This window comes from Candidatus Saccharimonadia bacterium, from assembly GCA_035544015.1.
Taxonomy (GTDB): Bacteria; Patescibacteriota; Saccharimonadia; order UBA4664; family UBA4664; genus UBA5169.
This window is the reverse complement of sequence record DATKIP010000010.1, coordinates 57672-103508: the sequence shown is the minus strand read 5'-3', so window position 1 is coordinate 103508 and position 45837 is coordinate 57672. Positions and strand designations below refer to the sequence as shown.

Here is a 45837-nt window from a genome sequence, read left to right as displayed (position 1 = left end):
GGTGTAGTTGTCGAAGCCGGCAGCGGTACCAATGACAATGAGGAAGAAGATGAGAATAAAGAAGACACTGGCAAGGTTGCGGAAGGTACCCCAAATGCCAAAGGCGGTTTTGTAGTCGGGACTGGAGCTGTCGAGGGGGGGTTCTTTGAGGAAGGGCACGATGACTTTGTCGCGGATGGTGTCGACGACGCTCACGAGCAGTTTGATGGCGCCGCAGATGAGCCAGCCGAATGAGCCGGCTTGGCAGTCTACCGGATCGGCGCTGCCCCCGCCGGTGCCCGCGGCCGAGGATGAAGCGATGTCGATGGGACTGCTGGTGATGCCTGGAGGGCCGCTGCAGCCGGTGAGTGGTGCGGCATTGAGTGTGCCGGTGGCGCTGCCATCGGGCTTGGTGACGACGCTGCTGATGGTGGCGGCGATTTTGCAGCCGGCGATGTCAAGCTGGGGAGTGAGGATGTAGTTGTTGCCATTTTTGACGAATACGCCCGCTGGTGGTATGCGACCACCTTGGTCGAAGACTCCCTTCGCGCCGACGATGTTGCCGGTTTGTGAGTCGAAGATGTAGGTTTCGCCTGCGGCAGTGGCGGGCGGCGCGTACGCAAAAAGCGCTGCTACACTCGTAAAGAGCGTGAGGAATACGCCAAACAACCGCCTCTTCATGGCCTCAAGTATAGCATTAGCAATTTCGGAGTGGCTAGTTAATTGTGTCCGGGCGCAGCGAACCCCCGATCGGGTTCACTAATCGGGGGTAAGGGCGCCCAGATCGGGGGCGCTCGGCGGTGCGCTCAGTCGTCGGGTGAGCAGGTTGCCGGGGTGGAGCCGGCGGGGCAGGTCTTGCGGGCGATGAACGCGGTGGGTACTCCATTGATGGGGTACTCCCAGCGCTCCAAGACGTAGAGCGTGCCGACGGTGGGCTTGCCGTCCAGGTAGTAGCGCACCGACGAGTTTGGTCCCAGGCTGGCTGGGGTGACATCGCCGGCGGTGACCGGCTGGTTGATGTCGACCTTGACCGTGTGGATGCCGTCGGAGCGCGACACGGGGTAGGACGGGTCCGACTCTCGCATTACGACGCTGGCGGCGGCGTACGGGATGCCGGCGTACGGGTTGAGCGGGAAGCCGGCGGCCGTACCGGTGGGAACGTCGCTGGCCCAGAAGTTGGTGTACTCCACCCACTCTGTGGTGCGGGCGCTGAGTGGTGGCACCGGCATGGTCTGGCCGGTGCTGACGTAGTACTCCACGTGGCGCCACCATTCGGTTTGCCGGCCGACGATGCCGGCCTTCATTGCGTCGGAGCCTGGCTTGGCGCCGATCGGCAGCTCGATGGGATGGCTCGGGAAGAGATCCGAGGGCTGCGGGGCAGCGTGGGCCGGCGGGGTGGTGGGGGCGTGCGTGATCTCGGCGTTGCCCGCCGGGTACGTGGGGCCGGAGTGTGGGTCCGATCCCAGGGCGGTGCCGTGCCGGGGTGTGCCGGCTGGGGCGTTGGACGAGCCCAGGGCGGCGATCGCAAGGATGACCAGCAAGATGATGCTGATCGCCGGCGCGGCGTAGACCGAGGCGTACCAGAGTGGCTGGTGCTTGTGCGATGGACGCTGCGGGCCGGGGTCGCCGGGCGGGCGCAGGTCTGTTGCTACACTCATCTCCGGATCCTCTCATCCGTTGACGTGGACTAGAGCGGGACTGTTCATGTGCTGGATCTCACCTCGCGTGGAGTGGAAAACCTTAAGCTTATTATACTTCTAATTGCGCAAATCGTCAATGCAATTTTGGAGCGTTAGAATTTTGACTTATGGACCCTCTCATCGGTACAATGCAGCCAATGAAGCGTGTTGGATTGGTTTCGTTGGGCGTGGCGGTGGCCGTTTTGGCCGCAGCTCTTCATATGGGTGTGGCGAATGCGGCGCTTACCTGTCCCGGAGGCCAAGTGCCAGCTGATAACGGGATTTGCATCGGTCAGCCGCAGGATTCGAGCTCGCCGGCGCCGGTGGCTACGACTTCGCTCGATCCTCTTGCAGACAATGGCAAGTTGGTGTGCATTTCGGTGCCGGTGCTGTCGAACTTTTTGCATAAGGGTGACTGTACGGGTAATACCGTGCAGGTACCGTCGGATCAGCCGGGTGGGCCGATTTTGTTTTACCTCAAAATGATCTTGGCGCTCGTAAATGGTCTGGTGGGGGCAATAATTTTGCTGGTGTTCGTGATTGCGGGCATTCAGTACATTACTTCGGCCGGCGACCCGACACGGGTGAAGGCGGCCAAGAAGCGCATTATTCAGGCGGTTACGGCTCTTGTGCTGTACATGCTGATGTTCGCGATTTTGAACTTCCTGATACCGGGCGGAATCTTGCTGTGATGCTTCAGCAGGTGGTGCAACCGTTCCATTTGGCGGCTGCGGGTACTGGGTGTGGTACGAGTACCGGCATTCTGCCGAGTTTGTACGATGGGCTGTGTACGGCCGGTGGCACAACGCCGCAAGTTCATTCGGTGGCGGATGTGGCGATTATCATCGGCAACTTGGTGCGCATTTTGATCGCGATTTCGGGCTCGTTGGCGGTAATTTTGCTGCTGGTGGCGTCGATTTACTACATTACGGCGATGGGCGATCCGGGGCGGATAAAGCGCGCTAAGGATATTATTTTGTATGACATGGTGGGGCTGGTGCTGATTATTATGGCGTACGCTATTATTACGTATATTGTGGGAGCGTTTTAGATGATGTGGGAATGGCTGCGCATGGGTGCGGCGGACATCAAGATCACGTGCGATGAGATTGGTGGTTGTGCCGGTAAGGCGAACACGCCGACGCTTGACGTGGCGCTGACCAATATTGTGCAGGCGATTGTGGGAGTGATCGGCGGGCTGGCGCTGATTTTTGTGATCGTGAGCGGCTTGCAGATGGCATTGGCGTCCGGTAGCCCCAAGCGGTATCAGCAGGCTCGGGAGTCGTTGATTTATTCGATGGTGGGCGTGGCATTGGCGATTGTGGCGTATGGAATCGTGTTTTTCGTCGCGAATGCTTTGTAGCCAAGGTGTGCGGAGGGGTTTATTATGATAACCATGAGAGGTACGGGTGATGAGTAGTTTGGTGGCATTCTTGGCTGACGCTAGCACCACGATCACGGGTGGTCTGGACGCGGCGTGTGGCGACTCTTGCAATAAAAACACGCTGAGCCACGCTTTCTTGAATATCTCGACGGCGCTGACGTTTGTGATTGGCTCGGTGTCGGTGATTATGATCATTGTGGGCGGACTGCGCTATGTGTTGTCGCGCGGTGATGCCAAGCAGGCAGAAGCCGGCCGCAATACGGTTTTGTACGCGGTGATGGGGGTCGCGATCGCCATTGTGGCGTATGCGATCGTAGCGTTTGTGAATGGTAGTATCGGGCGGTAAATGAGGAGATGGCGGTGAGGAGATTAGCGGTATTGTTGGGTGGAACGATGGTTGGCATGATGCAGTCGGTGGTGCTTGTGCTGGGCTTGGGCGTGGTGTTGGCGGCGCCGATGCCAGTGTTGGCGGCGCCCGCGACGACATGTAGTGATCCGAGCCTGGGCGGTGCGATTACCGATCCGATTGGCTCGGGGGCGGCGTGTTCTAAAGGGGGTAGCCAGAGGCAGACGTTGTTTGGGCCGGGAGGCGTGTTTACATCCGTGGCTAATACGTTGACGTTTGTGGTGGGGGCGGTGTCGGTGATTTATTTGATCATCGGCGGTTTTCGGTACGTGACCTCTGGCGGTGATTCCAAGGCGGTGACGGCGGCCAAGGATACGATTTTGTACGCGATCATCGGAGTGGTGGTGGCGATCGTAGCGTTTGGTGTGGTCAACTTCGTGGTTAATTCTTTGGCACAGGCAAGTTAGGCGTTTGTGGCGTTGGCCTCTACATTGCATTGCGTTAATGCTTATGCTAAGGTCTGCTCAAAGTGAATCGTATATATAAGGAGTATTCATAACGATGGGTATAGAAACATTAGCTAAGAAAGTGGCGGTGTCACTCCAGGCCCTCGTGATGGTGCTCGGTGTGAGCTCGGCTTCGGTGGCGGCAGTGACCGTTTCGTCGGCGCCGGTGTACGCGCTGGCGAGCGATTGCAATACTGGCCAGATCAACGGCAACGCGGACAGCGATCCGCTGAAGGCCGGCACTGCTTGTTCGCAGGGTGGTAGCCAGCGAGAGAGTTTGTTTGGCCAAGGCGGCATCTTTACCGTCATCGCTAACACATTGATCTTCATTGTGGGTGCTATCTCGGTGATCTACTTGATCATCGGCGGCTTGCGCTACGTGACCTCGGGTGGTGACTCCAAGGCGGTCACGACTGCTAAAGACACCATTCTGTACGCTATCGTGGGTATTGTGGTGGCGGTGATATCGTTTGCGCTCGTTCAGTTCGTGGTCAATGCTTTGTCTACTGCTAGTTAGCTTTCGGTCCATTGGAAAAGAGAGGCCCGCGAGGGTCTCTTTTTTGTTGGCGCGGCTGTGTGTGGGGCTCCGGCGGAGAGACGCACCGGCTTGGTCCCACGAACTCTACCTCCGACTTCCCTCTTTGCTGGGTGTTGTCTGGCGTGAGCCTGTCGCCGGTGCGTCTCTCCTCTGGAGCCCCGGGGCTGCGGGGATAACGAAAAAAGCACCGCAGGGCGGTGCTTTTTGGCGCAGGCCTTTTGAGGGGTCTAGACGACGGGCTTGACCTTGATCTTTTTGACTTTGTCTTGGGCCACCTTGGGGATGGTGACGGTGAGGACGCCGTCCTTGAGGCTGGCGGCGGCTTTCTCGGCGATGGTGGAGGTGGGTAGGATGACTGACCGGGAGAAGGATCCCCAGTAGCACTCTTGTACGTAGTAGTGCTCGCGGTCGACCTCTTTTTCTTCGACGCGCTCGCCACGGATGGTGACGACGTCTTCGGCCACCTCGATGTCGATTTTGTCCGGCGTGACGCCGGCGATGGGGGCCTTGATGACGACGTTTTCTTTGGTCTGGTAGACGTCAACGGCCAATTGGCCTTCGGCCTCCGCCATCCAATCTTCCTCGCCCTCTACAGGTGCATCGAGGAAATCATCTTGTAGTACGTTATCTTGATCGTTCATAGCAGCGTTTTTCTTGCCCGGCATGCAGGTGAGTCTCCGCGTTAATGGCTTGTGGGATTCTCGTGCCTGCTTTTGTGATTTGCGGTGCAGGCAGCTTTTGCCTATTATAGCGGGACGTTCAGATGAAAGGCAAGTTGGCAGATGATTCTCGACCGGTTACTCTCGTTTTTGACCCCGGTGCAGTGTTTGGAATGCGGTACAGAGGGCGCTGTATTGTGCGCAACCTGTGTGCGGGCAGGGCGGCAAAATTTGCGGCCGCGGTGTTTTGGGTGTGGCCGCAACTCGCTGGGCGGTGCCACTTGCATGATCTGCCGCGAGCAATTTAGCTTGATGGGCGCAAGCGTGGGAGTGAGTTATGCGGGTTCGGTGCGCGAGCTCATCTTGCGTCTGAAATTTCATCGGTTACGCGTGGCGGCCGAGGTGGCGGCGGAGCTGGTGGTGAGTGGTTTGCCGGAGGATATGCGCGTGGATGTGGTGACGGCGGTGCCCATATCGCCGGCTCGGTATCATGAGCGGGGGTACAATCAGAGCGAGCTTATTGGCCGACGGGTGGCGGCGCGCCTGGCACTCCCCTACGCGTCTTTGCTGGTTCGCACTAATTCGGCCCATCAACTGGGCGAGGACCGGCGCACGCGCTTGGAGCAAGTGCGAGGCGCGTTTGCGGCTTCGCGGCGGGTGGACGGCCTGAGGGTTTTGGCGGTGGATGACGTGATTACTACCGGCGCCACACTGAACCAATGTGCCGAGGTTTTGAGGCAGGCGGGAGCCGAATGGATTTGGGGCGCAGTGGTGGCGCGGCGTATGCGGGATGCCGGAGATTTGGCATAAGCGTTTTGGTCGATGTTTGCTACAATCGAGGAATGATACGGCTGGCTCTCGGATTACTCTACCTGATTCTCTTTATCATTCAGGCCGTATTTTCCTACTCATTTTCGGATTATAACTTTCATTCGTCTCCCCTGTTGTTTGTGCTGGGGGGGCTGGGAGCGCTGATGACGGCAGTGTGGTGGCGGCGGTTGCCGGCGCGCCTCGATTGGCTGCTGGTAGCGGCGTTACTGGTGGTGGCGGTGGCGACTTTTCCGGGTACCTCGCGGGATCACCTGCGATATTTGTTTGACGGCGAAATGATTCGAATCTGGCATTTGTCGCCGTATGTGCATCTGCCGTACGAGGTGCCGGTCGATCAGTATTCGCAGCCGTTTGCGCATATTTGGTGGACACGGATTCCCAGCCCGTATGGCCCACTGTGGGAGGCCATGATGGTGGGGGTGAATTTCATCAGCAATAATCGGTTGGTGGGCGGGCTCATAGCGCTCAAATTGCTGAATCTGGCTGGGCTTTTGGCTTGCGCGTGGTATTTGTACCGGCTTACCGGCAGAAAGTCAGTTGCCTATGTGCTACTGATCAATCCGGTGGTGCTGGCCGACACCGTGGCTACGCCCCACACCGATATTGTGATGGCGGCGTTCTTGTTGATGGCGGGCTATTACCAGCGGGCGCCGGTCCGGGGATTGCTGACGGCCGCGGCGGTGTTGATCAAGCCGCATATGATAATCTTTTGGCCGTTTTTGGCCAAAAGTTGGCGTCAGGGCGTGGTGGTGGGCGTTTGGGTGACGGTGGCGCTGGTAGGTCTGCTGCTGGCGCTGAAGCCGTTGGTGGGATTTGATTGGCTGCCAATGGTACAGGCGGCTCAAGGGGGTGGTGTGACGGCGCGAATTTCGCTGTTGATGTATGGCTTGTTTCCGTGGGCGCCGGCTCAATATATTTATTTGGCTTCATATGGCCTTTTTTTCGCGGGCTACGCAGGGATTTTTTGGTTGTATGTGCGTCATCGGGTGTCGAGTTGGGAGGCTTTGGCGTTGGCAAGTTTGCTGGTGCCATTGTGCCTGACGGGGGTGCTGCTGCCGTGGCATTTCATGCTTCCGATTACGCTTTTATTGCTCAGTGATAAGCGGATTGCCAAGATGGGTGTGCTGTTTTTTACCTTTCTGGTGATGCGGTCGGCGGTGTCGGTGTTGGAGCTCTTGATAACGGCGGTGGTCGTGATGATGGGGTATTTGATCGTGCGCGAGGTGTACCATCGTTTGTCGGAGCCACGGGGCTTGCTGTTGTGGGCGGTTGAGGGTTTGCGCTCTTAGCCTAGCCATTTTTGCTAAAATGTGTTATGAATTGTACGGCTTTTCGTTAGCCAATCCGATGCAAGTCCAAACGAGCCCAAAGGGGGCATGCCATGCGGTATTCGACAGTGGACGACGCGGTGCGCAAGGTGCACGAAGAGCGGCAGTTTCCGACCGAGTTCCGGCCGGAGAGGGACATTCTTGGCTATATCTGGATCGTGATGGCCCTTCTGATCGCTGTGGCCACCTGGGCCGGATGGCGCTGGGTGGTTCCGGCCATCTTCTCGGAGCTCGACCGCAACCCGGATAAGCAGAGTACCGACAAGCCCATCATGGCGATCGCGGTCATACTGGTGACGGCAAGTTTGGTCCTCTGGTGCGCGGTGAATGTCTACAGATTCGCAGGGCGGGAGAAAATCCAGGCCGAGCGTTTCCGCGCGACGGTCATCGCCATGAAGTTCCCGCTGGAGAGTCATCTCGGCACGGTGCGGGAACTACTGGGGAGCACGGACCTGGAGGGCTACGACCTGCACTTAGCCTCGGGTCATCCGACGGTGATCTTCGCTCAGGCGCGGATAACGTGGGTCGACGGCATCGTTCACTTGAAGCCGGTTGGGCGCATGGATCTCTACGTCGACCTGTGGTCGCAGCGAGCCGGCCTCGGAGCCATGCTGGATGCGGTAGCGGCCAACGCGGCGGACCGCTAGCGAAGACCGAGGTGGGGGCCTGCGCCGTGTGCGTGGGCCCCCACCGGGAGCTAAATCTTGAGCAAAAAGCCAAATGCCATTATAGTTACTAACGTTCAGTGGCGTGGAGAGGTACCCAAGTGGCTGAAGGGGCGGGTTTGCTAAACCTGTAGGGGGGAGTAATCCCCCGCGAGAGTTCGAATCTCTCCCTCTCCGCCAGAGCAAGCACCCGACGCGTATAGCGATCGGGTTTTTGCTTGGGTAGAATGGGAAGGTATGACAAAAGAAACATTACGGTTATTTTGGCAGGCGACATGGCGCTACAAGGGGCTGCTGCTAGCCTCTGAAGCCGGCGCTATCTTGTGGGTTTTGACCTCAGAAATCGCCGCGCCGTTTATCGTGAGCCAGGTGATCAATCGGTTGTCGCATGCGGCAGCGGGAAGTTTGACGCTGGCGGATTTTGCGCCGTTTTTGTGGGCATATGTGGCGGTGCGGGTGGTGAATGTGGTGGTGTCGCGGGTCATGATGCAGCCGTACATTCGGCTGGAGCCCAATGTGACTCGTGACTTGGAGGACATGAGTTATAAGGCTTTGCAGAGCCATAGTATGGGATTCTTTGCGGATAATTTTAGCGGTGCGTTGGTGGCGAAGGTGAGCCGGTTTACGAGCTCGTATCAGAAGATTATTGAAACGGCGACCGGCGACTTTGCGATGCTGCTGTATCGATACGTGTTCATTATGGCGATTTTGTTTTACCTGAATGTGGTGATAGCGCTGGTGTTTTTGCTTTGGACGGCGATATTTAGTGGGTCGGTGGTGTATCTGCACCGGCGTAAGCTTAAGCACTCTGAAGCGGCGGCAGCGGCTCAGACGCTCGTGACAGCGCGGCTGGCCGATATTATCACCAATACGCTCACGATTCGGTCGTTTGCGCGGTCGGATGAAGAGCGGCGCGGCTTTGAGGGGCTCACGCAGGATAGGCGAGATTTGCGGTTTCAGGCGTATCGGTACGGCGATCAGATTCGGCTCTACAAGAGTGTGGTGATCACGGTGCTGAATATTTTGGTACTCGGATTGTCGATTTACTTTGGGTTGTCGGGCAAGCTGGGGATTGGATCGATTATTTTGATTCAGCTGTTTTTGTTCCAGCTGGTGAACCAATTGTGGAACCTGGGGCGGTTTATGGATCGTTTCGAGGAGTCACTGGCGGATGCGAACGAGATGACCGAGATTATTTTGCAGCCCAATGACGTGGTGGATCCGGCTAGGCCGGAAGCGAGCCGGATTGTGCGTGGCGCGATTGAGCTGCGGGACGTGACGTTTTCGTACCACGATGAGCGGCACGATGATGCCTTGCTTGATCGGCTGAAGATTGTGATTCCCGCTGGGCAAAAGGTGGGGCTGGTGGGGCCGTCGGGCGGGGGCAAGACCACGATTACGAAGCTGCTGCTGCGCTTTATGGACATTCAGAGTGGGGAAATTCTCATTGATGGGCAAAATATTGCGCATTTGCGGCAGGAAGACTTGCGGCGTTCGATTGCCTATGTGCCCCAGGAGCCACTGCTGTTTCATCGCTCCATTTTTGAGAATATTGCTTATGGAAAGCCAAAAGCCTCGCGCGAAGAGGTGCTGGCGGCGGCCAAAAAGGCGCACGCGGATGACTTCATCACCCAGCTTAATCATGGCTACGAGACGATTGTGGGCGAGCGAGGCGTGAAGCTCTCGGGCGGCCAGCGCCAGCGGGTGGCGATTGCGCGGGCGTTGCTCAAGGATGCGCCGATTTTGGTGCTTGATGAAGCCACCAGCTCGCTCGATTCGGTCTCGGAGCGGTATATCACCGAGGCCATGGGAGTGCTCATGCGGCGGCGCACGACGATTGTGGTGGCGCACCGGCTGTCGACCATCCGTCGGCTCGACCGGATCTTGGTGATCCGTGACGGTCAGGTGGTGGAGGATGGCTCCCATGACGAGCTGCTTGGGCGCGACGGTTTGTACGCGCAGTTGTGGTCGCATCAAGCGGGCGATCTGCTCGACGATCCGGCGGCGACTACGGTTTAGTCTTGCGGTGGTCGGCGAAGGTAGGCAATGAGGCGCGCTTTGAGCGCTGCGTAAACGGGCTTGCCGAGCACGGCAACGCCGGCCCCGAAGCATAGTTCGGCGACGACAAGGGTAATTATGAGCGTGATGCCTTTGTGCGGCAGTCGGCTGAAGGGAATAATGAGTTCGGCGATCCAGCCGAGACCGGCGAGATAGATAAGAGCGATGCCCAATTTGGCGCGCTTGGTACGCAGTTCGTTGATCATGGGTGTGATGGCGGAGGGGGTGGGATTCGAACCCACGGACCCGTGAAGGTCTCCGGTTTTCAAGACCGGTGCACTCGGCCGCTATGCGACCCCTCCAGGTAGTAGTATAGAGATATTGTACATGGGGTGCTAGTTGGGCCATAATGCTTGGCAAGAGGGAGTGAATATGCCGGACGAGGCGCCACAACAGCCAGAACCAGAAGCTCAGGAACAATTGCCGGACGAGACGGACGAAGGCATAGGTCCGGATGAACCCGGGGAATTGGATGAACCCGAAGAGCCAATAAGTTGGCAGGCTTCGGAATTCGTCCATCATCACAAGTCGCCCCTGTGGTATGGGGTGTTGGGTTTGATTGTTTTTGTCTTGGCGGCGGTGGCAGTGTGGTTGCATTTATGGCTTGAGATAGGCCTTTTTTTGGCAATGGGTGCAGCCGTGGTGGTGTATGCGCGCAAAGCACCCCGCACCCTGCTTTACGAGCTGGATGGTGACGGTCTCACGATTGATGGGAAAAAATACGGATTTGAGGATTTCAGGTCGTTTGGTGTGGTGGAAGATACGGAGTGGCATTCGATTGATCTGGAGCCGAGCAAGCGTTTTAGTCCCCGCATGGTGGTACTCTTCGATAGCAGTAGTCTGGATGAAATTGTGGAGCATTTGGAGCGTCACTTGCCGCGTGCCGACCGTGAGCCGGATGTGATTGAGCGTATTACTCGGTACGTGCGCTTTTAGGGTTTATTTCGAGCCCACGGTGTGCTAAAGTCTGACGGTACAATGGTCAAATATGCGCTCGTAGCTCAGTGGATAGAGCATCAGCTTGCGGTGCTGGGGGTCGGAGGTTCAAGTCCTCCCGGGCGCACCAGAAATTATACGTTTACAATAAGCACCTTCGGGTGTTTATTTTTTGGGGTACTGCTATGCCTGCGGGTTCTCGATGGGCGAGAATGTGCAAATTATGCCGCTATCTTATAAGTGGTTTTGCTTTTGTGAGTCTCAGAGGATGGGCGCTTGAGCTGCACGCGATTTGAAATTGCTCAACAAATGAGCTGAAATATGGTATTTTTAATTGGTTCTGGAGAGGTCGCATAGTGGACTAGTGCGCCGCACTCGAAATGCGGTGAGGTCGCAAGGCTTCCGTGGGTTCGAATCCCACCCTCTCCGCCAGATATAATACGTAGTTTTAAAAAAACGCTTTAAAAAGCGTTTTTTTCATGTTCGTGCTTATGGTTTGTTGGCTTGGAGACGGTCAATGAGTATCTGTTGGCTTTCGGCGGCGGGTATCTGGTTTTGGTCGATGTAAACGCTGCGGAGGAGTTGATGAGCGGCTAGGTCGCTGGGATTGAGCGCGATGGCTTCGACGAGAAAGTCGGTGGCCGTGGTGAGATCGGCGGGTGCATGTCGGTTGTAGAGAATGCGGGCTAAAAGTAGGTTGCGCTCAAATGAGGTGGGTTGTTGCACGAGTAAAACCCTTGAGCTCTCTGTGAGCCCGCTAGCATATAGCTCGCTGGCTAACGGTAGATTCCCGGCCTGAATGCGCGCAAGGCGCGTAGCGGTCTCTGGTGAGGCTACAAGTGGGGTCAGTGAGGGGATTTGGTTGGCTTGATTCCCGAGGGCGTAAACGAGCGCCGCCAGAATAATGCCGTCGTCGGTGTGGCCGGTGCCGAGGAGTGGCTCCACGTAGTCGGTGGCTTCAGTGGCGCGCCCGAGCTCAAGCAGGGTGCGGACGTGAAGGCGACTAGCCTCACTCCCCTTTCCGGCTTGGTCGAGCGTATCGAGGGCCTGCTCGGCATGTCCGGCGGTGATTTGGATGCGAGCCAGGCCGAGATAGGCGGATTGGTTGGCGGGATCGAGTAGGGTGGCTAGTTGGTAATCGGCGGCGGCCTCGGCTATGGGCACGCCAGCGGCTTCGCGGGTGAGCTTGTCGGCTTCGGCATGGGCCGCCGTGCGGACGGCGGGCCATGCGGCGGCCAGGGCGATGGCAACGGCGATGACGAGAAGGCCGGTGAGGCCGAGGAAGGCATTGGGGCTGGAGGATGGGCGGGTCATGATGGTTATGATTTTATCACGCGGAATGGTTCGGGTTTGAACCATGTGTTTTGGCTGGGTCTTTTTACATCATATAAAGTATAGAATATACCTTATATGGTTTAGAGTCGTCGAGGTGTCGTACGATTTGGCTCAGATATAAGCTAGTTTAGTCGTGAAAGCTGAGTTTCGAGCTTTTTAATCAAGGCTAGGGTTTCTGCGTGACGCTCACGAGTCTCCCCCACTATCTTGGCTGGGGCTGAGGCTAGGTAGCTGGCATTGCCGAGCTTGGCTTCGAGACCTTTCATGTATGTGCGCTTCTCGTTGAGCTGAGCCGTGAGCCGGGTGATGGTTTGAGCGATGGTTTTGTCGTCGGCGGCGAGCCAGGCTTTGGTTTGTGAGCTGTTGATCAGCAGGCCTTTTGATTGGTCGGCTTGTTTGAGCTCTAGGTTGCGGGACAGCCGGGCGATGAGTGGGCCATTGGCTGCCCAAAATGGGCTGGCGATATAGACGACGGTGGCTTTGTCGAGGCTGAGCTCGGCGCGGGTAGTACGGATTTCGCGGACGATTGAGACGACTTCGTCGAATTCTCGTATTTGTTGACGAGATAGATCGGCTTTTGTTCTTGTAATGTCTACTACGGGCCAAGGTGTGGTGATGAGCTGGGTGGATTGCCATGGCAGTTCGCTCCAGATGGCTTCGGATACGAAGGGGGCGATAGGATGAATGAGCTGCAAGATGGTTTGTAGGCCGTGGGTGAGCAGGTCGTGATTGGGGGAGATTTTGGAAGCTTCGAGATACCAGTCGGCGAAGTCGTCCCAGAGCAGGGCGTAGATGAGCTGGCCGGCCTCGGAGAAGCGGTAGTCTTCGATTGAGCTGGTAACGTCGTTGACGGCGGCGTTGAGCTTGGCTAGCATCCAGTGGTCGGCGGGGGAGTGGAGCTTGGGGGCAGTGGGGGAGTAGTTGTCGGGGAGCTGGCCGAGGATAAAGCGGGCCACGTTCCAGAGTTTGTTGTTGAAGTTGCGGTAGCCTTCGATTTTGGACTCGGAGAGGGGACCGTCGTTGCCGGCGGTGATGCCGATGGTGAGGGCCAGGCGCAGGGCATCGGTGCCGTATTTGCTGGTCATATCGAGGGGGTTGATGACGTTGCCTTTGGATTTGGACATCTTTTTGCCCGTGCCGTCGGTGACGAGGCCGTGGAGGTAGATGGTTTTGAACGGGACTTGGCCGGTCTTGAACAGGCCGAACATGATCATGCGGGTGACCCAGAGGAAGAGGATGTCGCGGCCGGTTTCCATGACCGAGGTGGGGTAGAAGCCACGCTCGAAGTCGCCGGTGGCCATGGTGGTGGCGTAGGGCCATTGGCCGGAGCTAAACCAGGTGTCGAAATTGTCGGTTTCGGCCTCGTAGTTGCCGGCGCCATAGGTGGCGATGGCCTCGGATTCATCGATGGCGATGATGTAGGCGGGCTTGGTGGTGTCGGAGCCGGCGTTGTAATACACGGGCACGCGGATGCCCCACCAATTTTGCCTCGAAATGTTCCAATCATGGAGGTTTTCGAGCCAATCGAGGGCGATTTTGGTGAAGCGCTCGGGGACGAATTTGACCTCGCCGGACTTGATGGCGGCGATGGCGGGTTTTTTGAGCTCGTCGACTTTGAGCCACCATTGTTCGACCACGAGGGGCTCGATGGGGGTGCCGCAGCGGTCGTGGATGCCGATGGAGTGGGTGTAATTCATGTCGACGTGGTCCATGAGGCCGCGCTCTTCGAGGTCGCGTGCGACCTGGGTACGTGCTTCGACGATGGGCATGCCGGCGTAACGGCCGGCGAGCTCGGTGAGGAGGCCGTCGGTGCCGATGACTTGTTTGACCTCGAGATTGTGGCGCAGGCCGATTTCCCAGTCGTTGTGGTCGTGGGCAGGGGTGACTTTCATGGCGCCGGTGCCGAACGCGGGGTCGATGTGGGGGTCGGCGATGACCTTGAGATGGATGGGGCCATTGAGATCCTCGGCCTCGATGGTTTTGCCGATGTATTTGGCGTAGCGTTCGTCCTTGGGGTTTACGGCAATGGCGGTGTCGCCGAATTTGGTCTCGGGGCGGACGGTGGCGAGCACGAATGGGCCGTACTTGATGTAGTACAGCGGGTCGACTTGGTCGCGGTGTTTGACTTCGATGTCGGCGAAGGCGGAGCGGCAGTGGGGGCACCAGTTGACGATGCGGTTGGCGCGGTAGATGAGGCCTTGGTCGTGGAGCTCGCGGAAGGTGTCGTAGACGGTGGCGACGATCTTGTCGTCGAGGGTGAACTGGAGGCGCGACCAGTCGGCGCTGAAGCCGAGGCTGCGGAGCTCATTGATGATGGTGGACTGGTTGCTGCGAGTGAACTTCATGACGTCGGCGTAGAACTGCTCACGCGTGAAATCGAAGCGGCTCTTGCCTTCTCCCGCGAGCAGGCGCTCGTAGACGACCTGGGTCTCGATGCCGGCGTGGTCGGTGCCGGGGAGCCAGAGCGTGGGGTGGCCTTGCATGCGGCGGTAGCGGATCATGATGTCTTCGATCACGAACATGGCAGTGCCCATGTGGATGTGGCCGTTGGCGTTGGGCGGGGGCATGATGATAGTGAACGGATCTTTTTTGGCCTTGAGATCGGGCTTGAACGCGCCGGAATCTTCCCATTGGGCGTAGATTTCGGGTTCGTATTTAGACGGATTATAGGCTTTGTCGAGCTCGTGGCTCATGAGTATGGTTCCTCCAACGTTGTCGTTATGTGGTGAGAAACGAGGGTAATTCGCTTGAGGGTAAGTGTAGCGGGTTTGAGCGGGATTGGGTAGGTTAAGCGGAAAGATTGTTAGGATAAGATGCTTGATAAGCACACCGTGTGCCCGCTGGTTTGCGCCAGCCTGTTCGAGGAGTGTCCATGACCGAGACCAGTCCTGTCCCTGCGCCGGCTCGCTCGCTCACCCGGTTAGCCGGTCCGTTCTCGGTGAGCAGTTCGTCTGCACCGCGAGCCTGCCCTGCGGCTTGTACTTGGGCCTGGTGGTGGATGAGGTCGGTTTGCCGGTTTTCGGGGATGATAGTCCTTCCTGGCCCAAGATAGGCATCTGGGGGTCCCAGAGTTGGGCCATCGTGGCTCCCTGGGAGAGGGAAGCAGACCCGGTGGTGCGAGGGCGTGTGCTCGACCGTCTGGCGGGGTCTGCTACGTTCTTCGGTGACCAGATGGTGCTTTCTGACCTGGTGGAGCTGTCCATCGCCATGGCCTTGCGCGACCGGAAGGAGCTTGATTGGGCCGGTCGGCCGGAGTTGCTCGCCTCGTATGCGGCCAAAGCCGTGATCTGGGTCGCGAGCAAGCTGCAGCTCATCGGCGGACCGCAGCTGGACGCCGAAGTGGCGTCGGGTACTGGCTTCGGCGGCTTTCCGCATCAGGAGGAGGTGAATGTCCAGGACGTCGTGGTCTATCTGGCTCTGCCTCGGATCACTCAGGCGGTTCAGGTCGCGTGAGTGATCGGCTCCTCGGCGTGCATCGCCGGGCCCTGCATCGGGGCTCGGCGGTGTAATCCCGTAAGCTTCCACGCTATAAGCGTGGCTTTTTGTTGGTTAAGTGGCTGTGGCCCAGCCTCACTTCGAGTGGCTCGGTGATTTTTGACACAAAGTGTCATTTTTTACTGATGCATATTAATGGGCTCGTCACGGCGAAGAAGATTTAGGAAATTTTGAGACTCAGGTTTTTGGGGTAGATCTCAATGTGATGGCTGAGGTGACCAAGGACAATCACTGATACTATTATTTTAACTTAAGGGATGGGAGGTGCTGGTGCTGGTTTTTGGTCTGATTTCGCCCCATCCGCCGCTGATTATTCCGGAGATTGGCGGAGAGGATATCAAGAAGGTGCGGAAGACCACTGCGGCGCTGGAGCGGGCGGTGGGGGAGCTGGCTGAGGCGGGGGTGGAGGAGCTGATTGTGATTTCGCCGCATGAGGACCATGGGTTTGAGGTGCCGGAGTACTATTTGCGGCGGCGGCTTTCGGGGGAGATGCCGGTGGAGGAGATATTGGTGACCGAGGACTCATACCAATATTATTTTGATTATGGCCGTGAGGTGGGGGCGCGGGTGCGGGGCGAGAAGACGCGGTATGGGATTGTGGCGTCGGGGGATTTGAGTCATGTTTTGCGTGCGGATGGGCCGTACGGGTTTAAGGCGGCGGGGCCGGTGCTGGATGAGTTGATTGTGGCGGCGGTACGGCGGCGGGACGCGCCGGCGTTGTTGGCGATTGATCCGGTGACGCTGAATGAGGGGGCGGAGTGTGGGCTGCGGTCGATTTTGTTTTTGCTGGGGGCGCTGGAGGGGGTGGATGTGCGAACCGAGGTTTTGAGCTATGAGGGGCCGTTTGGGGTGGGGTATATGGTGGCGACGTTGGCGGTGGAGGAGGCGGCGAGGATTACGGCGTTGGCGCGGGAGGCGATTGGGCATTATTTGGAGACAGGTGAGGTGATGGCGGCGCCGAAGGACTTGGATGGGGGTTGGCGCCGGCGGGCGGGGGCGTTTGTGTCGCTGCATGAGGCGGATGGGGAGTTGCGGGGGTGCATTGGGACGGTGGCGTCGGCGAAGCGTAGTTTGGCCGAGGAGGTGATGGCGAATGCGGTGGCAGCGGCGACGCAGGACCCGCGGTTTGGGGCGGTGAGGGCGGAGGAGTTGGGGGATTTGAAGATTAGCGTGGACGTGCTGGGTGCGGCGGTGGTAGAGCGCGATGTGGCGCGGCTGGATCCGAAGCGGTATGGAATTATTGTGACGTCTGGAGACGGGCGGCAGGGGGTGCTATTGCCGGATCTGGAGGGCGTGGATAGTGCGGAGGAGCAGATTCGAATTTGCCGCGAGAAGGGTGGGATTGGTCTGGATGAGGTGGTGGAGATTCGGCGGTTTGAGGTGGAACGGTTTGAGGAATAGCCGGGCATCTGGGATGCCCGAGCCACTTGGATGGCGGGGCAGGTGGCGGTTTTACGGCGTAAGTAATTTTAGGTGCGCCTAGGGGTTAAGCGAGATGCCTTTTGATTTTGGTGATGGGGGAGTGTAAGATGATCGGCGTTCGTATACCGTCGACCGAAGGGATCTCTGTAATGCGACGCTACTTGCTAGTGCTGGGTGTGGTGGGCGTTTTCGGCCTCCTCCTACTTAGTAGAGGGGGTGGTTCGGCTTCCTCCGCGCCGGTGCCGTCGGCGATAACGGTAGGCAGCGTCTTGCCGCCCGAAACAATGCGAGCGATGGCGGGAGACCTCCAGATGCCGAGCTTGCCGGAGTACCATCTCACGGTTCGGGGGCACTTCGAACAGAGCGGCTACCATTTTACGATCCTCACGGCTCCGGGGGCGCGAACGGCGGTGTCGTCATCGGACCTGGCTTCGGCGGCGGCGCGTTATGCCGGGCTGACGAAGCAGCAGTTCCCGGTGCGCCTGCGAGAGGGTGATCAAGAGGCCAAGCCATTGTTTGGTCTGCAGGTCCGTGGCGGCGAGCTAGAGCGGTTGGTAGTGTTCCTGAAGGACGGTGCCAGCATAGGCCAATTGAAGGCAGAAGTAGACCCCCTGAACGGTGACGCTGTGCCGTTCACTGTCAGGTCTCCGGATGACACCGGCAAGTACGTGGCGAGCTTCATCAGCCCCGAGAACTTGGGGCCAAATCCGCGTGGGGTGTCTCAGTTTGCCAGCGCAACTTATGTACAGGTATGCCTTAGTGTGCTCGGCGTAGAGCCGAGTGCGGAAGCGCAAAGGCAACTGTCTGGACCGCCGTGGCGTGATGAGCTGACGCTCATTGGGCAAGCTGGTCGGGCCAGCGTGTGCAACGGCTTGGGCAAGGCCATGTCGTTTCGCCGCGCAGGGATTGATCATCCGGTGTATGTCGCAGCGACTACGGTGGGGTTTGAGCCTGGCTACTCCCAGCTCCAGGCCGTGCAGATCGTGGTGAATCGGTCGACGTACAACGCTTTGGCGTAATGAATTGGGCTCCCGGCGGTCGCGCGATCGACTGCCGGGAGCCCCTTGACGCTTAGAGGAACAAGCGGGCGGCGGGCGAGGCAATAGGCGTGAAATCACAGTTGGCGGCGGCGAGTTTGGCCTCGAGGGCGTGCCGGTCTTCGGCCTCGAAACCGATGAGGACGCGGCCGGTGTCGCTGCCGAGGCCGCGGTAGTGGAAGAGGCTGATGTTCCATTGGTGGCCGACGTGATGCAGGAAGTCGCTGAGGGCGCCGGGGCGTTCGGGGAAGGTGACTCGGTAGAGGTGCTCGGACTGTGTTTCGGGCGCGGGGCCGCCGATCATGTAGCGAATGTGCTCTTTGGCGGTGTCGTCGAGGGAGAGATCGGTGTATTGGTAGCCCTCGGCCTTCATTTTGGCCGTGAATTCGGCTTTGTCTTCGGGTCCGTTGATGCTGATGCCGACGAAGACGTGAGCTTGGCTGCGCTGATTGAGGCGGTAGCCGAACTGGGTGATGTTGTGACCGCTTACGACGTGCTGGCAGAAGTGCTGTAGGGCGTTGGGTTTTTCGGCTAGGGTGATGGCAAATAGGGCTTCTTTGCCGCTGCCCAGCAGGGTGCGCTCGGCAATGAACTGGAGGCGTTCGAAGGTCATATTGGCGCCGGAACAAATGGCGACGGTGCGCATGGTGGGGTCGGGGTGGGCGGCGGCGTATTTGGCGATGCCGGCTACGGCCAGGGCGCCGGCGGGCTCGACGATGCTGCGGGTTTCTTCGAAGATGGATTTGATGGCGGCGCAGAGCTCGTCGGTGGTGACGGTAAGGCTGTCGTCGACGAGTTCTTGGCAGATTTTGAAAGTGGTGGCGCCCATTTGTTTAACGGCTACGCCGTCGGCGAAGATGCCGACGTGAGGGAGGGTGACGCGCTGGCCGGCGGCGAGGGAGGCTTGGAGGACGTTGCTGTCTTCGGGCTCGACGCTGATGATTTTAACGCCCGGCCGCAGGGCCTTCACGTACTGGGCGATGCCGGCGATGAGGCCGCCGCCGCCGACCGGTACGAAGATGTGGGTGACGTTGGGGAGCTGCTCGAGGAGCTCCAGGCCGACGGTGCCCTGGCCGGCGATGACGAGCGGGTCATCGAAGGGATGGATGTAGGTGCGGCCGGTTTCGGCGGTGCGGCGGGCGGCGTGGTCGGCGGCGTCGGAGTAGCTGTCGCCGGCTAGTTCGACCTCGGCGCCGTAGGATTTGACGGCCTCGACTTTGATGGCCGGCGTGGTGCGGGGCATGACGATGAGCGCCGAGAGGCCGAGCTTTTGGGCGGCGAGGGCTACGCCCTGGGCGTGGTTGCCGGCGCTGGCGGCGATGACACCGCGGTGGCGTTCGGCCGTGGCGAGCGAGGCTATTTTGTTGTAGGCGCCGCGGAGTTTGAACGAGTGGACGGGCTGGAGGTCTTCGCGTTTGAGGTAGACCTCATGGCTGAGCTGTGCGCTGAGCTTGTCGGCGCGGTCGAGCGGGGTTTTGACGGCTACGTCGTAGACGCGGGCGAGCAGGGTTTGTTTGACGGCATCATTCATGAATTTGATTCCTTGGTGATGGTTTTGAGGGCAGCGCTCCCGACGTCGATGAGTTTTTCGAGTTGGAGCTGGATTTGGGCGGGGTGGGGGACGTTGTGGGCGGCAATGGTCATGGTTGACCACGTGCCGTCGGCGTTTGGCTCGACATGGAGACTGGTGATGTTGCAGCCGCGGCGGCCAAAGACTTGCGCGACCCGCACCAAGACGCCAGGGGTGTCGCGGACTTGAAGGTTAAATATGTGGCTGATCGGCGGCATGGTGCTAGGTGCTCCCGGTGGGTTTGGCTAATTTGGTGGTAGGTGGCTCGATAATCATGTCTTCGAGGCGGGCGCCGGCGGGAATCATGGGAAAGACGTTGTCGGCTCTTACGACCTCGGCGTTGATGAGGACGGGGCGATCGGTAATGGCGAAGGCTTGGGTTAACTTGGCTTCGAGCTCGGCGGTCGAGGTGATGTTGACGCCGCCGGCGCCATAGGCTTCGGCGAGTTTGACGAAATCGGGGTTGCCGGGCAGGTCGGAGCCGGATTCGTGGTTGTCGAAAAAGAGCTCTTGCCATTGGCGAATCATGCCGAGGTAATGGTTGTTGAGGACGATGATTTTGAGGGGAAGGTGGTTGATGACGGCGGTGGAGAGCTCGAAAAGGGTCATTTGGAAGCCGCCGTCACCCACGAAGGCGACCACCGGCTGGTCGGGCCGGGCAAACTGGGCGCCGATGGCGGCGGGAAAGCCGAAACCCATGGTGCCGGCGCCGCCGGAGCTGAGCCAGTGGCCAGAGCTGGTGGTTTTGTAAAATTGGGCAGCCCACATTTGGTGCTGGCCGACATCGGTGGCGACGATGGCTTGGCCATCCGTGAGGCGGTAAACGGCGTCAATGACGGCCTGCATGGTGAGGCCGCGTTCGCCGGTGTAATGGAGCGGGAACCGTCGGCGGTAGGTGTCGAGGTGGTGATTCCAGGCGCTGTGGCCGGTGGGGCGGGCGGCGGCGGTGAGCGCGATGAGGGCTTGTTTAGCGTCGGCGCAGAGGGCGAGGTCGGTGGGGATGATTTTGCCGAGCTCGGCGGGATCGATGTCGATGTGGGCGATGAAGGCGTTTTGGCAGAATTTGTCGGCTTGACCGACGATGCGGTCGTCGAACCGCGAGCCAATGTTGAGCAGGAAATCGCATTCGGTGAGGGCCTTGTTGGCGTAGGCGGTGCCGTGCATCCCCAGCATGCCGAGGCTCAGAGGGTGGGTTTCGGGGAAGGCGCCTTTGCCCAGCAGGGTGGTGGTGACGGGGGTGTCCATGGCAACGGCGAGACGCTGTAGCTCGGCTTCGGCGCCGGCGATGAGCACGCCATGGCCGGCGAGGATGACGGGTCGTTTGGCTTGGCTCCAGGCGGCGATCAGGGGTGCGATTAGGGTGTGGTCGAGGGCGCGATGGGGCTGGTAGGCGGGTAGGTTGAGGGTGGGGGCAAGCGAACCGGTGAAGGGACCGGAGCTGACGTCTTTGGGTACATCGATGAGCACGGGGCCTGGGCGGCCGGTGGTGGCGAGGTGAAAGGCCTCGGCGACGATGCGCGGTAGGTCGCCCGTGGCTTTGACGAGATAATTGTGCTTCACCACCGGCATGGTGATGTTGAAGATGTCGGCTTCCTGGAAGGCATCGAGGCCCAGCATAGGGGTGATTTGCTGGCCGGAGATCACTATGAGCGGGATGTTGTCCATGTGGGCGGTCATGAGGCCGGTGACCACGTTGCCGGCGCCGGGGCCGGAGGTCACGAGCACCACCCCGGGGCGGCCGCTGGCCCGGGCGTAGCCGTCGGCGATGTGGGCGGCGCCCTGCTCGTGGCGCACCTGGATGAATTTGATGGGGGTGTTGCTGGTGATGAGGGCATCAAAAATGGGCAGGACGGCGCCTCCGGAATAACCGAAAATGTACTCGACGCCTTGTTGTTCGAGGGCTTTGATGAGCGCGGTGGCGCCGTCTATGGGGTCCGGCATGGGGAGGGTCCTTTCGTAGGGGGGCAATTTAAAAGCCCCGCGGGTGCCGCGGGGCTGGCTATTGTTTTTTGGGTTCAACAACTAGCGCCGCGCGGGAGGCGAGGGAATTACTACCAGAATAATTACGGATGCTTGAGCCATAGGGGAAGGGTACATGGCTGAGGTGGCGGGGTCAAGCCGGCGGATGGTGGCTTGATATCTGGTGCTAATGAATCTATTGTTTACGGCGATCGTGTACCTCCAACCGCAAAGGAGCTTGGTGTGCGACCACAACGTCTCTCGTTCCTTCCCAACCCCCCGGCCTGGCTGCGCCGGCTCAGTGTATTGCTGGCGCTGATGCTGGCGGTGGCCGGGTGCGACGACAGCACGTCCGGAACCGGTGCGCCTGCGGGTGGGCCGCCCGTGTCTGCTACCACCGCACAGGCGATCGCGCGTGATCTCGGACTCCCGAGTCTTCCGGGAAGGAAGCTCGCGATCCAGGGTGAATCTACCGAGAATGGGAGGCATATCACAGTCGTAACCATGGACGGCAGCCGGGTGTTGCTGCAGCCGGCCGGCGTTGCGCGGGTGGCGCGGGCGATGATCCGGAAGTTTGCCGGCAGCGCTATCGAGCCCACCATCGTGTTTTCCGCGGCGGTCAGCTTCCCGCTCACTCTTACCTACAATGTGGATCTAGCGCCGGGGTCGGAGCATTATCTGGTGTTTACGTCGAATCGGGTGGTGTTTAACCGCCTGGCGCGGCAAGCCGGCAACTCCGCGCCCGATGACGTAAGCCGCTTCACGGCGCGCAAGGCCGCCCGGCCTAAATACGTCATGAGCTTCGTCAACGACGTGGGCGAGCACAAGGGTACCTTCGATGTGGACAGCGTGGATTTCAACGCGGCGCTGGGCTATGCCGAGCTATGCACCAGTCTGCTCGTGGCGCATACGACGGCCGACCCGGGGGTGGTGCGGCTCTTGCCTCCGCTCCCTGGGTGGGAAAAATACCGCGGCAATCCGGCCGCGCTTATCAACCTATTGGATCAGGTCGGCGAGGTGGCACTGTGCGGCAGCATGGGTGCGGTAGCAGCGTTCGCTGGTGCGGGGCGGGCCTACTCGACGTACAAGAATGCGGCTCGTGACGAGGCTTTGCACTTGCCCGTGAATGGCTACGTGAGGCTTCCCGTGATGACGGAGAGCAACTACGATCTCCTGAAGGGGTGACATAGGCAAGGGGAACGGGAGACGTCCTCGGTGGCCGCAGTGATGTGGCTACCGAGGACGTTTGCCATTTCCTAGGCCTGCAAGACGGCTAGGGCGCGGGTGAGCCCGTCGGGGAACGGCTGGGCGCTCATTTCGACATACGGTAGGTAGTATTTGCGAGCCTCCCGCTCGATGCTAGCACTGGCGGCGGCGCTGAAGTGGGCGAAGGCATCGATGGTGGCGGGCTGGAGGGTGCCGAGCCAGCTATGGGGGTGAGTGTGGGCGTAATCGTGGATGATCTGGGCGTGGGCGGGGGATTGGTTGCCTAGAAAGACGGCTAAGTAGTCGAAATTGAGGTCGACCAGGAATTGGGGCAAGACGGCGACGCCTTCGATGAGTACGTCGTGGCCGGCGGCGAGTTGATCGCGTACGAAAGCTTCGACGGCCGGCCACACGACGGCCGATTCGCAGTCGGCGGCGGTGATGATGTCGGCCGTGTTTTCGCGCATGAGCCGCGCCATTTCGGCCTCATCGGTGTTGAGGCTGTCGAGATAGTAGAGGTCGGGTGCGGCGGCGGGGGGTGTAGCGTGTCGCAGCTCGGCGCGGAGATCGTCGGTGAAGGCGGCGGCGAGCGGGTGTTCGGTGAGAATGCGGGCGGCCAGCGTTGACTTGCCGACTCGCGGAGCGCCGCCAACGAAGTAGGCTCGCGGCATGGTTAGACTGTTCCGCTCAGAACGAGCAGGTAGCGTTCGGAGGTATGGAGTGGTTTTGGTAGTTCGGAATAGGGATACATGTTGCGTGATTTTACCTGACATTTAGCAGGCATGTAAAATGTCAGGTATTTTTGGAGGGTACTAGCCGGTGAGCGAAGGGTCGGCGCGGAGGGTCTGCTAATTCCTATGCTAGATTGGATGTATGGAGCATTCACTCGAATCATCGCCTGAATCAACTTTTCGCGCTATTTCACCCGATGAGGCAAGGCGGCTTCTCGATCCTGCGGGGGTGCCCGGGCTTAATCCGGAGCCGGGACCTGAGTCCGCGGCGCATGAACCAGATAACGTCACGCAATCACCCGATATCGGAGTGACTGAGAAAAGTGTGCCGGAGGCTCCAGAATCAGCCGAGAAGCGCGAGAGAAAAGCTCATCGATTGAGGAATAGGATTGTGGGTGGAGCAGTGGCATTGGGCATAACATTTACGGGTGCTGGGGGAAAATATTATGCCGATGATCCCTTATTTTGGCCACGACAGCTCCTGAATGAAGTTACCCATCCTAAGTGCGAGCAGGTATCTGCCGAGGTGGAAAAACAGGTAGCGGAACAGGTGGCGAAGCCACCAAAGGACCCCGTCCTGGTTCAGCTTGAGCAAGATTATGAGTCTGGCAGGCTGGATGATGCCGGCTACCAGCAGCGGTATATGCAATGGGTGCGAACGACTGCAGAACGAGACGGTTTACACGTTGTAGATCCTCGGCCCTATATGGCGGAGGTAGCTGAGGCGAATACTGCGGATGAGGTGCTGAGTGCATTAAGTGGGTATACCCGTCCTTATGGTTTTTCGGTGACTATGCCCCATAAGGCGGATTTACGTGATGCCGGCAATCCAACGTTTGTGAGGGAGGGTGAAGTGGATATAGAGACCTTGCGACAAGCGGGTAGTGATTTGCTAGACATTCTGTATCCTTTACCCGCGGAACTAATGCGGGCTGTGGATGTTAATGGCATTCGGATTGTCTCTGAACTGGAGGCAGTAGATGGTGGAGCTGCGGTCGGTACGTTTAAGCCTGCTGGGGAGGCGGATACTCGAACGGGGATTATATATTTGCCACTTAAGGCGTTACATCGAGGTCTTTCGGCGGATCAGGTGATCGCGCCGGAGGATTCAGGACTGCGTAAGATCCTTGCCCACGAAATTGGACATCGTCTGGATGGGAAGCTGTGTGGTCCGGATGCTGCGGTGGACGAGGCGTATACCGGCTATAATACGCCCGATTTTACCTACGGGAGTAAATGGGATGAGCGGGTTGGTAGAAAGAATGTTCTGGATAGCTATGGGGCGCGGGATCCATTAGAAGATAAGGGCAGGCAATATGAGCGGATTTTGCCTGGCTTGGATCCGAAGATTCGGGGGGAAGGGACGGTCATTAGGGAGAAGAACGCCTTGCTGTTGGGTCGTCTCGAAGAAAAGGTGCCCGGAATTGCAAGATATTTGTCCGAACTGGGCGAACTTAACGCGGGTTAAACGGGCAGACTCGGGTTGGCGTGGAGCGTGAGGGGATCGGTGGTGCGGCTGGCGAGGGCGAGATGGTAGCCGTACGCTGCGATCATGGCACCGTTGTCGGTGCAGTACTGGATGGGGGCGTAGTGCATTTCGAGGGGGATTTGGCGCGAGACTTCTTCGCGCAAGCGGGTGTTGGCGGCGACGCCGCCGGCAATGACGACGGAGGCTGGTCGGTACTGGGTGTAGGCGCGGCGGAGAGCGCCGGTGAGGGTTTCGCAGACGGTGCGCTGGAAGCTGGCGGCCATGTCGTTTTTTTGCTGATCGGTGAGGCGGGTGGGGAGCTCGGTGGAGGGGGTGCGAAAATCGCCGCCGACCTCGGTTTGGAGGGTGCGCAAGACGGCGGTTTTGAGCCCGGAGAAGCTAAAATCGTACGAATCAGCGAACTTTGTGACGGGGAGTTTGTAGGCGTGCTCATTGCCGAGCGGGGCCATGTGGCCGATTTTGGGACCGCCGGGGTAGGGGAGGCCGAGCATGCGGGCGACTTTGTCGAAGGCTTCACCGGCCGCATCGTCGCGGGTAATGCCGAGGAGCTCGTACTCGAGGGGTGAATGGAACAGCAGAAGGTCGGAATGCTTGCCGGAGGCGCTGAGGGAGAGCATGGGGAATTGCGGCGGATGGTCGATGAGCATGTTGGCAAAGGTGTGTGCGACCACGTGATTGACGGCGTAGAGCGGCTTGCGGCGGACGTGGGCGATGGTGCGGGCGGCCAGCGTGCCGATGAGCAGGCTGCCGATGAGGCCGGGGCCGGCGGTAACGGCGATGCCGTCGATGGCGTCCCACGTGGTGCCGGCGCGCTCGAGGGCCTCATTGATGACGGGCAGGATGACTTCGATGTGGCTGCGAGCGGCGACCTCGGGTACGACGCCACCATAGGCTTGGTGGATGTCGATTTGGCTGGCGACGACGTTGGAGCGCACGTGCCGGCCGTCTTCGACCACGGCGGCGGCGGTTTCATCGCAGGAGGTTTCGATGCCGAGAATAAGCATGTGAGTGATTGTAACGCGGTTATCGGGAAACCGGAATATTTGGAGCTTTTTCGATGCTACAATAATGCTCGATATGAACCGGATTCGTACTTATTTTCGAAATGCTAAGCCCATGGATTACGTGGTGCCGGGGTTGGTGGCCTTGGTGTATGGGTATTTGGCGGTCCAGTACTGGCGACTCGATACTTTGGGCGCCTACGATGCGGCGGGGCAGGTAGAGGCGGTCCGGCACGCGCAGTCGTTTTGGCCGGCTTGGCACGGGTGGCAGTCGCGGGAATTGTTGGGTTGGCCGCAGGGATTGCTGTATCCGCCGGGGGTGCACTGGCTGATGGCGGCGTTGGCGTTTGGGGTGGGCGTGAGCGTGGCGGTGAAGCTGGTGGTGACGCTGGCGCTCCTGAGCCTGCCGGTGGCGATATGGTGGTATTTGGGCCAGCTCAGGGTGGCTAGAGCTTGGCGCTGGACGGGGGTGACGCTGGTGTCGGTGGTCTTGCTGGCTTCACCGGATTATATGGGGAGTAATATTTCGGGATTGTTTCACTTGGGGCTGATTCCGAATTTTGTGGCGCTGCCGTTGCTCTTTGGGTTTTTGGGGTGGGTAGAGCGAGCGGCAAAAACGACTTCGATGAAAACGAGCGTGGTGCTGGGCGGGCTGTTTGCGCTGCTGGTGTGGACGCACTTGATTGCAGCGGAAGTGGGGGCAGTTTATGGTTTGGTAGTGGCCGGTATTTTGGCCCTGCAGCGCAAATGGTCGGCTATGGTGGGATTGGTGTGGGCCGGCGTGATAGGATCGTTGCTCAGCGCGCCGTTTTGGGTGCCGTTTGTGCGCTCGGCGTCGGAGGGGATTGCGGCGCATGGGAGCATTGCCTCGCTGGTGACGCTGAATGCGGTTGTGGTGTTGGTGGCGGCCGGGATGGTGGTGTATGGGGGACGCCGACGCCGATGGGCGGGGCTGGCCCCGGTGTTGACGGCGGCGCTCTTTGGGCTGGTGGGTTTGCTTGATGGCTGGCTAGCGCGGCGGTATGGAACGAGTTTTGCGCTGAGCTGGTTGAACGCGTACCGGCTGCAGAGTTTTGGATTTGGGTTGTTGGTGGTGGCGCTCGTGCAAACGGCTCAGGCGTGCTGGTCGAAGCGGCTGGCGCGCTGGGCGATGGGGGCGAGCCTGGGGGCAGCGGTAGTGCTGCTGGGGGTGGTGGCCGTGAAGGGGCCGGCCCGGTTTGCGTATGCCGAGGTGACGCTGGCGCCGGATACGGCGGTGCAGGGGCGGTTTTTGGAGAGTTTTCGGCGGAGCGAGAGCTTGCCGGCGCCGTATACCTTGCAGACCAAGTTGCTCGATACAAATGCGGGGGCGAGTTGGGCATATGGGCTGTTTATTGAATCGGCGCCCAATTCGGCGTTTGTGAAATCATTGTCGCGGAGTTTACGGCCCGAAGCGTATGCGGGGGAGCCGACGATCGCTGAGCCGGAAGACGTGACGATTGCGCCGCAGCGGGTGCCGGCCATGCTGGATCTGTTTGCGATCGATACGGTGGTGTCGCTCGATGATAATCCGGTGGGGCAGATTGGGACCTGGCGCCGAGCCGGGGTGGAGCGTTACTATCACCTGGATCGCCGGCCGGTGACGGCGCTGGCAGAGGTGCCGAAGCTGCCGATGCGGCCGGTGGCGTCGGGATGGCAGGCGGCGGTGCTGGAGTGGTGGAAGGAGGCTGGTGCGGTGCGCGATCTGCCGTACGACGCGAGCCATGGGCTGGTGCCGGCGGCGGGTGCGAATGCAGCGGTGACCGTGAAGGTGGAGCGATGGTCGGACGATGCGATTGATCTGGGAGTGGCGTCGCCTGAGTCGGTACCGGTGCTCGTGAAATCGGGTTTTGCGCGGGGATGGACCGCAACCGACGGCCAGGGCCGGGCGTTGACCATTTATCGGGTGGCGCCAAGCATGATGCTCGTGGTGGGTGCGGGCGATATTCATCTCCGGTATCGCTAGAGAACTGCTAAAATACTGTCTATGAGTAGTTTTCGAGAGGGGATTCCCTCGGTGGACTTTGACCAGCGGCAAGAGCTGTTGGGTGCGCATTTTTTGCAAAGTGGTGCCTGGGCGCAGTTTTTGGCGGCGCAGGGTGAGACGGTGGTGTGGGATGAAGGCGACGGCTGGAGTTGGGTGGGCGCGGTGCGTTCGGGGCGGGGCGTTCGGTATGTGTATGCGCCTTATGGACCGACGGTGCGGGACGGCACGGCGTTGGCGCTAGCGCTAGCCTCGCTGAAGGCGGCGGCGAAGGCTTTGGGAGCGGATTTTGCTCGGGTGGAACCGGTGGGCGGGATTGAGGCTCGTGATCTGCCGGTGGTGCTGAAGCTTACAGCGAGCGTGCAGCCGCAGCATAGTTGGGCGCTGGATCTGACGCTGAGCGAGGAAGAGTTGCGGGCGGGGTTAATTCCGAGCCACCGGAATGTGATCAATGGGGCGGAGCGGCGGGGGTTGAGTTTTCGGCTTGGTGAAGCCCCGGAAGACCTAGAGCAATTTTTGGCGTTTTTGCACGAAACCAAGCGTTTGCGGGGGTTTGAGGGGTTTGGGGATGATTATTACCGCACGATGATGGCGACCTTGGCGCCGCTGGGGTGTGCTCGGTTGTTTGTGGCCGAGGCCGAGGGCCGGGCGGTGGCGGCTTCGATTGTGTTTGATGGCTATGGGGTGCGGTATTACGCTCACACGGGGCTCAGCGAGGCGGCGCGCAAGCTGCGGGCCACGGCGCCGTTGGTTTGGACATTGGCGATGGATGCGCGGGAGCGGGGGCTGCGCCGGTTTGATCTGTGGGGGGTGGCGCCGCCGGGAGCGCCCAAGACGCATCCGTGGGCGGGTTTTACGGAATTTAAGCAATCATTTGGGGGTGAGCCGGTGGATTATGTGGGAACGTGGGAGCTGCCGGTGGCGGCGGCCAAGTACCGGCTGTATCGCTGGGTGCGCCGGGTGGCACGGTAGCGGCCGATACGGAGTTGCCCCCGCTTCGCGGATGGCTTCGGCGAAGCGGGGGCGTGGGTCACGGCGGACCTTCCCTGAGGGCGGCCCGGACTCGCCGACGGAATTCGTGTTCCCCGTCGCGGAAGAGTCCACCGGCGACGGAGTAGTACGGCTGACGGAAGCCGGTGTGAGGAACCGACAGGAGCTCCTCGGTGACCAGGTCGTAGATGTCGACGGTGTCGGGTCCAATCGCGTGGACGTAGAGGAGATTCCCCGTCGTGTGCGAGAGGACGATATGCCCGACTTTGAGCGGGCGCTGTCCGAACATGAGGCTATCGGCTCTGCGGGGCATACGGTGCCAATCTGTGGCGGGGACACCAGCGGTTGCTGGATTAGGCAAGGATAGCGTGGTGGAGCGGGGTGGTCAATTTGGGCCGCTAAGCGCGAAGCCGGCCCGGCTTCGCAGTGAATCTGGCGAAGACGGGCCGGGGCTTGGACCGAAGCGCGATGGGGCTTCGGACCGATTGCTCAGAGCTGGGGTGCCGGCGTCAGAGCGTCGATCTCGCGCGGGGCGAAGGTGATCCAGGTGACCCCGCCGGGTCGGCGGGTGAAGACGCCGACGATCCAGGTGATCACCTGCAGTTGGCGGTGTGTCTGGACGGGCAGGAAGTTCAGTTCGATGTCCTCGGTGGGGTTCTCCTCGGCGTAGCGAGTGATGGCATACGCGGCGGCCGCGGCCGTGGCCCGCTCGTGCAGCTCCGAGTGCAGCAGCACGGTGAATGCCATGGACAAGACATCGTCGGCTTGCTGGGGTGGCGTGGTGGTGAACCGGCGCTGAAGGTGGTTCTGAAGAGACATGGGGCCTCCTGGGCCTAGATCTCGAATGCGGACTGAGCTGTAGTATTGTAAATCTTTTTTACAACTTTGTCAAGTTTAGAAGTCGAGTGTGAGGCTAATGGGGCAGTGGTCGGAGCCCATGACGGCGGGATGGATGTCGGCGGCGACGACTTTGTCGCGGAGGCTGGCGGAGACGAGGAAGTAATCGATGCGCCAGCCGACGTTGTTGGCGCGGGCGTTGCCGAAATTGCTCCACCAGGTGTAGTAGCCGTTGCCTTGTTTGAACAGGCGCAGGGTGTCGACGAAACCGGCGTCGAGGAAGGCTTGGAAGCCGGCGCGCTCCTCGATGGTGAAGCCTTTTTTGCCCTCGTTGGGCTTGGGGCGGGCGAGGTCGTCGGGGGTGTGGGCGACGTTGAGGTCGCCGCAGAAGATGACGGGCTTGGGTTCATTGCCGAAAGCGCCGGCTTCGAGGCCCTGGCAGTATTCGAGGAAGGCCGGGTCCCAATGGTCGCGGCGCAGGGGGATACGGCTGAGGTCGTCTTTGGCATTGGGGGTGTAGACGGTGACGAGGTAGAAATGAGGGTATTTGGCCGTGAGGACGCGGCCCTCGGTGTTGGGGTCGCCGTATTTGTCGTCGGTCATGGCGTATTTGGTTTTTATGGCTTCAGGTAGGCCATTGTTGGTTTTGATAGGTTCGGTTTTGCTCAAGATGGCGGTGCCGGAGTAGCCGGGGCGTTCGGCGGAGTTCCAGTATTGGTGGTAGGCAGGTAGGTCGATGTCGGCGTGATCTGTGCCGGCTTTGGTTTCTTGGAGGGCCAGGATGTCGGGTTGTTCGGCGGCGATAAAGGGGGCAAAGGCGTCTTTGCGCACGACCGCGCGGATGCCGTTGACGTTCCAGGAATAAATCTTCATGAAGCTAGTTTAGCGCATGAATGCAATGGGCAGAACAGGACAACGGCCCGTCGGTGCGTAATGCGCCGGCAGGCCGTTGTTGTCAGTGGTCCGTACTAGTGGCCCTGACGCTCCAGGTCGTTGAGCGCCGAGAAGGCGCGACGGGTGGAGCGGGCGTGGTCGGTGTCGGGGCAGGGCTTGGAGAGGGGGACGTCCGGGCTGCGGAGGCAGCCGCAGCGAGGGTCGACGAGGGCGATGCCGTTGCCGGCGTCGCGGCGGGAGAGGATCCGCATGAGGATGCGGTCCTCGAGCCAGGTGAGCAGCTGCCTGAGCATCGTAAGCCTCCGGTAAGGGGTCTCGGTACTGACAACAGAACTACAGGGTTCCTCCATTCCGTTTTGAAGTGCACCACCCAGTCCTGTAACAACGAGGTATGGGCAGGACATATAAGCAGCTAGATCAATCAATGCGAGACCGGATTAAAGCATTACTGGATGACGGGTACGGGGTACGCAAAATCGGCCGGACACTAGGCCTGTCGCACAGTACCGTCAGCCGGGAGGTGACCCGGAACCGGTTCGGGGATGACGGCCGTACCCCACTCGACAAGCGCTCCCAGTACGAGCCGGAGGCAGCCGACCACAAAGCTTACGTTCGCCGCAAGTACGCCAAGTACCAGGGCAAGAAGATCCAAGAGCATGACCAATTACGTGAGTACGTCATTGCCAAGCTCAAAGCCCACTGGAACCCGGACGAGATCTCCGGCGCCATGAAGCAAGACCGGCTGCCCTTCTACGCCAGTAAGACCTCTATTTACGAATGGCTCTATTCCGAGTGGGGCCAACCATATTGCGAGTATTTGTACACCAAACGACCGCGACCTAAAAAGCAGCGTCCGAAGACCGAAAAACACATGATTCCAAACAGGGTGAGCATTACTGAGCGACCACTCGGAGCTACCAACCGCACCCGGTATGGCCATTGGGAAGGCGACACGGTGGTGAGCGGCAAGCGCACCGGAAGCACTGCCGCCCTGGTCGTGGCCGTGGAGCGCAAGACGCGGTATGTGGCCGCCCAAAAGATTCCTAACCTCAAGCCAGAGAGCTTCAATGACGCCGTTTGCAGCATCCAAACCGGCGTGACCAAGATGCTCAGCTTGAGCCTCGACAATGGCATTGAGAATCGCTGGCATGACCAGCTGACCATCCCGGCCTACTTCTGCGACCCGTACTCAAGCTGGCAGAAGGGTGGCGTTGAGAACGCTAACAAAATGATTCGACGGTACCTGCCCAAGGGCATGGACCTCGCTGCCGTGACACCCGCCCGCTTACAAGATATTATCTGGATAATTAACAACAAACCCAGGAAGATCCTGGGGTATAAGTCGGCTCTGCAGCTGGCGAAAGAGAAAGGAGTATTACGAGGGTAGGTGGTGCACTTCGGGGGTGAATTTAGGTCCAGGTGAACCGTACTATATTAGCATAAGTACTACAAATTGTCAAGATTTGTGTTGTAAAAAAGACTTGCATTCCGGTGGCCCAGCGCGTATGGTCAAATTAACAACACTAAATAAACAAAAATACACATGTTAGAGCTGTTTATTACGTCGAAAACCCGGCGAAAAATTATTGTAATCTATACCAAATATCCCGACTTCCGGATGCACGTGCGGGGACTGGCCAAGATGATCAAAGAGGATCCTGGCAATGTGCAGCGAGAGCTGAAGCGTCTGGCAGAGGTTGGGTTTGTGCATGTTGAGAACGAGGGCAATTCGAAAGTTTATACGGCTAATCCGAAGTTTGCGCTGTATCGCGAGTTGCAAGGTTTGGTGCTCAAGAGCCAGGCGCGGCGGGGGAGCAAAAGCGTATGAGGCGGTTGCTGGAGGTGATTTTGGTACGCAATCCGCGGCGGCCAGTGGTGCGACCGCGGGCCATGTGCCGGGTGCCGGAGCCGCCGATTGGGTTTGTGCGCCGTAGCGATCCGAACTTTTTCTTCCTGGCACGTAAGTATTAGAATCTGCTGATGTCTGGTGCTGCCATCGATTACGAACAATATCCGCTTAAGCGGTATCGCTTTTGGTCGGTTTATCTTCACTACAACCAAGCTTATCTTGGGCGCTGTTATATCGCTCTCAACAGGTCGGGTAATTTGGACCCTTTTAGCGATACTACCGTTGCCGAGAGGGCTGAGCTGGAGTCGGTGGTTGGTGATGTCCGGGCTGCGTTGAATGTGCTTTATGGGCCATCACTTTTCAATTATGCAAATTTTCGCAATACATGGCCGCGTTGTCATTGGCATGTGATTCCTCGCTATGAGACGGCTAAAACGATTGGTGGGGTTGAGTTCCGTGACGATAATTGGGGCAAAAACTATGCTCCGTACGATAGGAATTTTTCCATTCCGAGAACGCTCCTGTTGCAGATAAAGGCTGATATTTCGCGGGAACTTTCCTAGCTGTGGGGTTGGAAAATCCAATTTCTGTCTCATCATGTCGGTAAAAATGACACAAAGTGTCAAAAATTACCGATATGAGTCGAAGCGGTGTGGCTGGGGCAGCCTGATATACTGAGTGAATGGATAGCGTTATGCGCCAGGGAGCGATTCCTGAATTTATTGCCGAATTGCTGGCGGCTCGGGGTATGACGCCGGCGGAGATGGGTGTTTTTTTGTATCCGGATTACGCTCGGGATGTGCACGATCCGAACCTGTTGCTCGACATGGGGGTGGCAGTGGAGCGGATTTTGGCCGCTGCGGCTCGGGCTGAGCGGGTGGTGGTGTACGGCGATTACGACATTGACGGCATCACGGCGAGCGCGGTGCTGATGGAGGGGTTGGCGGCGTTGGGACTGGAAGTGTCGAGCTACATTCCTGACCGATTTGAAGAGGGGTATGGGATCAATCAGGCGGCTTTGGAGCGGTTGCAGCTTGAGGGTGCGCAGCTGGTGATTAGTGTGGATTGTGGGATCACGAGCGTGGCTGAGGCGGCTTGGGCGCGCGAGCATGGGCTGGATTTGATCATCACCGACCATCACGCGGTGCCGGCGGTGCTGCCGGAGGCGCTGGCGGTGATTAACCCGAAGCGACTGGGGGATCCGTATCCGTGCAAGGATTTGGCCGGCGTGGGGGTGGCGTTTAAGCTGGTGCAGGCTCTGCAGGCGGCTGCGGGTAAGCCGGAGCGAGGCCAAGAGAAGTGGCTGCTTGATCTGGTGGCGATGGGAACGATCTGCGATGTGGTGCCGCTCGTGGGCGAAAACCGAGCGCTGGCGAGCTTTGGGCTGCGGGTGTTGCGGCGGACGCGGCGCGTGGGGCTGCGGGCGCTGGCCGAGGTGGCCGGGGTGGATATCGCGCGGATAACGGCTCACGAGGTGGGATTTGGCTTGGGGCCGCGCATGAACGCGGCTGGGCGGCTCGAGCACGCGGCCGGGAGCTTGGAGCTCGTGATGACCGATGATCCGGCGCGGGCGGTCGAGCTGGCCGCTGAGCTGGAGGCGCTCAATCAGCGCCGGCGGTCGGATCAGGCGGCGATTTTGGCGCAGGCCGAAGCGATGGCGGCGGACCACGCGGACGACCGGGTGTTGGTGTTGGCGCATTCGGACTGGTCGCACGGGGTGGTGGGCATCGTGGCTTCGAAGCTGGCCGAGAAGTGGCAACGGCCGGTGCTGCTGGCGCAGGTGCTGGGTGAATCGGTGAAGGGCTCGGCTCGCAGTGTGGCGGCATTTAATATGGTGGAGGCGCTGCGATCACAGGAGTCGCTGTTGAGTAAATTTGGCGGGCATTTTTTTGCGGCGGGGTATACGTTGCCGGCCGGTAATTTGGAGGCATTGCGACGGGGGTTGGGCGAGTATTACGACCGCACAATGGCTGGTGAACCGACGGGGGTACACGAGCTGACGCCTGAAGTGCGCTGGGGTGATTTGGCCCGGGTAAACGCCCAGTTGCTGGAGTGGCTGGATTTGCTCGAACCGCACGGTAATAGTAATCCCCGGCCATTGGTGGGGATTGATGGTCTGCGGTTGCAGTCGTTGAAGCGGGTGGGATCCGACCGCCGGCATTTGAGTTTGCGAGTGGGGGATGCGGCAGGAGCGTCGCTCGGTGCGATTGGTTTTGGCTTGGTGGAACGGTATCCGGAGCTGCGCGAGGGTGGGCGGGTGAATTTGATGGGGACTTTGAACAATAATGAGTTTCAAGGCAAGCGGTCAATCCAGATGGTATTATCGGAAATAGTCTATGAGTAAACTTAGTATTCAATATGATAGTTCGCGATTCACGGCGGCCGAGAATGCCCTGATCGCGCGTGCGCTCAAGTTTGCGATCGCGGCTCACGGTGATCAGAAGCGCGCCACCGGAGACCCGTATGTGATTCATCCGATTGCGGTGGGTGAGATTGTGGCGGCATGGGGGCTTGATAGCGAGGTGATCGTGGCAGCACTCCTGCACGATGTGATCGAAGATACGTCCGTGACGGCCGCGGAAGTAAATAAGGAATTTGGCCCTAAGGTGAGTGAGCTGGTGGATGGCCTGACCAAGCTCAAGCTTTCGACGAGTCCGCGGCCGTCGCCGGCTAGCGCGCGATTTGAGCACACAAGCGAAAATTTGCGTAAATTGCTGCTGGCGACCACCAAGGATTTCCGCGTTATTCTCATTAAACTGGCGGATCGTTTGCACAATATGCGCACGCTGAGCGCGCTGCCAGACGAGAAGCGAGCGCGGATTGCGTGGGAGAGCCTCGAGATTTTTGCGCCGCTGGCGGACCGGCTGGGAATGGGCCGGCTCAAGTGTGAGCTGGAGGATTTGGGATTTGAGAATGCGCGGCCGGAGGAATTCGCGAATTTGCGCCGGCAGGTAGAAGAAATTACCCAGGACGCTGCGAAGTATATGACCGGACTGCAGCGGGCTATCGTGCGGCGGCTGCGGGCGGCTGGGGTGAAGGTTATTAAGATTGAGGCTCGGCAAAAGCATTATTTTAGTATTTATAAAAAGCTTATAAAAACCGACGGCGACATTGATAAAATTTACGATTTGGTGGCGGTGCGCATTATCGTGCCTGATGTGGCGGCGTGTTATCAGGCGCTGGGGGTGATTCACCAACATTACAAGCCGCTCATTTATCGCATCAAGGATTACATTGCGGTACCCAAGCCAAATGGATATCAGAGTCTGCATACGACAGTGTTTGGCGAGGAGGGGCGGATATCGGAGATTCAGATTCGCACGCAAGAAATGCACGAAGCGGCAGAATTTGGCTTGGCAGCGCATTTTTACTACGATTCGCATAAAGGTACCGCTGAGTACGCTAAGCGGAGAGGGGCTCGGGCGTTGCCGGCGAATCTGCGCTGGGTGAGTGAATTGGCGCAGCTGCATCGGGCGTCGGATAGTGGGCAGGACTTTGTGGAGGGCGCGCGGTTGGAGCTATTTGCCGACCGGATTTTCGTGTTTTCGCCCAAGGGTGATTTGTACGATTTGCCCGAGGGAGCGACGCCGTTGGATTTTGCCTTTGCCGTGCATTCAAACTTGGGCCTGCGGGCGCTGGGCGGGCGGGTGAACGGCCGGCTGGTGCCGCTCGATACGCTGCTGGAAAACCGGGATGTGGTGGAGATTATTACCCGGCGTGAGCCGGCTCCTAGCCGAGATTGGCTAAACATTGTGGTGACGAGTCATGCCAAGACCAAGATTCGGTCGTGGTTTCGCGCGACGAGCCGCGAGGGCAACGTGGCTTCGGGTCGGGCGGTGCTTGAGGCGGAGTTGCAGACCTGGGGCATCAAGCGGCTTGAGGATTTGCCGAAGCGCGTGATGAGCGATGCGCTTGATGGCCTGCACTTGCGGACCCCCGAAGATCTGTACGCGTTGATTGGCGAGGGTGGTTTGGGCGTGATGCAGGCCGTGCGGCGGCTGGTGCCGGAACCCTCGAAACCGAAGCACGCGCTGGGGGTGAAGCGCCAGGAGCCGACCGGCCGGATTTTGGTGGCGGGCGGGGAATTCCCGCACAGTTTGGCGTTGTGCTGCAGCCCGGTGTATCCGCAGCCGCTGTTGGGATACGTGACGCGGGGCAAGGGGGTGACGGTGCACGCGTTGGGCTGCCGCAATACGCCCCAGGATATGGAGCGCTACACCCCTTGCCGGTGGGAGACGGATGATGATACAGAGGTTCTATCAGTGCAGCTTGAGATAACGGCGGGGAACCGGATTGGGCTGTTTTCGGACGTCACGGGGGTGGTGGCACGCGAGAAGCTTAACATCGGGGGGTCAATGGTGTCGGATCAGGATGAGGCGACGGGTATGAAGGTGCTGAAATTGACCGTGGAGGTGCCGGATTTGTTTGTGCTATCGAGGCTGCGACGCGAGTTGGGACGGTTGAGCGGGGTGGAGCGTGTTCGCCGCATTACTTAGCGGGTTTGCGGGTGCCGGGGCGCCGTGGTACGCTCTGTGGTGATCAAGGTATTGAGATGGCAAAGCAACAACAGTTACAGAGCTTAAGAGGGATGTACGATCTGCTGCCGGAGCAGACGGCAGCCTATGATTATGTGCTGGCGGCATTTCACTCCGTGGCCGAGTCGGCCGGCTACGGGCGCATCGAGACGCCGTTGCTTGAGGACCAGGCGCTGTTTGAACGCGGCGTAGGCACCGATACGGATGCGGTGGCGAAGGAGCTGTACGGCTTTGCGGATCGCTCTGAGCACAAAGTGGCGCTGCGGCCGGAATTTACGGCTGGGATTGTGCGGGCGTACATTGAGCACGGCATGAGCTCGCTGCCGCAGCCGGTGAAACTCTATAGCTACGGTCCGCTGTTTCGCTATGACCGGCCTCAGGCGGGGCGGCAGCGGCAATTTAATCAGGTGAACGTGGAAGTGATCGGTGAGGCGTCGCCTAGCACCGACGCGCAAGTAATTATGCTGGCCCAGCGGTTCTTCCGCCGGATTCGGCTGGCCAATGTGACGCTGCAGCTCAACAGCATCGGCGACACGGAGTGCCGGCCCAAGTATCGCCAGGTGCTGGTGGAATACCTGGAGGCTAACGCCAAGAAGCTGGCGGATGTGGACCGAGAGCGGGTGGCCAAAAATCCCTTGCGGGTGCTTGATTCGAAAGAGGTTGCTACCCGGGCGGTACTGGCCGAGGCGCCGCAGACCTTGAATTTTCTGTGTGAGGCCTGCCAGACGCATTTTTCGGGAGTTTTGGAGTATTTGGACGACCTAGGGGTGGCTTACGAGCTCAATCCGCTGCTGGTGCGGGGTTTGGATTATTACACACGGACGGTGTTTGAATTTTATGGTGAGCGCGAGGGATCGCAGTCGGCCTTGGGCGGTGGCGGGCGCTACGATGCGCTGGTGGAACTGCTCGGTGGGCAGCCGACGCCGGCGGTGGGTTTTGCCCTGGGCGCCGAGCGGATGTTGATGGAGCTTGAGGAGGCCGGTGTGGCACCGATGGCCGGCGCCGACAAGCGCGTGTATGTGGCGTCGCTCGGTGAGCCGGCGCGGCTGGCGGCTTTCCGGCTCATCGAGCAGCTGCTCGACGGCGGTGTGGGGGCGCTGGGGGCGGTGGATCGCGACGGGATTGGATCGCAGCTGGCGCGGGCCGACAAGCTTGGGGTGCCGCTGGCAATTATTATTGGTCAAAAAGAAGTGCGGGAAGAAACGGTGATTTTGCGCGATATGGCGTCGGGAGCGCAGGAAATTTTGCCGCTGGGGAGCATTGTGGCCGAGTTGCGGTCGCGTTTTGGGGTGGTGTAGGGGTAAAAGTTTCGTGGCCCCAAGCAGGTTGCTTGGGGCCACATGGCGGGCTAGGCGGGCACGATGCCCACACGCTGGCTCGGTGGCCATCGTCGCCTCGGCGGCGCTAGCCCGGGCGGGCTAGGGGGTCTTGGTTGGCTTCGGCGCCGTCGTCGCGACCATCACCTGGAAGGATCCGACCACGTCTCCGTTGAGGGAGATCACGTTGGTGCCCACGGTGGGACGCGTGAGAGCGATGGCCTCGTAGGTGTGGCACCCGTCCTGCGGCAAGAGCGCCACGGGGCTGTCGGCGTTGACCCGAACCACGTCGTAGTTGGGGCAGGAGTTCAGCAGCCCCTTCGGGGGCTGGTGGTGGCTGGTGAACCGCACGTTGATCTGCTCCGGCGGGTTGCCCAGACTCAGGGTCAGCGGGTCGACCGTGGCCTTGCCGGCCTTGTCGATACTGACGTTGATCGTGATGTTGGCGCCTGCGGCAGTGGCCGTGGCGGGGGCCGATCCGGAGCTGCTGCAGCCCGCCAAGAGGGCGGCTGCGGCGAGGGCTGCCAGAGCGAGCGGACGAGCGCGCATCGTGAGATCCCTTCGAGAACGTCACTGGGCCGAGTGCCCGAGTGATTATTGTATAATAGCATTATTCTTACGCTTTGTCAATGGTTGAGATCGAGTACCTTGAGCCGATGGCGTATTGTAAAAAGTCCCCGTAAGGAGCAGAATTGGCTCGAACTAGGAGGAAACGGTCGTGGTATTCGTGGATGTTCTGATTGGTTTAGTGGTTCTGATGGTGATTTTTGGGCTGCGCATCGTGCAGCAGTACGAGCGTGGGGTGGTGTTTCGGCTCGGTAAGGTGCGGCATGACGTGAAGGGTCCGGGTTTGCGGGTGATTATTCCGATTGTTGACCAGTTGCGGAAGGTGAACATGCGCATCATCACCATGGCGGTGCCGGGGCAGCAGGTGATTACGCGCGATAACGTGTCGATTACGGTGGCGGCGGTGACGTTTTATCAGGTGGTGGATCCGACCAAGAGCTTGGTGGCGATTGATAACGTGATGTCGGCGATTAATCAGATCGCGCAGACGACGGTGCGCAACATCGTGGGGCAGCACGCGCTCGATGAAGTATTGAGCGAGACCGGTAAGCTCAACCAGCTAGTGCAGGATTCGTTGGAGTCGACGACGGCGCCGTGGGGGATTCAGATTAGCCGGGTGGAGCTCAAGGACATCCAGCTGCCGGATTCGATGCAGCGGGCCATGGCCAAGCAGGCTGAGGCGGAGCGCGAGAAGCGGGCCAAGATTATTGCGGCCGACGGTGAGTTCCAGAGTGCGGCTAAGCTGGGCGAGGCGGCGGATATTATCAATGCGCATCCGATTGCTTTGCAGCTGCGCAACTTGCAGGTGTTGAGCGAAATCGCGACCGAGAAAAACTCGACGATTATTTTCCCGGCGCAGTTTATGGATACGGTTAAGAGCGTGAGAGATTTTATCGCGAAAGAGGCGAAGTAGCGTTTGGCACGACGCGTAGGCCGAGAATCAGGGCGAAGGTGACGGCAAACCCGCACATGATGGACGGCAGACCGCGGCCGGTAGTGGGGAAGAGGAAGTAGATGGCGTAGCTGGGCACCATGAAGGCGAGGTAGCCGCTGGCCATCCAGCCGAGGCTGGCGCGTCGGCGGCGATTCGTGGCAGTAAAGGTGCCGGCGATGGCTAGGGCGAGGCTGAAGAGTAGCAGCCCGACGTAATAGTAGGCGTACCAGCGGTCGAAGGGGTGAGCGAGCTGGAAGATGACGTAGTTGCCGGTGCAGACGCTGGCGTTGAGGGTGGAGGGCACGAAGGCTAGGCCGGCAATGAAGACTCCGGCGGCAGTGTAGGCGGCGGCAATGAGCTTGGTGGGCTGTCGGCGAATGAGCGTGATGATGTGGAGGCCCAGCGGCGGCAGGAGCGTGATGAGGATGTAGCCAAGGCGGGACCAGAGCAGGGTGGGGCCGTGCTCGCCGCAGACGTTAAACTCAGCGAACTGGAAGCCGCCGAGGCAGATGAGCATGGTGATGGCGAGCCGGTGAAGGGAGCTGGTGGCGTAGCGGGTGACGATCCAGGCGGCGAGGCTGAGCTCAATGACGACCGTCGCGATCATGACCGGCGGCGAGAAGCATAAAAGTGTGGAGGGGCGAAAAAAGGTTCGCATTGGCCTAAGCCTAGCGCTTTGGCGGGGGACTTACAACTGCTGGCTAGATGCCTAGGCGGTGGGCGATGCCCAGAACTTTGCTGACGTAGGCATTGGAGTGATTGTAGTTGTAGAGGGCGGCTGAATACCGACCCTTGTCGGCGCCACCGGCGGCGAGATAGCGGCCGGCGGTGAGGAGCGAGTCGCTGAGGCCGGTGATGTCTTTGGCGCCGTTGCCGTCGCCGTCGAGGGCGTAGTGGGCGAAGGTGGCCGGCATGAATTGCATGGGCCCCGTGGCGCCGGCCGAGGAGCGTCGGTTGGTGTTGCCGCTTTGGCCGGTTTCGACGCTGTGGACGGCGGCCAGGATTGGCCACGGCGTGCCGGTTTTGGCCTGCACGCTCAGATAATCGGCGGCGAACTCGGTGCGGAGTCCGGCGGAGGCCAGTTTGGCGGTGGCGGTGACGGCGGGATCGGCTGCTGGGGCGGGGGCTGCGGCCGTTGCGGGAGCGGGAGTGGCGGCTACGGTGCTCGCGGCAACGGCGGGTTTGGGGGTGGGGCTGGCGGCCGCCTCGGCCCAATTGGGTACGAACGCGGCTTTGGCGTGCTGGTTGTAGCTGACCGCAAATTGCATCAGATTGAGCGCCCCGGCGAGAGCGGTGCTGGCGATGATGGTGGTTTTGAGTCCGAAGGTCATGGGTGTAGCGGGATTTCTTTACGAATTGGGTATTTTGTGCCATAAACGAGCTCACGTCAATCTTAAGCGGATTGGAGAGGGGTTCTCTGCGCAATGCAGTCTTCGCTGGGCCAGCGAACGCGGACCGTCTCTTCGGGGTGAGCGATATCAGAACCGGCGCTGGCGGGCGCGAAGACTACATTACTCCGAGAATGCCTCTTTCCCGAGCTGCTCGTTGGCGGTGGTATACTTTTGTCATGGATACCTGTATTTTTTGCAAGATTGCCAATGGCGATCCGGCTGAGCTGGTGTGGAGTAATGACGTGGCGGCGGCGTTTAACGATTTGTACCCGAAATCGCCGGTGCACGTGCTCGTGGTGCCCAAGCAGCACATCGAGAATCTCGATCATTTGGATGATCCGAAGCTGGCCGGTCAACTGCTGCTGGCGGTGCGGGAGGTGGCGCACCAGGCCGGGCTGAAGTCGGCGTGGCGGATGGGTGTGAACAACGGCTCGTCGGTGGGGCAGTCGGTGCCGCATCTGCACTTCCACATTCGAGGCGGGGAGAAGATGACCGATTAGGGTCGGTTTGTTGATAAGACCGGGGGAATCTGCTAGGATACCTGGGCGATTATTAATTTGATCAAACGCCAGCCGAAAGGAGGTGAATTCGCATGCTACAAGTTACACGCAAAGACGACAAAGAGTCGTTAGAGAACATGATCCGGCGCTTCAACAAGAAAGTGCAGCAGTCGGGCGTGCTCGGTATTGCCCGTCGGGGTAAATACTTTGAAAAGGACCTGACCAAGCGGGCCCAGCGCGAAATCGCTATCCGCAAGTCGGCCCGCAAGGCCGCTAAGGCTAAGGCGTATCTGGGCCGCTAATTGGGCGGCCGTTCGGAGAAGTACCCCGCGGCGTGCGGGGCTTTTCATTGGCGTAGACTGGGATTTCGCCTTCTGGCGGCCGGTCGGCTACAATATCAGCAGTGATTAGGATATAACGGTGACAATTCTCGAACAATTAACGGCGGATATGAAGGCCAGCATGATGGCCGGGGATGCCCAGCGCACGGGGGCGTTGCGCTTGTTGCGCGGTGCGCTCAAAAATGAGGAGATTAAGACCGGCCACGAGCTCGATGAGGCCGCGATGCTCAAGGTGCTCCAGCGGGAGGCCAAACAGCGGCGGGATTCGATCGAGGCGTTTCGCAGTGCTGGCCGCGAGGATCTGATCGCCACCGAGGAGCAGGAGCTGGCGGTGATTGCCGGGTATCTGCCTGAGGCGATGAGCGAGGATGAGCTGGCGAAGGTGGTAGATAGTGTGGTGGCTGAGCTCGGAGCCAGTGGTCCGGCGGCGATGGGCCAGGTGATGGGGGCGGTGATGAAGCGCGTCGGTGCGGCGGCCGACGGCGGCATGGTGTCGCGATTGGTGAAGGCGAGGTTGGCGGTATGAGCGTCAAGACGCCGAGCGAGGTACCCGCGGCGGATGATCACACCCGCCGTGCGCATCCCTATGCACAATCGAATTTGATTGACGGCATGATGCACGCCTTGCACGGCGTCAAGCACGTGTTTGAGCACGAGCGCAACGCGCGGGTGCATTTGGCGTTTGCAGTGTTGGCGTTTTTGTTGGGCGTTATGTTGCGGCTGTCGGGAGCGGAGCTGGCGGCGGTGTTTTTCGCGGTGATCTTGGTGTTTTTGGCCGAAATTTTTAATACCGCGATTGAGCGGACCCTCGATCTGATTGATATGGAAGAAAACCCGCGCATTAAGCTGATTAAAGATATGGCAGCGGGAGCGGTGCTGGTGGCGGCGGCCGCGGCGGCGTTGATTGGGGCGGCGATATTTGCGCCCCACGTGGTGGAGATGCTATGGGCAAATTAATTGTATTGATGGGGCCGACCGGCGCCGGCAAATCGGTGCAGGGAGACTTTTTGGCCGAAGATTTGGGTGGAGTGCATCTTTCGAGCGGCAATTTGCTGCGGCGCGACCCCAAGGCCGCGGCGATGATCGCGGACGGCAAGCTGGCACCCGCGGCCGAGGTGGAGCGGATCGTGGGCGAGGCGGTGGCGGCGGTGCCGGATGAGCAGCCGATTATTTTGGACGGCTTTCCGCGAACCATGAGCAACGTGCGTTGGATGGAGGCTGAGCTGCCCGCGTATGGTCGTGAAGTGACGAGCGTGGTATTGATTGAACTGGATCTGGAAACGAGCCTGAAGCGCCTGGGGCTGCGCGAGCGGGCCGACGATGCGCCCGAGGTGGTGCGCGAAAAGTGGAATGAGTACGCGCGCAATACGCAGGCTGCGATTGAGCACTATGAGACCCTGGGTCTGCTGCGACGGGTGGACGGCCGGGGTGACATCGAGACGGTGCGACGGCTCGTGCGAGCGGTTTTGGCATGATGAATCAGGTAAAAACGGCGGCCGAGGCCGAGCGGCTGCGCACGAGTGGTGGGATTTTGGCCGAAGTGCTGCGGCGGCTGTCGGCGGCGTTGGAGCCGGGCCAAACCACCGGGTATCTCGGCGAGATGGCGGCGCGAGAGCTGGCGGCCTTGGGCGGAGAGCCGGCGTTTTTGGGGTACCGGCCGGATGTTCATAGCACGCCGTTTCCGTCGACGATTTGCATCTCGGTTAACGACGAGATTGTGCACGGCATACCCGGCCCGCGCGTGATTCAGGCGGGTGATTTGGTGGGACTGGATTTTGGGGTGACGTTTGAGGGTATGGTAACTGACGGCGCCGTGACGGTGGTGGCTGGTGGGCGTCCTACGGCGGCGCAGAGTCGTTTGCTGGCAGCGACCCAGCAGGCGCTGGGGCTGGGAATGTCGCAGGTGCGCGACGGTGCGCGAGTGGGTGACATTGGGCACGCTATCGAGGTGCGCTTGCGCCGCGACAAGCTGGGCGTGATCGAGGAGCTGAGCGGCCATGGGGTGGGCCATCGGGTGCACGAGGAGCCGCTGATTCTTAATTATGGCCGAGTGGGAACGGGCTCGCGGTTGCGGGCCGGCATGTCGATTGCCATCGAGCCCATGGCGACCCTGGGCGGACGTGATATCTATGTGGCTGATGACGGCTGGACGATTCGGACGGCTGACGGCAGCTTGGGGGCTCAATTTGAGCATACGGTGCTGGTGACTGAAGACGGGTGCGAGATTCTTACTCAATAAGCCCGATATTGAACACTTTTTGTGTTCAAGTAATTGAGCCGTTCGAGTGTAGAAATTGAACCTGCTGGGTATTCAATATTGCGTATTCAGCTTCGTAAGAACTATAATGTCATCCAGTAGGGAGCACCGGCAGACACGTGGCCTCAAGACCAGCGGAACAAGTTTATATAGGACTCGATATTGGCAGTACCAAGGTTTGTTGTATCGTGGGTCTGCACGAAGAAGGTGCGGCGCTGCCGAGCGTGATTGGCGTGGGCTTGGCGCCGGCCAGCGGTATGCGCAAAGGCGTGGTGGTGGACGTAGAGGAGACGGTGTCGGCCATTACGGCAGCGGTGGACGAGGCGGAGCGCATATCGGGCGTGGCGATCGATCAGGCCACCATTTCGATCGACGGGGCGCATGTGTCGAGCCAGAACTCCAAAGGTGTGATTGCGGTGGGGCGGGCGGATCAGGAAATTATGGTCGAGGATTTGGTGCGGGTAGAGGAGGCAGCGACGGCGATTCAACTGCCGCCCAACCGTGAGATTATTCAGGTGTTTCCGCGGTCGTACTCGGTGGACGGCCAGACTAATATCAAGGACCCCGTGGGCATGCACGGGGTGCGGCTGGAGGTGGAATCGCACATCATTAGCGGCTCGGTGCCGGCGATCAAGAATCTGGATCGAAGTATTCACCAGGCGGGGATCGCCATCTCGGGCCAGGTGTTGGTGCCGATTGCGGCGGCGCGGGCGGTGCTCACGAAGCGGCAAAAGGAGCTGGGCGTGGCGCTCGTGGATATTGGCGCCGGTACCACGGGTGTGGCGGTTTTCGAGGAGGGCGACATTCTGTACTCGAGCGTGATTCCGGTGGGGGCTGGTCATGTCACGAACGATTTGGCAATCGGACTCAAAACCAGTGTGGATACGGCCGAGAAGATCAAGCTCAAGTACGTGCGCGCCCATACCAGCAAGGCCAACTTGAGCGAAAAGATTCGGATCGAGGAGCTCAGCACCGAAGACAATGTGGTGACGCGTCGAGAGCTCCAGAATATTGCGGGAGCGCGCCTGGACGAGATCTTCCACATGGTGCGCGCAGAGCTGCGCAAGGTGGGCAAAGACGTGATGCTGCCGGGAGGCGTGGTGCTCACTGGCGGAGGCGCCAAGATGCCAGGGATTGATGAGCTGGCGAAGGAAGCTTTGCAGCTGCCGGTGGTAATCGGTAAGCCCGAAGGTTTTACGGGGATTGTTGATCGGATAAACGACCCGGCTTTTGCTGCGCCGGTGGGATTGATGCTCGAGAACATGACCCA

51 protein-coding genes and 4 tRNA genes (1 of these 55 cut by a window edge) are annotated in these 45837 nt (G+C 59.7%); 36 read left to right on the top strand and 19 right to left on the bottom strand.

Annotated features, from left to right (window positions below):
- Nucleotides 1-660, bottom strand: a 660-nt coding sequence (locus VMT30_00610; protein HVQ43455.1) for a hypothetical protein, incomplete at its 3' end; no start/stop codon positions are given.
- Between the two features lie 125 nt (nucleotides 661-785).
- Entirely contained in the window at nucleotides 786-1637 is an 852-nt protein-coding gene (locus tag VMT30_00605) for a hypothetical protein (protein HVQ43454.1), read from the bottom strand.
- A 179-nt stretch (nucleotides 1638-1816) separates the two neighbouring features.
- On the opposite strand from VMT30_00605, the gene VMT30_00600 reads away from it, so the two are divergent.
- The 6 genes from VMT30_00600 to VMT30_00575 all read left to right on the top strand — a co-directional run bounded on the left by VMT30_00600 (nucleotide 1817) and on the right by VMT30_00575 (nucleotide 4411).
- Complete coding sequence (locus tag VMT30_00600) at nucleotides 1817-2350, top strand: pilin (protein ID HVQ43453.1); 534 nt, start codon at nucleotides 1817-1819, stop codon at nucleotides 2348-2350.
- Complete coding sequence (locus VMT30_00595) at nucleotides 2350-2709, top strand: hypothetical protein (protein ID HVQ43452.1); 360 nt, start codon at nucleotides 2350-2352, stop codon at nucleotides 2707-2709. Before VMT30_00600 ends, VMT30_00595 begins: the two co-directional genes overlap by 1 nt.
- Nucleotides 2710-3021: a hypothetical protein gene (locus VMT30_00590; protein ID HVQ43451.1), complete on the top strand. Its 312-nt coding sequence runs from the start codon at nucleotides 2710-2712 to the stop codon at nucleotides 3019-3021.
- Nucleotides 3022-3070: 49 nt separating this feature from the next.
- Nucleotides 3071-3388, top strand: coding sequence for a hypothetical protein (locus VMT30_00585; GenBank protein HVQ43450.1), 318 nt, complete (start codon nucleotides 3071-3073; stop codon nucleotides 3386-3388).
- Nucleotides 3389-3402: 14 nt separating this feature from the next.
- Nucleotides 3403-3855: a hypothetical protein gene (locus VMT30_00580; protein ID HVQ43449.1), complete on the top strand. Its 453-nt coding sequence runs from the start codon at nucleotides 3403-3405 to the stop codon at nucleotides 3853-3855.
- Between the two features lie 94 nt (nucleotides 3856-3949).
- A complete protein-coding gene (locus tag VMT30_00575; protein HVQ43448.1) occupies nucleotides 3950-4411 on the top strand; it encodes a hypothetical protein in 462 nt (153 codons plus the stop codon).
- 248 nt (nucleotides 4412-4659) lie between these two features.
- On the opposite strand, the gene VMT30_00570 is transcribed toward VMT30_00575, so the two are convergent.
- Nucleotides 4660-5097 (bottom strand): Hsp20/alpha crystallin family protein, encoded by a 438-nt coding sequence (locus tag VMT30_00570; protein ID HVQ43447.1) that lies wholly within the window; start codon nucleotides 5095-5097, stop codon nucleotides 4660-4662.
- A gap of 279 nt (nucleotides 5098-5376) precedes the next feature.
- Here VMT30_00570 and VMT30_00565 point away from each other — a divergent pair, with 279 nt between their 5' ends.
- The 5 genes from VMT30_00565 (at nucleotide 5377) to VMT30_00545 (ending at nucleotide 9934) form a co-directional block, all read left to right on the top strand.
- Complete coding sequence (locus tag VMT30_00565) at nucleotides 5377-5901, top strand: phosphoribosyltransferase family protein (GenBank protein ID HVQ43446.1); 525 nt, start codon at nucleotides 5377-5379, stop codon at nucleotides 5899-5901.
- 32 nt (nucleotides 5902-5933) lie between these two features.
- Nucleotides 5934-7211 (top strand): hypothetical protein, encoded by a 1278-nt coding sequence (locus VMT30_00560; protein ID HVQ43445.1) that lies wholly within the window; start codon nucleotides 5934-5936, stop codon nucleotides 7209-7211.
- A 92-nt stretch (nucleotides 7212-7303) separates the two neighbouring features.
- Nucleotides 7304-7897, top strand: coding sequence for a hypothetical protein (locus VMT30_00555; protein ID HVQ43444.1), 594 nt, complete (start codon nucleotides 7304-7306; stop codon nucleotides 7895-7897).
- A gap of 105 nt (nucleotides 7898-8002) precedes the next feature.
- Nucleotides 8003-8095: transfer RNA gene (locus tag VMT30_00550), tRNA-Ser, on the top strand.
- Nucleotides 8096-8152: 57 nt separating this feature from the next.
- Entirely contained in the window at nucleotides 8153-9934 is a 1782-nt protein-coding gene (locus VMT30_00545) for an ABC transporter ATP-binding protein (protein HVQ43443.1), read from the top strand.
- On the opposite strand, the gene VMT30_00540 is transcribed toward VMT30_00545, so the two are convergent.
- Together VMT30_00540 and VMT30_00535 are read right to left on the bottom strand one after the other, a co-directional pair.
- Entirely contained in the window at nucleotides 9931-10179 is a 249-nt protein-coding gene (locus VMT30_00540) for a transporter suffix domain-containing protein (GenBank protein HVQ43442.1), read from the bottom strand. The two genes, VMT30_00545 and VMT30_00540, sit on opposite strands and share 4 nt — an antisense overlap.
- An 8-nt stretch (nucleotides 10180-10187) precedes the next feature.
- Nucleotides 10188-10275 (bottom strand) — tRNA-Ser (locus VMT30_00535).
- Nucleotides 10276-10345: 70 nt separating this feature from the next.
- On the opposite strand from VMT30_00535, the gene VMT30_00530 reads away from it, so the two are divergent.
- The 3 genes from VMT30_00530 (at nucleotide 10346) to VMT30_00520 (ending at nucleotide 11341) form a co-directional block, all read left to right on the top strand.
- Nucleotides 10346-10909 (top strand): hypothetical protein, encoded by a 564-nt coding sequence (locus VMT30_00530; GenBank protein ID HVQ43441.1) that lies wholly within the window; start codon nucleotides 10346-10348, stop codon nucleotides 10907-10909.
- A gap of 54 nt (nucleotides 10910-10963) precedes the next feature.
- Nucleotides 10964-11039: transfer RNA gene (locus VMT30_00525), tRNA-Arg, on the top strand.
- A 212-nt stretch (nucleotides 11040-11251) separates the two neighbouring features.
- Nucleotides 11252-11341, top strand: a tRNA-Ser gene (locus VMT30_00520).
- A 57-nt stretch (nucleotides 11342-11398) separates the two neighbouring features.
- Here the strand turns inward: VMT30_00520 and VMT30_00515 are convergent.
- Nucleotides 11399-12223, bottom strand: a complete 825-nt coding sequence (locus VMT30_00515) for a hypothetical protein (protein ID HVQ43440.1) — start codon at nucleotides 12221-12223, stop codon at nucleotides 11399-11401.
- Between the two features lie 143 nt (nucleotides 12224-12366).
- Nucleotides 12367-14937 carry a valine--tRNA ligase gene (locus VMT30_00510; GenBank protein HVQ43439.1) on the bottom strand — a complete coding sequence of 857 codons (2571 nt, stop codon included), beginning with the start codon at nucleotides 14935-14937 and terminating at the stop codon, nucleotides 12367-12369.
- Between the two features lie 418 nt (nucleotides 14938-15355).
- On the opposite strand from VMT30_00510, the gene VMT30_00505 reads away from it, so the two are divergent.
- The 3 genes from VMT30_00505 (at nucleotide 15356) to VMT30_00495 (ending at nucleotide 18180) form a co-directional block, all read left to right on the top strand.
- Nucleotides 15356-15697 carry a hypothetical protein gene (locus VMT30_00505; GenBank protein HVQ43438.1) on the top strand — a complete coding sequence of 114 codons (342 nt, stop codon included), beginning with the start codon at nucleotides 15356-15358 and terminating at the stop codon, nucleotides 15695-15697.
- 306 nt (nucleotides 15698-16003) lie between these two features.
- On the top strand, nucleotides 16004-17140 hold the full coding sequence (amrA, locus tag VMT30_00500; protein HVQ43437.1) for an AmmeMemoRadiSam system protein A: 1137 nt from the start codon (nucleotides 16004-16006) through the stop codon (nucleotides 17138-17140).
- Between the two features lie 170 nt (nucleotides 17141-17310).
- Nucleotides 17311-18180: a hypothetical protein gene (locus tag VMT30_00495; GenBank protein ID HVQ43436.1), complete on the top strand. Its 870-nt coding sequence runs from the start codon at nucleotides 17311-17313 to the stop codon at nucleotides 18178-18180.
- 52 nt (nucleotides 18181-18232) lie between these two features.
- Here the strand turns inward: VMT30_00495 and ilvA are convergent, their stop codons facing one another.
- From ilvA to ilvB, 3 genes are read right to left on the bottom strand one after another with little or no spacing between them, the layout of a single operon-like run.
- Nucleotides 18233-19729: a threonine ammonia-lyase, biosynthetic gene (ilvA, locus tag VMT30_00490; GenBank protein ID HVQ43435.1), complete on the bottom strand. Its 1497-nt coding sequence runs from the start codon at nucleotides 19727-19729 to the stop codon at nucleotides 18233-18235.
- The gene (locus VMT30_00485) at nucleotides 19726-19986 is read right to left on the bottom strand and encodes an ACT domain-containing protein (GenBank protein ID HVQ43434.1); all 261 of its coding nucleotides are present in this window, start codon (nucleotides 19984-19986) and stop codon (nucleotides 19726-19728) included. Before VMT30_00485 ends, ilvA begins: the two co-directional genes overlap by 4 nt.
- Nucleotides 19987-19990: 4 nt before the next feature.
- Nucleotides 19991-21709: a biosynthetic-type acetolactate synthase large subunit gene (ilvB, locus tag VMT30_00480; GenBank protein ID HVQ43433.1), complete on the bottom strand. Its 1719-nt coding sequence runs from the start codon at nucleotides 21707-21709 to the stop codon at nucleotides 19991-19993.
- Nucleotides 21710-21970: 261 nt separating this feature from the next.
- On the opposite strand from ilvB, the gene VMT30_00475 reads away from it, so the two are divergent.
- On the top strand, nucleotides 21971-22912 hold the full coding sequence (locus VMT30_00475) for a hypothetical protein (GenBank protein HVQ43432.1): 942 nt from the start codon (nucleotides 21971-21973) through the stop codon (nucleotides 22910-22912).
- Nucleotides 22913-22983: 71 nt separating this feature from the next.
- Here the strand turns inward: VMT30_00475 and VMT30_00470 are convergent, their stop codons facing one another.
- A complete protein-coding gene (locus tag VMT30_00470) occupies nucleotides 22984-23604 on the bottom strand; it encodes a hypothetical protein (protein ID HVQ43431.1) in 621 nt (206 codons plus the stop codon).
- A 202-nt stretch (nucleotides 23605-23806) separates the two neighbouring features.
- Between VMT30_00470 and VMT30_00465 the strand changes: the two genes are divergently transcribed.
- A complete protein-coding gene (locus VMT30_00465; GenBank protein HVQ43430.1) occupies nucleotides 23807-25132 on the top strand; it encodes a hypothetical protein in 1326 nt (441 codons plus the stop codon).
- On the opposite strand, the gene tsaD is transcribed toward VMT30_00465, so the two are convergent.
- Complete coding sequence (gene tsaD / locus VMT30_00460) at nucleotides 25129-26157, bottom strand: tRNA (adenosine(37)-N6)-threonylcarbamoyltransferase complex transferase subunit TsaD (protein HVQ43429.1); 1029 nt, start codon at nucleotides 26155-26157, stop codon at nucleotides 25129-25131. The two genes, VMT30_00465 and tsaD, sit on opposite strands and share 4 nt — an antisense overlap.
- Before the next feature lie 73 nt (nucleotides 26158-26230).
- On the opposite strand from tsaD, the gene VMT30_00455 reads away from it, so the two are divergent.
- Both VMT30_00455 and VMT30_00450 read left to right on the top strand, forming a co-directional pair.
- Nucleotides 26231-28138, top strand: a complete 1908-nt coding sequence (locus VMT30_00455; protein ID HVQ43428.1) for a hypothetical protein — start codon at nucleotides 26231-26233, stop codon at nucleotides 28136-28138.
- A gap of 21 nt (nucleotides 28139-28159) precedes the next feature.
- Nucleotides 28160-29128, top strand: a complete 969-nt coding sequence (locus tag VMT30_00450; protein ID HVQ43427.1) for a GNAT family N-acetyltransferase — start codon at nucleotides 28160-28162, stop codon at nucleotides 29126-29128.
- 58 nt (nucleotides 29129-29186) lie between these two features.
- Here VMT30_00450 and VMT30_00445 read toward each other — a convergent pair whose 3' ends face one another.
- From VMT30_00445 to VMT30_00430, 4 genes are all read right to left on the bottom strand, one after another.
- Entirely contained in the window at nucleotides 29187-29459 is a 273-nt protein-coding gene (locus VMT30_00445) for a hypothetical protein (GenBank protein ID HVQ43426.1), read from the bottom strand.
- Nucleotides 29460-29635: 176 nt separating this feature from the next.
- The gene (locus VMT30_00440; GenBank protein HVQ43425.1) at nucleotides 29636-29965 is read right to left on the bottom strand and encodes a hypothetical protein; all 330 of its coding nucleotides are present in this window, start codon (nucleotides 29963-29965) and stop codon (nucleotides 29636-29638) included.
- Nucleotides 29966-30040: 75 nt separating this feature from the next.
- On the bottom strand, nucleotides 30041-30856 hold the full coding sequence (locus VMT30_00435) for an exodeoxyribonuclease III (GenBank protein HVQ43424.1): 816 nt from the start codon (nucleotides 30854-30856) through the stop codon (nucleotides 30041-30043).
- Nucleotides 30857-30951: 95 nt separating this feature from the next.
- Nucleotides 30952-31281 (bottom strand): hypothetical protein, encoded by a 330-nt coding sequence (locus tag VMT30_00430; GenBank protein HVQ43423.1) that lies wholly within the window; start codon nucleotides 31279-31281, stop codon nucleotides 30952-30954.
- A gap of 20 nt (nucleotides 31282-31301) precedes the next feature.
- Here VMT30_00430 and VMT30_00425 point away from each other — a divergent pair, with 20 nt between their 5' ends.
- The 7 genes from VMT30_00425 to hisS all read left to right on the top strand — a co-directional run bounded on the left by VMT30_00425 (nucleotide 31302) and on the right by hisS (nucleotide 38559).
- Nucleotides 31302-32264, top strand: a complete 963-nt coding sequence (locus VMT30_00425; GenBank protein ID HVQ43422.1) for an IS30 family transposase — start codon at nucleotides 31302-31304, stop codon at nucleotides 32262-32264.
- Between the two features lie 156 nt (nucleotides 32265-32420).
- The gene (locus tag VMT30_00420; GenBank protein HVQ43421.1) at nucleotides 32421-32705 is read left to right on the top strand and encodes an ArsR family transcriptional regulator; all 285 of its coding nucleotides are present in this window, start codon (nucleotides 32421-32423) and stop codon (nucleotides 32703-32705) included.
- Nucleotides 32702-32848, top strand: a complete 147-nt coding sequence (locus tag VMT30_00415; protein ID HVQ43420.1) for a hypothetical protein — start codon at nucleotides 32702-32704, stop codon at nucleotides 32846-32848. Before VMT30_00420 ends, VMT30_00415 begins: the two co-directional genes overlap by 4 nt.
- A gap of 9 nt (nucleotides 32849-32857) precedes the next feature.
- Complete coding sequence (locus tag VMT30_00410; protein HVQ43419.1) at nucleotides 32858-33289, top strand: hypothetical protein; 432 nt, start codon at nucleotides 32858-32860, stop codon at nucleotides 33287-33289.
- Between the two features lie 119 nt (nucleotides 33290-33408).
- Nucleotides 33409-35070 carry a single-stranded-DNA-specific exonuclease RecJ gene (gene recJ / locus VMT30_00405; GenBank protein ID HVQ43418.1) on the top strand — a complete coding sequence of 554 codons (1662 nt, stop codon included), beginning with the start codon at nucleotides 33409-33411 and terminating at the stop codon, nucleotides 35068-35070.
- A complete protein-coding gene (locus VMT30_00400) occupies nucleotides 35063-37222 on the top strand; it encodes a bifunctional (p)ppGpp synthetase/guanosine-3',5'-bis(diphosphate) 3'-pyrophosphohydrolase (GenBank protein ID HVQ43417.1) in 2160 nt (719 codons plus the stop codon). Before recJ ends, VMT30_00400 begins: the two co-directional genes overlap by 8 nt.
- A gap of 56 nt (nucleotides 37223-37278) precedes the next feature.
- A complete protein-coding gene (gene hisS, locus VMT30_00395; protein ID HVQ43416.1) occupies nucleotides 37279-38559 on the top strand; it encodes a histidine--tRNA ligase in 1281 nt (426 codons plus the stop codon).
- Between the two features lie 120 nt (nucleotides 38560-38679).
- On the opposite strand, the gene VMT30_00390 is transcribed toward hisS, so the two are convergent.
- Nucleotides 38680-39126, bottom strand: a complete 447-nt coding sequence (locus VMT30_00390) for a hypothetical protein (protein HVQ43415.1) — start codon at nucleotides 39124-39126, stop codon at nucleotides 38680-38682.
- Nucleotides 39127-39295: 169 nt separating this feature from the next.
- On the opposite strand from VMT30_00390, the gene VMT30_00385 reads away from it, so the two are divergent.
- Complete coding sequence (locus tag VMT30_00385) at nucleotides 39296-40057, top strand: slipin family protein (protein ID HVQ43414.1); 762 nt, start codon at nucleotides 39296-39298, stop codon at nucleotides 40055-40057.
- On the opposite strand, the gene VMT30_00380 is transcribed toward VMT30_00385, so the two are convergent.
- Complete coding sequence (locus VMT30_00380; GenBank protein ID HVQ43413.1) at nucleotides 40035-40685, bottom strand: hypothetical protein; 651 nt, start codon at nucleotides 40683-40685, stop codon at nucleotides 40035-40037. The two genes, VMT30_00385 and VMT30_00380, sit on opposite strands and share 23 nt — an antisense overlap.
- A gap of 94 nt (nucleotides 40686-40779) precedes the next feature.
- Nucleotides 40780-41409 (bottom strand): lytic transglycosylase domain-containing protein, encoded by a 630-nt coding sequence (locus tag VMT30_00375; GenBank protein HVQ43412.1) that lies wholly within the window; start codon nucleotides 41407-41409, stop codon nucleotides 40780-40782.
- A gap of 236 nt (nucleotides 41410-41645) precedes the next feature.
- Between VMT30_00375 and VMT30_00370 the strand changes: the two genes are divergently transcribed.
- The 7 genes from VMT30_00370 to ftsA form a co-directional block, all read left to right on the top strand.
- Entirely contained in the window at nucleotides 41646-41969 is a 324-nt protein-coding gene (locus tag VMT30_00370) for an HIT domain-containing protein (protein HVQ43411.1), read from the top strand.
- A 92-nt stretch (nucleotides 41970-42061) separates the two neighbouring features.
- Entirely contained in the window at nucleotides 42062-42271 is a 210-nt protein-coding gene (gene rpsU, locus VMT30_00365) for a 30S ribosomal protein S21 (protein HVQ43410.1), read from the top strand.
- A gap of 118 nt (nucleotides 42272-42389) precedes the next feature.
- Nucleotides 42390-42836 carry a GatB/YqeY domain-containing protein gene (locus tag VMT30_00360; protein HVQ43409.1) on the top strand — a complete coding sequence of 149 codons (447 nt, stop codon included), beginning with the start codon at nucleotides 42390-42392 and terminating at the stop codon, nucleotides 42834-42836.
- A complete protein-coding gene (locus VMT30_00355) occupies nucleotides 42833-43267 on the top strand; it encodes a diacylglycerol kinase family protein (protein HVQ43408.1) in 435 nt (144 codons plus the stop codon). Before VMT30_00360 ends, VMT30_00355 begins: the two co-directional genes overlap by 4 nt.
- Entirely contained in the window at nucleotides 43255-43785 is a 531-nt protein-coding gene (locus tag VMT30_00350) for a nucleoside monophosphate kinase (GenBank protein ID HVQ43407.1), read from the top strand. The genes VMT30_00355 and VMT30_00350 overlap by 13 nt, the downstream gene beginning before the upstream one ends.
- Nucleotides 43782-44549 carry a type I methionyl aminopeptidase gene (map, locus tag VMT30_00345; protein HVQ43406.1) on the top strand — a complete coding sequence of 256 codons (768 nt, stop codon included), beginning with the start codon at nucleotides 43782-43784 and terminating at the stop codon, nucleotides 44547-44549. The genes VMT30_00350 and map overlap by 4 nt, the downstream gene beginning before the upstream one ends.
- 206 nt (nucleotides 44550-44755) lie before the next feature.
- Nucleotides 44756-45837, top strand: partial view of a cell division protein FtsA gene (gene ftsA / locus VMT30_00340; GenBank protein HVQ43405.1) — the 5' portion only. The gene runs 85 nt beyond the window's last position; 1082 of the gene's 1167 nt are visible here — the first part of the coding sequence; the start codon lies at nucleotides 44756-44758; its stop codon lies off the right edge, out of view.

Bases quoted from the DNA above. Each gene is read 5' to 3' on its own strand.
- VMT30_00605 (HVQ43454.1), bottom strand. From the start codon at position 1,637: ATGAGTGTAGCAACAGACCTGCGCCCGCCCGGCGACCCCGGCCCGCAG.
- VMT30_00600 (HVQ43453.1), top strand. From the start codon at position 1,817: ATGAAGCGTGTTGGATTGGTTTCGTTGGGCGTGGCGGTGGCCGTTTTG.
- VMT30_00595 (HVQ43452.1), top strand. From the start codon at position 2,350: ATGCTTCAGCAGGTGGTGCAACCGTTCCATTTGGCGGCTGCGGGTACT.
- VMT30_00590 (HVQ43451.1), top strand. From the start codon at position 2,710: ATGATGTGGGAATGGCTGCGCATGGGTGCGGCGGACATCAAGATCACG.
- VMT30_00585 (HVQ43450.1), top strand. From the start codon at position 3,071: ATGAGTAGTTTGGTGGCATTCTTGGCTGACGCTAGCACCACGATCACG.
- VMT30_00575 (HVQ43448.1), top strand. From the start codon at position 3,950: ATGGGTATAGAAACATTAGCTAAGAAAGTGGCGGTGTCACTCCAGGCC.
- VMT30_00570 (HVQ43447.1), bottom strand. From the start codon at position 5,097: ATGCCGGGCAAGAAAAACGCTGCTATGAACGATCAAGATAACGTACTA.
- VMT30_00565 (HVQ43446.1), top strand. From the start codon at position 5,377: ATGATCTGCCGCGAGCAATTTAGCTTGATGGGCGCAAGCGTGGGAGTG.
- VMT30_00560 (HVQ43445.1), top strand. From the start codon at position 5,934: ATGATACGGCTGGCTCTCGGATTACTCTACCTGATTCTCTTTATCATT.
- VMT30_00555 (HVQ43444.1), top strand. From the start codon at position 7,304: ATGCGGTATTCGACAGTGGACGACGCGGTGCGCAAGGTGCACGAAGAG.
- VMT30_00545 (HVQ43443.1), top strand. From the start codon at position 8,153: ATGACAAAAGAAACATTACGGTTATTTTGGCAGGCGACATGGCGCTAC.
- VMT30_00540 (HVQ43442.1), bottom strand. From the start codon at position 10,179: ATGATCAACGAACTGCGTACCAAGCGCGCCAAATTGGGCATCGCTCTT.
- VMT30_00530 (HVQ43441.1), top strand. From the start codon at position 10,346: ATGCCGGACGAGGCGCCACAACAGCCAGAACCAGAAGCTCAGGAACAA.
- VMT30_00515 (HVQ43440.1), bottom strand. From the start codon at position 12,223: ATGACCCGCCCATCCTCCAGCCCCAATGCCTTCCTCGGCCTCACCGGC.
- VMT30_00510 (HVQ43439.1), bottom strand. From the start codon at position 14,937: ATGAGCCACGAGCTCGACAAAGCCTATAATCCGTCTAAATACGAACCC.
- VMT30_00495 (HVQ43436.1), top strand. From the start codon at position 17,311: ATGCGACGCTACTTGCTAGTGCTGGGTGTGGTGGGCGTTTTCGGCCTC.
- ilvA (HVQ43435.1), bottom strand. From the start codon at position 19,729: ATGAATGATGCCGTCAAACAAACCCTGCTCGCCCGCGTCTACGACGTA.
- VMT30_00485 (HVQ43434.1), bottom strand. From the start codon at position 19,986: ATGCCGCCGATCAGCCACATATTTAACCTTCAAGTCCGCGACACCCCT.
- ilvB (HVQ43433.1), bottom strand. From the start codon at position 21,709: ATGCCGGACCCCATAGACGGCGCCACCGCGCTCATCAAAGCCCTCGAA.
- VMT30_00470 (HVQ43431.1), bottom strand. From the start codon at position 23,604: ATGCCGCGAGCCTACTTCGTTGGCGGCGCTCCGCGAGTCGGCAAGTCA.
- VMT30_00465 (HVQ43430.1), top strand. From the start codon at position 23,807: ATGGAGCATTCACTCGAATCATCGCCTGAATCAACTTTTCGCGCTATT.
- tsaD (HVQ43429.1), bottom strand. From the start codon at position 26,157: ATGCTTATTCTCGGCATCGAAACCTCCTGCGATGAAACCGCCGCCGCC.
- VMT30_00455 (HVQ43428.1), top strand. From the start codon at position 26,231: ATGAACCGGATTCGTACTTATTTTCGAAATGCTAAGCCCATGGATTAC.
- VMT30_00450 (HVQ43427.1), top strand. From the start codon at position 28,160: ATGAGTAGTTTTCGAGAGGGGATTCCCTCGGTGGACTTTGACCAGCGG.
- VMT30_00445 (HVQ43426.1), bottom strand. From the start codon at position 29,459: ATGCCCCGCAGAGCCGATAGCCTCATGTTCGGACAGCGCCCGCTCAAA.
- VMT30_00440 (HVQ43425.1), bottom strand. From the start codon at position 29,965: ATGTCTCTTCAGAACCACCTTCAGCGCCGGTTCACCACCACGCCACCC.
- VMT30_00435 (HVQ43424.1), bottom strand. From the start codon at position 30,856: ATGAAGATTTATTCCTGGAACGTCAACGGCATCCGCGCGGTCGTGCGC.
- VMT30_00430 (HVQ43423.1), bottom strand. From the start codon at position 31,281: ATGTCCTGCCCATACCTCGTTGTTACAGGACTGGGTGGTGCACTTCAA.
- VMT30_00425 (HVQ43422.1), top strand. From the start codon at position 31,302: ATGCGAGACCGGATTAAAGCATTACTGGATGACGGGTACGGGGTACGC.
- VMT30_00420 (HVQ43421.1), top strand. From the start codon at position 32,421: ATGTTAGAGCTGTTTATTACGTCGAAAACCCGGCGAAAAATTATTGTA.
- VMT30_00415 (HVQ43420.1), top strand. From the start codon at position 32,702: ATGAGGCGGTTGCTGGAGGTGATTTTGGTACGCAATCCGCGGCGGCCA.
- VMT30_00410 (HVQ43419.1), top strand. From the start codon at position 32,858: ATGTCTGGTGCTGCCATCGATTACGAACAATATCCGCTTAAGCGGTAT.
- recJ (HVQ43418.1), top strand. From the start codon at position 33,409: ATGGATAGCGTTATGCGCCAGGGAGCGATTCCTGAATTTATTGCCGAA.
- VMT30_00400 (HVQ43417.1), top strand. From the start codon at position 35,063: ATGAGTAAACTTAGTATTCAATATGATAGTTCGCGATTCACGGCGGCC.
- hisS (HVQ43416.1), top strand. From the start codon at position 37,279: ATGGCAAAGCAACAACAGTTACAGAGCTTAAGAGGGATGTACGATCTG.
- VMT30_00390 (HVQ43415.1), bottom strand. From the start codon at position 39,126: ATGCGCGCTCGTCCGCTCGCTCTGGCAGCCCTCGCCGCAGCCGCCCTC.
- VMT30_00380 (HVQ43413.1), bottom strand. From the start codon at position 40,685: ATGATCGCGACGGTCGTCATTGAGCTCAGCCTCGCCGCCTGGATCGTC.
- VMT30_00375 (HVQ43412.1), bottom strand. From the start codon at position 41,409: ATGACCTTCGGACTCAAAACCACCATCATCGCCAGCACCGCTCTCGCC.
- VMT30_00370 (HVQ43411.1), top strand. From the start codon at position 41,646: ATGGATACCTGTATTTTTTGCAAGATTGCCAATGGCGATCCGGCTGAG.
- rpsU (HVQ43410.1), top strand. From the start codon at position 42,062: ATGCTACAAGTTACACGCAAAGACGACAAAGAGTCGTTAGAGAACATG.
- VMT30_00355 (HVQ43408.1), top strand. From the start codon at position 42,833: ATGAGCGTCAAGACGCCGAGCGAGGTACCCGCGGCGGATGATCACACC.
- VMT30_00350 (HVQ43407.1), top strand. From the start codon at position 43,255: ATGGGCAAATTAATTGTATTGATGGGGCCGACCGGCGCCGGCAAATCG.
- map (HVQ43406.1), top strand. From the start codon at position 43,782: ATGATGAATCAGGTAAAAACGGCGGCCGAGGCCGAGCGGCTGCGCACG.